51 protein-coding genes, 1 pseudogene and 1 riboswitch (1 of these 53 running past the window's edge) are annotated in these 57,671 nt (G+C 31.9%); of the genes and pseudogenes, 42 read left to right on the top strand and 10 right to left on the bottom strand.

All coding sequences use genetic code 11. From position 1 onward, the window contains the following. The 4 genes in view from citX to ACWI69_RS04565 are tightly spaced (at most 25 nt apart) and all read right to left on the bottom strand, a layout consistent with a single transcriptional unit that may run on beyond the window. Positions 1–483: the 5' end (the start) of a citrate lyase holo-[acyl-carrier protein] synthase gene (gene citX, locus ACWI69_RS04580; RefSeq protein WP_448820673.1), read on the bottom strand. The gene continues 864 nt to the left of window position 1, outside the view; only the first 483 of its 1,347 coding nucleotides appear in the window; the start codon lies at positions 481–483; the stop codon falls past the left edge of the window. A gap of 6 nt (positions 484–489) precedes the next feature. Further along, a complete protein-coding gene (citC, locus tag ACWI69_RS04575) occupies positions 490–1,524 on the bottom strand; it encodes a [citrate (pro-3S)-lyase] ligase (protein WP_448820672.1) in 1,035 nt (344 codons plus the stop codon). Next, entirely contained in the window at positions 1,521–2,039 is a 519-nt protein-coding gene (locus ACWI69_RS04570; protein WP_448820671.1) for a hypothetical protein, read from the bottom strand. Before ACWI69_RS04570 ends, citC begins: the two co-directional genes overlap by 4 nt. 25 nt (positions 2,040–2,064) lie before the next feature. Beyond that, on the bottom strand, positions 2,065–2,736 hold the full coding sequence (locus tag ACWI69_RS04565) for a chorismate mutase (protein WP_448820670.1): 672 nt from the start codon (positions 2,734–2,736) through the stop codon (positions 2,065–2,067). A 138-nt stretch (positions 2,737–2,874) separates the two neighbouring features. Between ACWI69_RS04565 and accD the strand changes: the two genes are divergently transcribed. The 5 genes from accD to recR are packed head-to-tail and all read left to right on the top strand — an operon-like array spanning position 2,875 to position 6,678. After that, complete coding sequence (gene accD, locus ACWI69_RS04560; RefSeq protein ID WP_448820669.1) at positions 2,875–3,759, top strand: acetyl-CoA carboxylase, carboxyltransferase subunit beta; 885 nt, start codon at positions 2,875–2,877, stop codon at positions 3,757–3,759. A gap of 26 nt (positions 3,760–3,785) precedes the next feature. Continuing rightward, positions 3,786–4,736, top strand: coding sequence for an acetyl-CoA carboxylase carboxyltransferase subunit alpha (locus ACWI69_RS04555; RefSeq protein WP_448820668.1), 951 nt, complete (start codon positions 3,786–3,788; stop codon positions 4,734–4,736). 35 nt (positions 4,737–4,771) lie between these two features. After that, positions 4,772–5,737, top strand: coding sequence for a 6-phosphofructokinase (gene pfkA / locus ACWI69_RS04550; RefSeq protein WP_448820667.1), 966 nt, complete (start codon positions 4,772–4,774; stop codon positions 5,735–5,737). 14 nt (positions 5,738–5,751) lie between these two features. After that, entirely contained in the window at positions 5,752–6,072 is a 321-nt protein-coding gene (locus ACWI69_RS04545) for a DUF496 family protein (RefSeq protein WP_023051011.1), read from the top strand. A gap of 12 nt (positions 6,073–6,084) precedes the next feature. Continuing rightward, complete coding sequence (gene recR / locus ACWI69_RS04540) at positions 6,085–6,678, top strand: recombination mediator RecR (protein WP_448820666.1); 594 nt, start codon at positions 6,085–6,087, stop codon at positions 6,676–6,678. A gap of 29 nt (positions 6,679–6,707) precedes the next feature. Here the strand turns inward: recR and ACWI69_RS04535 are convergent, their stop codons facing one another. The 4 genes from ACWI69_RS04535 to ACWI69_RS04520 are packed head-to-tail and all read right to left on the bottom strand — an operon-like array spanning position 6,708 to position 10,186. Continuing rightward, positions 6,708–7,817 (bottom strand): pyridoxal-phosphate-dependent aminotransferase family protein, encoded by a 1,110-nt coding sequence (locus ACWI69_RS04535; RefSeq protein ID WP_448820665.1) that lies wholly within the window; start codon positions 7,815–7,817, stop codon positions 6,708–6,710. Between the two features lie 18 nt (positions 7,818–7,835). After that, positions 7,836–8,504 carry a malonyl-[acyl-carrier protein] O-methyltransferase BioC gene (locus ACWI69_RS04530; RefSeq protein ID WP_448820664.1) on the bottom strand — a complete coding sequence of 223 codons (669 nt, stop codon included), beginning with the start codon at positions 8,502–8,504 and terminating at the stop codon, positions 7,836–7,838. Next, positions 8,482–9,087: a pimeloyl-ACP methyl esterase BioG family protein gene (locus tag ACWI69_RS04525; protein WP_448820663.1), complete on the bottom strand. Its 606-nt coding sequence runs from the start codon at positions 9,085–9,087 to the stop codon at positions 8,482–8,484. Before ACWI69_RS04525 ends, ACWI69_RS04530 begins: the two co-directional genes overlap by 23 nt. Then, positions 9,065–10,186 carry an aminotransferase class I/II-fold pyridoxal phosphate-dependent enzyme gene (locus ACWI69_RS04520; RefSeq protein ID WP_448820662.1) on the bottom strand — a complete coding sequence of 374 codons (1,122 nt, stop codon included), beginning with the start codon at positions 10,184–10,186 and terminating at the stop codon, positions 9,065–9,067. Before ACWI69_RS04520 ends, ACWI69_RS04525 begins: the two co-directional genes overlap by 23 nt. 208 nt (positions 10,187–10,394) lie before the next feature. Between ACWI69_RS04520 and ACWI69_RS04515 the strand changes: the two genes are divergently transcribed. From ACWI69_RS04515 to ACWI69_RS04505, 3 genes are read left to right on the top strand one after another with little or no spacing between them, the layout of a single operon-like run. After that, entirely contained in the window at positions 10,395–11,030 is a 636-nt protein-coding gene (locus tag ACWI69_RS04515) for a helix-turn-helix transcriptional regulator (RefSeq protein ID WP_448820661.1), read from the top strand. Between the two features lie 38 nt (positions 11,031–11,068). Beyond that, entirely contained in the window at positions 11,069–13,639 is a 2,571-nt protein-coding gene (gene ppdK / locus ACWI69_RS04510; protein ID WP_448820660.1) for a pyruvate, phosphate dikinase, read from the top strand. Between the two features lies 1 nt (position 13,640). Next, the gene (locus tag ACWI69_RS04505; RefSeq protein WP_448820659.1) at positions 13,641–15,527 is read left to right on the top strand and encodes a fructose-1,6-bisphosphatase; all 1,887 of its coding nucleotides are present in this window, start codon (positions 13,641–13,643) and stop codon (positions 15,525–15,527) included. Positions 15,528–15,559: 32 nt separating this feature from the next. Here the strand turns inward: ACWI69_RS04505 and htpG are convergent, their stop codons facing one another. Then, on the bottom strand, positions 15,560–17,377 hold the full coding sequence (htpG, locus tag ACWI69_RS04500; RefSeq protein WP_448820658.1) for a molecular chaperone HtpG: 1,818 nt from the start codon (positions 17,375–17,377) through the stop codon (positions 15,560–15,562). A 169-nt stretch (positions 17,378–17,546) separates the two neighbouring features. Here htpG and ACWI69_RS04495 point away from each other — a divergent pair, with 169 nt between their 5' ends. The 4 genes from ACWI69_RS04495 to putP all read left to right on the top strand — a co-directional run bounded on the left by ACWI69_RS04495 (position 17,547) and on the right by putP (position 20,851). Next, positions 17,547–18,272, top strand: a complete 726-nt coding sequence (locus ACWI69_RS04495) for a tRNA threonylcarbamoyladenosine dehydratase (protein WP_448820657.1) — start codon at positions 17,547–17,549, stop codon at positions 18,270–18,272. Positions 18,273–18,274: 2 nt separating this feature from the next. Then, entirely contained in the window at positions 18,275–18,778 is a 504-nt protein-coding gene (locus ACWI69_RS04490; RefSeq protein ID WP_448820656.1) for a flavodoxin, read from the top strand. 9 nt (positions 18,779–18,787) lie between these two features. After that, a complete protein-coding gene (locus ACWI69_RS04485; RefSeq protein WP_448820655.1) occupies positions 18,788–19,081 on the top strand; it encodes a rhodanese-like domain-containing protein in 294 nt (97 codons plus the stop codon). Positions 19,082–19,402: 321 nt separating this feature from the next. Continuing rightward, positions 19,403–20,851, top strand: a complete 1,449-nt coding sequence (putP, locus tag ACWI69_RS04480) for a sodium/proline symporter PutP (protein ID WP_448820654.1) — start codon at positions 19,403–19,405, stop codon at positions 20,849–20,851. On the opposite strand, the gene ACWI69_RS04475 is transcribed toward putP, so the two are convergent. Then, positions 20,844–21,320 carry a methylated-DNA--[protein]-cysteine S-methyltransferase gene (locus ACWI69_RS04475; RefSeq protein WP_448820653.1) on the bottom strand — a complete coding sequence of 159 codons (477 nt, stop codon included), beginning with the start codon at positions 21,318–21,320 and terminating at the stop codon, positions 20,844–20,846. The genes putP and ACWI69_RS04475 overlap by 8 nt on opposite strands. 118 nt (positions 21,321–21,438) lie before the next feature. Further along, a riboswitch (cobalamin riboswitch) is annotated at positions 21,439–21,606 on the top strand. Positions 21,607–21,632: 26 nt separating this feature from the next. Here ACWI69_RS04475 and ACWI69_RS04470 point away from each other — a divergent pair. From ACWI69_RS04470 to ACWI69_RS04325, 30 genes and pseudogenes are all read left to right on the top strand, one after another. Then, the gene (locus ACWI69_RS04470) at positions 21,633–23,510 is read left to right on the top strand and encodes a TonB-dependent receptor (protein ID WP_448820652.1); all 1,878 of its coding nucleotides are present in this window, start codon (positions 21,633–21,635) and stop codon (positions 23,508–23,510) included. A gap of 58 nt (positions 23,511–23,568) precedes the next feature. After that, positions 23,569–24,423, top strand: coding sequence for an ABC transporter substrate-binding protein (locus tag ACWI69_RS04465; protein WP_448820651.1), 855 nt, complete (start codon positions 23,569–23,571; stop codon positions 24,421–24,423). Beyond that, the gene (locus tag ACWI69_RS04460) at positions 24,420–25,370 is read left to right on the top strand and encodes a hypothetical protein (RefSeq protein WP_448820650.1); all 951 of its coding nucleotides are present in this window, start codon (positions 24,420–24,422) and stop codon (positions 25,368–25,370) included. The genes ACWI69_RS04465 and ACWI69_RS04460 overlap by 4 nt, the downstream gene beginning before the upstream one ends. Positions 25,371–25,438: 68 nt before the next feature. Then, a complete protein-coding gene (locus tag ACWI69_RS04455) occupies positions 25,439–26,404 on the top strand; it encodes a PSP1 domain-containing protein (RefSeq protein WP_448820649.1) in 966 nt (321 codons plus the stop codon). Between the two features lie 10 nt (positions 26,405–26,414). Next, positions 26,415–27,089 (top strand): tRNA1(Val) (adenine(37)-N6)-methyltransferase, encoded by a 675-nt coding sequence (locus ACWI69_RS04450; RefSeq protein ID WP_448820648.1) that lies wholly within the window; start codon positions 26,415–26,417, stop codon positions 27,087–27,089. Between the two features lie 56 nt (positions 27,090–27,145). Beyond that, positions 27,146–29,116: an excinuclease ABC subunit UvrB gene (uvrB, locus tag ACWI69_RS04445; RefSeq protein WP_448820647.1), complete on the top strand. Its 1,971-nt coding sequence runs from the start codon at positions 27,146–27,148 to the stop codon at positions 29,114–29,116. 13 nt (positions 29,117–29,129) lie between these two features. After that, positions 29,130–30,329, top strand: coding sequence for an exodeoxyribonuclease VII large subunit (gene xseA / locus ACWI69_RS04440; RefSeq protein WP_448820646.1), 1,200 nt, complete (start codon positions 29,130–29,132; stop codon positions 30,327–30,329). A 1-nt stretch (position 30,330) separates the two neighbouring features. Next, the gene (locus ACWI69_RS04435; protein WP_448820645.1) at positions 30,331–30,951 is read left to right on the top strand and encodes a tetratricopeptide repeat protein; all 621 of its coding nucleotides are present in this window, start codon (positions 30,331–30,333) and stop codon (positions 30,949–30,951) included. A gap of 12 nt (positions 30,952–30,963) precedes the next feature. Beyond that, complete coding sequence (gene dprA / locus ACWI69_RS04430) at positions 30,964–32,028, top strand: DNA-processing protein DprA (protein WP_448820644.1); 1,065 nt, start codon at positions 30,964–30,966, stop codon at positions 32,026–32,028. 94 nt (positions 32,029–32,122) lie between these two features. After that, positions 32,123–34,381, top strand: coding sequence for a type I DNA topoisomerase (topA, locus tag ACWI69_RS04425; protein WP_448820643.1), 2,259 nt, complete (start codon positions 32,123–32,125; stop codon positions 34,379–34,381). A gap of 56 nt (positions 34,382–34,437) precedes the next feature. Continuing rightward, positions 34,438–35,748: a methylenetetrahydrofolate--tRNA-(uracil(54)-C(5))-methyltransferase (FADH(2)-oxidizing) TrmFO gene (gene trmFO, locus ACWI69_RS04420; RefSeq protein WP_448820642.1), complete on the top strand. Its 1,311-nt coding sequence runs from the start codon at positions 34,438–34,440 to the stop codon at positions 35,746–35,748. A 12-nt stretch (positions 35,749–35,760) separates the two neighbouring features. Next, positions 35,761–36,657 carry a tyrosine-type recombinase/integrase gene (locus ACWI69_RS04415; protein WP_448820641.1) on the top strand — a complete coding sequence of 299 codons (897 nt, stop codon included), beginning with the start codon at positions 35,761–35,763 and terminating at the stop codon, positions 36,655–36,657. A gap of 33 nt (positions 36,658–36,690) precedes the next feature. Further along, entirely contained in the window at positions 36,691–37,800 is a 1,110-nt protein-coding gene (yqeH, locus tag ACWI69_RS04410; protein WP_448820640.1) for a ribosome biogenesis GTPase YqeH, read from the top strand. Between the two features lie 16 nt (positions 37,801–37,816). Next, positions 37,817–38,293: a hypothetical protein gene (locus ACWI69_RS04405; protein ID WP_448820639.1), complete on the top strand. Its 477-nt coding sequence runs from the start codon at positions 37,817–37,819 to the stop codon at positions 38,291–38,293. A gap of 21 nt (positions 38,294–38,314) precedes the next feature. Continuing rightward, complete coding sequence (locus tag ACWI69_RS04400; protein ID WP_448820638.1) at positions 38,315–39,706, top strand: NAD(P)/FAD-dependent oxidoreductase; 1,392 nt, start codon at positions 38,315–38,317, stop codon at positions 39,704–39,706. Between the two features lie 14 nt (positions 39,707–39,720). Beyond that, positions 39,721–40,890: a signal recognition particle-docking protein FtsY gene (gene ftsY, locus ACWI69_RS04395; RefSeq protein WP_448820637.1), complete on the top strand. Its 1,170-nt coding sequence runs from the start codon at positions 39,721–39,723 to the stop codon at positions 40,888–40,890. 133 nt (positions 40,891–41,023) lie between these two features. After that, on the top strand, positions 41,024–42,019 hold the full coding sequence (pta, locus tag ACWI69_RS04390) for a phosphate acetyltransferase (protein ID WP_448820636.1): 996 nt from the start codon (positions 41,024–41,026) through the stop codon (positions 42,017–42,019). A 98-nt stretch (positions 42,020–42,117) separates the two neighbouring features. After that, positions 42,118–43,323 carry an acetate/propionate family kinase gene (locus ACWI69_RS04385; RefSeq protein WP_448820635.1) on the top strand — a complete coding sequence of 402 codons (1,206 nt, stop codon included), beginning with the start codon at positions 42,118–42,120 and terminating at the stop codon, positions 43,321–43,323. A 173-nt stretch (positions 43,324–43,496) separates the two neighbouring features. Further along, positions 43,497–47,072: a pyruvate:ferredoxin (flavodoxin) oxidoreductase gene (gene nifJ / locus ACWI69_RS04380; RefSeq protein ID WP_448820634.1), complete on the top strand. Its 3,576-nt coding sequence runs from the start codon at positions 43,497–43,499 to the stop codon at positions 47,070–47,072. 135 nt (positions 47,073–47,207) lie between these two features. Further along, a complete protein-coding gene (locus ACWI69_RS04375; protein ID WP_448820633.1) occupies positions 47,208–48,233 on the top strand; it encodes a glycosyltransferase family 9 protein in 1,026 nt (341 codons plus the stop codon). Between the two features lie 2 nt (positions 48,234–48,235). After that, positions 48,236–49,249, top strand: a complete 1,014-nt coding sequence (locus tag ACWI69_RS04370) for a glycosyltransferase family 9 protein (RefSeq protein ID WP_448820632.1) — start codon at positions 48,236–48,238, stop codon at positions 49,247–49,249. Beyond that, positions 49,249–49,920, top strand: a complete 672-nt coding sequence (locus tag ACWI69_RS04365) for a lipopolysaccharide core heptose(II) kinase RfaY (RefSeq protein WP_448820631.1) — start codon at positions 49,249–49,251, stop codon at positions 49,918–49,920. Before ACWI69_RS04370 ends, ACWI69_RS04365 begins: the two co-directional genes overlap by 1 nt. Position 49,921: 1 nt before the next feature. Further along, positions 49,922–50,920 (top strand): glycosyltransferase family 9 protein, encoded by a 999-nt coding sequence (locus ACWI69_RS04360; RefSeq protein WP_448820630.1) that lies wholly within the window; start codon positions 49,922–49,924, stop codon positions 50,918–50,920. A gap of 5 nt (positions 50,921–50,925) precedes the next feature. Next, positions 50,926–52,005, top strand: coding sequence for a recombinase RecA (recA, locus tag ACWI69_RS04355; protein ID WP_448820629.1), 1,080 nt, complete (start codon positions 50,926–50,928; stop codon positions 52,003–52,005). Beyond that, entirely contained in the window at positions 51,977–52,537 is a 561-nt protein-coding gene (locus ACWI69_RS04350) for a regulatory protein RecX (RefSeq protein WP_448820628.1), read from the top strand. The genes recA and ACWI69_RS04350 overlap by 29 nt, the downstream gene beginning before the upstream one ends. After that, positions 52,531–53,256, top strand: a complete 726-nt coding sequence (locus ACWI69_RS04345) for a lysophospholipid acyltransferase family protein (protein ID WP_448820627.1) — start codon at positions 52,531–52,533, stop codon at positions 53,254–53,256. The genes ACWI69_RS04350 and ACWI69_RS04345 overlap by 7 nt, the downstream gene beginning before the upstream one ends. Before the next feature lie 181 nt (positions 53,257–53,437). Beyond that, entirely contained in the window at positions 53,438–55,678 is a 2,241-nt protein-coding gene (gene pflB, locus ACWI69_RS04340) for a formate C-acetyltransferase (protein ID WP_448820626.1), read from the top strand. 21 nt (positions 55,679–55,699) lie between these two features. Continuing rightward, positions 55,700–56,425, top strand: coding sequence for a pyruvate formate-lyase-activating protein (pflA, locus tag ACWI69_RS04335; protein ID WP_448820625.1), 726 nt, complete (start codon positions 55,700–55,702; stop codon positions 56,423–56,425). 103 nt (positions 56,426–56,528) lie between these two features. Then, entirely contained in the window at positions 56,529–57,539 is a 1,011-nt protein-coding gene (tsaD, locus tag ACWI69_RS04330; protein WP_448820624.1) for a tRNA (adenosine(37)-N6)-threonylcarbamoyltransferase complex transferase subunit TsaD, read from the top strand. Between the two features lie 33 nt (positions 57,540–57,572). Next, a pseudogene (locus ACWI69_RS04325) lies at positions 57,573–57,671 on the top strand (type I restriction endonuclease); the annotation flags it as partial.

Genomic DNA, 57,671 nt, shown 5'->3' with positions numbered 1-57,671 from the left:
TTCTAATCTCTTCTCGATAGCTATTTGAATCTCTTTTTGAGTATGTTTTTTAGTTCTAGCACAAACGAATGCCATATCACTACAAAGAAGACAACTTCTTTTTTCTCCGCCAAAATCTTTTCTGGAAAATAGACAACCGTTATTGTCGAAAACATCAATGTCAACACATCTACCTAAGATATGAGACTCTTCAATTTCTATAGCAATTTTTTTTATATTTTTTCCTAAGTCTTTAATTGAATATATATATGTAGGACCTTCAATAGATTCAATTTTTTGTAGATATACAATTTGGGAATTGAAAATCTCTAAAACTTCATTTTTCATAATCTCAACAATATATTTAGCAACAAAACTATTTTTTTCCTCTCCGGGATAGTTAGCTCTTAGGACTAAGATTGGATTTTTAAAATTTTCAATAATTTCATTTTGAATCTCCACTCTTTTTTCTCTCATCAACAAAAATTCTTCTAAGTTAAACATTTACAATTAGTGAACAGAGTTAGAACTTTTAATTCTCTCTGCAATCTCCTTCCCTTTTTCTGAAATTAGGTATTCAAAGGTAGAATATGGGACTAAATTTTTAACTTCATCCAGTTTGTCCTCTTTCAAAAGGGCACGAACTTGCGAAGCACTTATGGCACAGTGTTCCATCTCTTTTCTTGGAATAACACAAACTTTTAAATTAAACTCTTTAAAAGTTTCAATCATTGTTTCATTATATTTTTTAGTCACTTCACAAAATGGTTCTTCACCGACAAATCTAGTGGAAATATTGAGTTTTTTGCAGAAGTGTTCAGCGGTTATTTTTGTATCTAATTTCATAAATTCAATTAAAGAGTCATCCTCTTTTCTCAAAAAATAATTTGGAAAAGTAGCGGAGGATATAATATATTCTGTACTAGGTAGAACAGTTACATTTTTCAAATGTTCAGTTCCTCTTTTCACTAGAGTGATTCTATCTAGAAAAGGGAAAGAGGATTTATCCTCTTCAACAACTAAAACCAAAACGTTATCCATTTTTTTAGCGGCGGTTTCAATTAAAAATTGGTGTCCCAAAGTGAAGGGGTTACAATTCATTATAAGGAGTCCGTTGTCACTTTTTTCCCTCCAGTTCAGTTGCATTTTCATCTTGTTGACAGTTTTGTCGATAGAGTCCATTCCAATTTCAAGAAGAGCTACTTTATCCGTCTTTGAAATCAATTTGAATCCCACGCCCTTGAAGATATCCTCATTTGAAGGTTTTGTAAAAACAAAAGTGTGAAAAATTCCTTGGTCAAAAGATTTATTAAGAAGAGTTGTGACAAGAGTGTTTGTAACTCCTTCACCCTTTAAAGAATCATCTATCGCAAAACACTTTATTATGTTTTTGCTTTTAGAGGCAGTTGCAACAATCTCTTCATTTTTTCTAATAACTAGGGAATAGTCAATACTTTCATCAAAGTTTAACTGAAACTTTTTTAAGAATTCTTTAAGTTCATTTTTTTGATAATTACTGTTTAAATTGAGTGTCTCTATATTCATTGAGCTTGAGTTACCCCCTCTTTAATAAGTTGGAACTTACTTGTTATATCGTCGATATATTGTATAAATATATTTTGAGATTCCGATAAAACTTCATTTTTTGAAATACTATACACTACAAAAACTTTATTATTTTCCAGCCAAGTATCTTTCTCAACAGATTTTTGCACAAGCTGAGTAGCCGCATAGTCCATTAAATCGGATAGAGCAGGAGATAATATTTTTTTTGTATAGGGATCAGCGGGAACTAAAAAAGATTTAAAAACTATCTCTTCTTCCGATAAAATTTTAGATTTTAACTTTTCCTTAGCATCACGAACAGCTTTTCCAGTCGCAACCAGTGTACCGCTATTTCCAATTTTTGACGAACCAATTCCCATTATTTCATTCTCTGAATCGACAGAAGTAATCATTCGATCTGTATTTTCTGTAGTTTCCATGGGATTTGGTATTGAAAGATTATTACATCCACTTAAGAACAGAATGAATGATATAGCTGTAAGTTTTTTTAACATTGTAATCTCCCCCTTTTAAAGTAAATTATATACAAGGTATAGTGCCTAAAATTTTAATATTTAATTTTTCAAAATTTTCTAAGTTTTTAAATAAAATTAAATTTACAAAAAGATTTGGTTTAATTTTTATATATTCCTTAGAAAGAATATCATCATATAGAACATAAGTGATATCATTACTTTCAAAAACAGAGTTATTATAAGAGGAGAACAAATATAAGGTGTCGCTATTCAAATTGATTTTATTGATGAGGTACCAGTTATTCTTCTCAATAAACTCTAGGGTCTCTGTAGAAAAATCAGACAGGATATATTTTACAGATTTTAAATCTAACTCTTCAAATTGATTGATAACAATAGGATTGACATACTCTCCAAAAATTTTTTTAATTCCAATAAAAGATAATGCGTTGGATTTTATTCCCACGTTAAGAGTTCCTTCAAGCTTTCTACAAAAAGAAATAATTTCAGTGTAAAAACTTTGAATTTCAGTAGAAGTAAGACCTGAAAAATCACTTAATTTTTTGTATATAGCAATCTCTCTTTCGGGAACGTATATACGACTGTTATCTTTTGATTTAGTAAGTCCAACTTGGTGAACAATGTCCATTCTATCCAAAATTAACCTTACAATTTTTTTATCAATTATATCTATCTCTTTTCTTAATTTATTAATATCACGTGTAATTTTAATCACCCATTTCATGAACGTTATCAATACATATTCTATAATATAAAGGTGTCAAAATCAAATAAATATTGAAATATAATGAAAAATCTTATAGAATGAGATATTGAAATGTTTAAAAATAAATAGAAGTTTCAGGAGGAAAATATGAAGTTTTTTTCTTTGAATAAAAAAAAGTATGCGACTTTAACTGTTAAAGAAAATAAATCAGAAAATAAAAAAGTTGAGGAAAAAGAGGAAAAAATAATAAAAAAAATAAAAATAACAGGGCTTTGGGAAAAATGTCCAGAATGTCATGAGATTGTCTATAAGAATGACATTGAGCAGAATTTACAAAAATGCCCTCACTGTGATTATTACTTTTCAATGAATGCTAAAGAGAGAATAGCTCTTTTAATAGATGAAAATACTTTTCAAGAGATGGATAAAGATTTAATTTCAGAAAATCCGTTAGATTTTCCGGGATATACAGAAAAATATGAGGTGGCAGTGGAAAAAACTGGAATGTTAGAAGGTGCAGTAGCAGGAATTGGGGATATTTTTGGAATAAAAGTAAGTATAGCAGTTATGGATTTTGACTTCCTAGGTGGAAGTATGGGATCAGTTGTGGGAGAAAAGATAACAAGGGCAATAGAAAGAGGAATAGAGTTTAAAATCCCAGTGGTGGTGGTGTCGTCATCTGGAGGAGCTAGAATGCACGAAGGAATACTTTCACTTATGCAGATGGCAAAAACTTCCGCTGCATTGGAAAGATTGAGAGAAGTTGGGGTTCCGTTTGTATCAATTCCAGTAAATCCCACAACGGGAGGAGTTACAGCGTCTTTTGCAATGTTAGGGGATATAATTATGACAGAGCCAGATGCTTTAATTGGATTTGCAGGTCAAAGAGTAATAGAACAGACAATCAAACAAAAATTACCAAATGGTTTCCAAAGAAGTGAGTTTTTACAAGAGTGTGGAATGGTTGATGTGATAACAAAAAGAGAGGATATGAAGAGAACTCTTCATAAAATTTTAGATAATATAATCTAGAAATAGCTTATATATAGGAGAGTGACATGAAATTTAATAGTGAAATTTTAGATTTAGAAACTAAAATAGTAGAACTTAAAAATTTTTCAAAGGAAAAAGGCATAGATTTAAGTTTAGAAATAGAAAAACTTTCAAAACAAAGAGATGAATATTTAAAGGCTGCTTATGAAAATTTAACAGATTGGGATAGAGTAACCATAGCTCGTCATCCAGAAAGGCCTTATACTTTGGATTATATAGAAAATATGACAACTGATTTTATAGAGCTACATGGAGACAGATTATGTAAAGATGATGCAGCCATAGTCGGAGGACTTTGCAAGATAGATGGGAAAAAAGTTATGATTGTTGGGCACCAAAAAGGAAGGACTATTGATGAAAATATTTTTAGAAATTTTGGAATGGCGAGTCCTGAAGGATATAGAAAAGCTTTAAGATTGTTTAAAATGGCTGAGAGATTTTCTATTCCCATAGTAAATTTAATAGATACGGCAGGGGCATATCCAGGAATAGAAGCTGAAAAACATGGTCAGGGTGAGGCAATAGCTAGAAACTTGTTAGAGATGGCAGGTTTAAAAGTACCAATAATTTCCATAGTAATAGGTGAAGGAGGGTCAGGAGGAGCATTAGCATTAGGTGTAGCAGATAAAGTCTATATGTTAGAAAATTCAGTTTATTCTGTAATATCTCCTGAGGGGTGTGCGGCGATTCTTTATAAAGACTCTTCTAAGGCTTCTGAAGCAGCGAATAATTTGAAAATATCAGGTCACAGTTTACAGAGTTTAGGTATAATTGATGGCATTGTAAAAGAACCATTGGGTGGAGCTCATAGAGATTATAAGTGTGTAGCAAATGATCTAAAAAATGTTATTTTATCATCACTTTTAGAGTTATCCAAATTAGATGTAGATACTTTACTAGAAAATAGATATAATAAATTTAGAAAAATGGGAAGTTTTACAGAGAAAACAATCTAGATTTTAATAGAAAGTGTCGGAGGTGTTAAGCTTATATGAAAAAAATAGCTGTTTTAACAAGTGGAGGAGACGCTCCTGGAATGAACGCTGCTATAAGAGCAGTTGCTAAAGTGGCATTAGCGAAGGGAATGGAAGTATATGGAGTAAGAAGAGGATATCTAGGAATGGTACATGATGAAATATTCCAAATGAATGGTAGTCACGTATCTGGAATTATTGATAGAGGTGGAACAGTTCTTTTAACAGCTAGATGTTTAGAGTTTAAAGATCCAAAATTTAGAGCGATAGCTGCTGAAAATTTGAAAAAGAGAGGGATTGAAGGCATTGTAGTTATAGGTGGAGATGGTTCTTACAGAGGTGCCGATTTACTATCTAAAGAGCACGGGTTTAAAGTTGTAGGACTACCCGGAACAATTGACAATGATATAATAGGAACAGACTACACAATAGGTTTTGATACGTGTTTAAATACAATATTGGATGCTATGTCAAAATTGAGGGATACAGCAACTTCACACGAAAGAACAATATTGATGGAAGTAATGGGAAGACATGCTGGAGATTTAGCACTTCATGCCACATTGGCAGGTGGAGGGGACGGAGTTCTAATTCCAGAAATAGAGGAACCAATCGAGATGTTAGCTTATCAAATTAAAGAGAGAAGAAGACAAGGAAAGTTACATGATATAGTTTTGGTAGCTGAGGGTGTTGGAAGTGTTTTTGAAATAGAAAAACAATTGAAAGAAAAGGTGACAACAGAGGTAAGAAGTGTAGTTTTAGCTCATGTCCAAAGAGGTGGAACACCATCTGGATTTGATAGAGTACTAGCAACTAAAATGGGAGCAAAAGCAGTGGAGCTTCTTGAGACGGGCATAGGTGGAGTTATGGTAGGAATTGAGAGCAATGAATTAGTAACTCATCCGATATCGTTTGCTTGGGAAGGAAAAAGAAAATATGATATTAGAAAAGATTATGAATTAGCATTGATACTTTGTAAATAGGAGCTGATGAAATTATGATTACAGTTTTAGATGTTGTTAGAAAAGAAAGAAGAAAAAACAAGATAAAAAGAGAGATTGAAGATAATGATAGAAAAATAAGAGACAACAGAAAAAGAGTTGATCTTTTAACAAATTTAAAGGAGTATTTAAAGCCTGGAATGACTTACGCTGAGATTATTGATATAATCGAAAATATGAAGGGTGATTATGAGGATAGAGTTGACGATTATATAATTAAAAATGCTGAACTAGGAAAAGAGAGAAGAGAGATTTCTAAGAGCATAAAAGAGATTACGAGAACACTAGCTCAAAAAGCTCCAGTAGAAAAAAAATAATAAGGAGTTTAAATGGCAACTAGGTCATTAGAGATATTGATAGATGAATTTAATAGGTTACCCGGAATTGGAAGAAAAAGTGCAGTGAGATTAGCATTCCATGTTTTAGAGATGTCTGAGCAAGAGGTTGAAAGATTTTCAAAAGCTTTAAAAGATGTGAAGGAGACTGTAAAAAAATGTTCAATCTGTGGTAATTTTAGTGAAAATGATACGTGTGATATATGCAGAGATGAGTTTAGAGATAAGGATATTATCTGTGTTGTAGAGGATAGTCGAGATATAATTCCTCTGGAAAAAACAAAGAGATATAAAGGAAGTTATCACGTTCTAAATGGTAAGATAGATCCGTTAAATGGAATGACTCCAGATAAATTAAATTTAAAATCATTGTTAGAAAGAGTGGCGAAAGAGGATATAAAAGAGGTTATTCTCGCTTTAAATCCAGACTTGGAGGGAGAGACAACAGCGTTGTATTTAACAAAGATTTTAAAGACATTTGATGTAAAAGTAACAAAAATAGCCAGCGGAATTCCAATGGGTGGAAATATAGAGTTTGCGGATGTAGCAACTATATCAAGAGCATTGGAAGGGAGGCAAGAGATATAAAAAAGTCGGATCGATCCGACTTTTTTACATTACTTTAAATCTATAATAGCTTTTTCTAAGCAATCAAGAGTGAATCTAACTCTATCTTCACGTGCATTTTCTCCCATATGTCCAATTCTGATAATTTTATCAGCTAAAGGACCATAAGAACCAGAAAGTAAAATATCGTATTTAGTTTTTAAGTGAGTTAACAAATCTTCCGCTCTTATACCTTCAGGAGGGTAAAAGGCCGTAACAGTTGGTGAAAAATCAGACTCTAGATACAGTGAGCATCCTAACTCTTGAAGTCTTTCGATACAAAGATTTCTCATCTCTTCATGTCTATCAAAAACTCTAAATAGGGTTTCAGATAATAGGTTATCAATGGCAGTTCCTAAACTGATGATATCACTGGCAGGCATAGTATAGGGAAAAGATTTTTTCTCCTCTATATCTTTCCAATGTAGTAAATTACAGTAAAATGATGGGATAGGAGTTGTTCTATTTTCCATAGCATACCAAGCAGCATCACTGACAGCCATGATAGTGAGACCGGGAGCAGCTGAAAAAGCCTTTTGAGATGCAGAGAGTACAATATCGACATTCCATTCATCCATTTTAAAATCTACTCCTCCAAGAGCCGCAACAGTATCAACAACAGTTAAAATACCTTTAGATTTTAAAAGTTGGCATACAGGACCTATATCATTGAGAATACCACTTGGAGTATCACAATGTACTACTGTAGCGTATTTAAAGTTTGAATCTTTCTGCAGAAATTTTTTAAGACTTTCTAAGTCTATTGATTTTTTCCAACTTGACTCAAAGACAGTAACTTCACCTCCATAGGGTTCAATAAGTCCTTTGAATCCCTCTCCAAAAAAACCATTGGAGATAACAAGAACTCTATCTCCTTTTTCAGTTAGAGAAGCACAAGCAGCATCTAATCCAAGCATTCCCTCCCCACTCATTATAAAAATTTTAGAATGATCTGATCCAATAAAATTTCTAAGTCTATGACAAACAAATTTATAATAACTTAGAAAATCAGAATCGAGATCGGGATTTCCAAACACTTTACTTCTCGCATGTAAAGTGTTGCCAGAAACAGTGGTAGGTCCGGCGGTCATCATTAAATAATTAGGTCTGTAAAATAACATTTTTAAGCCTCCTTAATTTTAATTTTTACAAGAAAAATAACTTACCTTATATGTCAATGTTGTAGATTTAAAACTTTTTGTTAGAGAGTAGTTAGAAGTTGAAAAACCGGTAACTCCAGTTTTTTTTAAATGTTTTAAAGCCTTTAGAGGACTAGAAAATTCTAAAATAAATTTTTCCTCTTGGAATTCAACAAAAGTATAGTATTTTTTCAAAATTTGATAAATCTCTTCAGTACTTTTATAGTCTAAAGATATCCCAAAATGTTCAAAAATTTCAATTAAATTTCCTTCTGAATAGATGGAGAAGACCAATTGTGAAGTATTTTTGGAGATTTTATAGATAAGATTTTCCAAGTTTTCAACCCATTGAAAAGCAGAGCTAGAAATAATTAAAGAATAGTTTTTTAGTTTCAGCGTTTCCATATTTTCAACAAAAAAATCTCTATATGATATATTTGAAAAAAAATCCTGGGTGTTAAAAATATCATTTAAGTCTAAATAATTGAAACACACTGATTCAAAAAGTGCTTTAGTAAGCATTCCAGTACCGCACCCTAACTCTAAAATAGTATCATATTTTTTAGATTTATCAATAAAAGTCAGAAGTTTTTTAGCTACTTTCTTTTGAGTAATAGCATTGCAATCATAATTTTTAAATTGTTTATTAAAATTCATTTTCTTGATCAATGATATCCCTCCAGTTTTCTATAATTTCAAAAGGGTAGTGGCCACATTGAAGAATAGTAATAGCAGTACTTTCTTTTTCATAAAATTTTAATTGTTTTGAATAGGGAATAATTCGATCATATTTTCCAAGAAAAACTTTATCAAAAGTATGATGAGTATTTGGAAAATCAAAAAGAATATCTTCTAATTCAATTTTTAATCTATCTAAATCTGGAGTTTCATGGAAATATTCTAGAGGTAGCCCCATATTCTCATAGAATTTTTTTAAATTATCTTTAGAAAGTGTTTCCAAGGTAAGCTTAAACATCTTTGGCGATATTCCATATTTACCAATTATATACGGGACACCATTTATAGCAATAGATAAACAGTTTAACTCTCTATTTTTTAGTAAAAAGTTAGAGGCATAGTGTACACCAAAAGACCAACCGATAACATAGATTTTTTCATATTTAGAAAAATCTATATGATCAGTGAGATATGGATAGTCAATACAATAGACTTTATAACAATCATCACAAATAAGTTTATCTATAATGTGGTGATTCATTCCCCATCCATTAAAAAAAAGTATTAAGTGCATAGTTAAGCTCCTGAAAAAAATTAATAATATTATCTTTAGATAAAGTTGGAGATAGACCAATTCTAATTCTAGATGTACCTCTAGGGACAGTTGGTTCTTTCACTCCATAAACAAAGTATTTTTTCTCATTTAAGTAATTGATAATCTTATCTAACCTTTCATTGTCCCCGACAATTATAGATATAATATGAGTTGTTGATAAAGTTTTCATATCATACTTTTTAATTAGAGAGTGGGCTAACTTTTGTAGTTCAAAGAGATATAAGCGTTTTTCTTTGAATAGGTCCATTTTTTCTAAAATAAATAGATTCCAAGCGATATTAATGGGAGGAAGAGCTGTGGTATAAATAAATTTTCTTCCTTTATTAATAATATACTCTTTGTATATTTGATCACAGATTAGATATGAACCGGTAGAACCCCCACCTTTACCGAGTGGAATTGTGAGAAAATCGACATCTTTAATCAAATTTTCACTGTGCACCATTCCATAAGAGTAGACACCAAAAGAATGAGCTTCATCAATAATTAAATAAAAATCAAACTCCTTTTTTAATTTAATAAGTTCTTTAAGATGGACGCAATCACCATCCATACTATATATAGTTTCTGAAATAACAAAAATATTTTCAAATTTATCTCGATTTTTTTCTAAAAGTTTTTTTAAATGTTCGAGATCAAGGTGCTTATATCTTAGCAAAGTTGCTTTACTATGTAAAATACCGTCATGAATACTCGCGTGATTTAATCTATCACTGATGACTAAGGTACTTTCATCACAAAATGTTTCCAGTATACAGCAGTTACAATCAAAACCACTATTAAAAAATAAAACAGGTTTTTTATATATACCTTCAGCCATTTTTTCTAATTCCATAATTAAAGGATACGATCCACTAATCAATCTAGAGGAACTAGAGGAGAGTTTTAAATTTGAATATTTTTTATAAAATTCTTCAATTAAAATTGGGTTACAAGCAAAACCCATATAATCATTGGATGAAAGATTTAAAAGATTATGGTTCAATGTAATTAATTTTCTAAAACGATTGTCACGCTTAAAATTTTTCAATTCTTTTTTTATTTTTTCTTTTAACATAGTTAATCACCAAAAATATTATACCTAAAAAGATAAAAAAAAGCCACTAGTAAAGAAGAGATAAATATTATATGTAAATATATACTTCAAAAATAAAATGTACACTTTTTAATAAGTATTGCAATTTATATGTATAGATGTTAATATTAATTTAATAAAAACAAAATAAAATTCCATAAAAAGTGCACACTTAACGAAAGGAGTTAATATGCAGTTAACAGAGAGACAAAAAGAGATTGTAGAAATTATTAAGAAAAATGGACCTATAACTGGGGACGAAATAGCTAAGATGATATACATTACTAGATCAGCTCTTAGAACAGACTTCTCAATACTAAAAAAAATGTCAATAATAAAATCAAAGCAAAAAGTAGGATATACTTATAATGAAGCTTTTGTGAAATCAAATAATAAAACACTGGTGAAACATATAATGGGAACACCAGTAACTATAGACGAAAGCTATTCAGTTTACAAAACAGTACTTCTTATGTTTGAAAAAGATATAGGAACAATATTTATAACAAAGGATGGGAACCTTTCAGGTATTGTTTCAAGAAAGGATTTACTAAGAATTGCTATTGGTAAAAGAGATATTGAGCAAATACCAATAAATCTTATAATGACAAGAATGCCAAATATAATATTCTCTATGGAAAATGAGACAATAGAGGAGTGTGTAAAAAAAATAATAGAGCATCAAATAGATTCAGTACCCGTTATTAGGATAGCGGAGAAAAATGGTAAGGAGATATATAAGGTAGTTGGGAGATTTACTAAAACAAATGTGAGTAGATTACTACTTGATATATTGGAGAATAAGAACAAGGAAAGAGGAGAATAGTTTTATTAAAATAAATTAAAAAGTTCAGGAGAGAGAAGATGAAAAATGTGTATTTGTTTAATGAAGGATATGGTTTAGAGAAAATGATATTAGGTGGTAAGGGAGCCAATCTAGTAGAGATGAAAAAGATAGGACTACCTATTCCAAATGGACTAATTGCAACAACAGTAGCTTGTAAAAATTATTTTAAGGATGGAAATTATTTATCGGAAAATATGATAAATGATATAAAAGAGGGGATAAAAAAATTAGAAGTAGAAACTGGGAAAGAGTTTGATGGAGAAAATCCTTTATTGGTCTCAGTTAGATCAGGTGCACCGGTATCCATGCCGGGAATGATGGACACTATTCTCAATTTAGGACTGAATGATAACACAGTTCAGAAATTAATCGAGAAAACAAAAAATGAAAAATTTGTATATGAAATCTATTTAAGATTTATAGAGATGTTCGCGGAGATTGTAAAAGGAGTCTCAAGGGAGAAGTTTATAAAGATTAAAGAGTATTCAAGAGAGAAAAAATACAAGGAGATAGTAGAATCTTTTAAAGGATTATATTGGATTGAAACTGGTGAATTTTTTCCAGAAAATCCTGAGGATCAAATTCTAATGGCAGTAGAATCTATTTTTAAATCATGGAACAATGAAAGAGCAAAAATATATAGGCAACTAAACAATATAGACGAGAGTATGGGAACGGCCGTTGTAATTCAAGAGATGGTATTTGGTAATTTCAACGAGTTATCGGGAACAGGTGTAGCATTTACAAGAAATCCATCAACGGGTGAAAATAAATTGTTTGGAGAATATCTGTTAGAAGCTCAAGGAGAAGATATTGTAGCAGGGATAAGAACACCACACTCCATTGAAACAATGAAAAATCAACTTCCAAATATTTATGATGAATTTTTAAATATTGCAAAATCATTGGAGAGACACTATGGAGATATGCAGGATATTGAGTTTACTATAGAGGATGGAAAACTGTTTATACTTCAAACAAGAAATGGAAAAAGAAGTCCAAATGCTTCCATTAAAATAGCTGTAGATATGGTAAATGAAAATATTATAACTAAAGAAAAAGCTATATTGATGGTAGATACAGAGCTATTGCCTCAAGTTTTCAATGGAACGTTTGAGGAGGCTGATATAGTTGGAAAAAAGTTTCTGGGGAGAGGATTGCCAGGTTCAGCAGGCGTAGCTGTGGGAAAAGTAGTTCTTTCCACAGACAAAATAAAAGAAGGAGAATCTGTAATTTTAGTGAGGGTGGAAACTTCTCCCGAAGATATCAAAGGCATGAGTTTAGCCAAAGGAATTGTAACTGTTAAAGGAGGAGCAACGTCTCATGGAGCCGTAGTGGCAAGAGGGATGGGAAAGTGCTGTGTAACAGGGTGTGAAGAGATAAAAATAGATTCTAGTGAAGAGTTTTTTACCATAAATGGAGAGAGAGTTCAAGAGGGAGAAGTTATCTCTATAAATGGATATAATGGGGATATCTATAAAGGGGCCATAAAACTAAAAATGGGAGAACTCAGTGAAGAGTTAAAAGAGTTTTTAGAATGGTGTAAGGAGATTAAAACTTTAGAAATTAGAATGAATGCAGATACTCCGACGGATGTAATAGTTGGAAAAAGTTTTGGGGCTGAGGGAATAGGACTTTGTAGAACAGAGCATATGTTTTTTGAAGATGAAAAAATATGGAGTGTTAGGGAGATGATAATTGCTAATACAAAGGAAGAGAGAGAGAAAGCTTTGAAAAAGCTATTAGAACTTCAAAAAATAGATTTTAAAAAAATGTTACATAAATTAGGTGGATTACCTATGAATATAAGGCTTTTAGATCCTCCATTCCATGAATTTTTACCAAAAACAGAAAAAGATATACAAAAGTTAGCACTGTTGTTAGAAAAATGTCCGAAAGAGATTGAGAGTAGAATAAAAGAGTTGAAAGAGGAAAATCCTATGCTGGGGCACAGAGGGTGTAGACTGGCAATCACTTTCCCAGAAATTTATGAGATGCAAGCAAGAGCTATAATAGAATCAGCTATCGAATGTAAAGGAGAGGGTGGAAGTTGTGAAATAGAGATAATGATACCTTTTATTGGAGGAATCAGTGAGTTTAAATATATAAAAGAGGGAATTTTAAAAGAGATTGAAAAAGTTTTTGAAGAAAAAAATGAGAAGATAGATTATAAATTAGGTACTATGATGGAACTACCAAGAGCTTGTCTAATAGCTAATGAAATTGCTGAAGAAAGTGCGTTTTTCTCATTTGGAACTAATGATTTAACTCAAACAACCTATGGAATCTCAAGAGATGACTCTATAAAATTTATAGATCATTATAAAGCTAAAAATATAATGAAAAGAGATCCGTTTCAATCGATAGATACACGTGGAGTCGGGAAATTAATAGTTTTAGCTAAAGAGCTAGGTCAAAGTGTAAAACCAAATATAAAAATAGGGGTTTGTGGAGAGCATGGTGGTGATCCTAAGAGTATAGAATATTTTGACGAATTGGGATTTAATTACGTTAGTTGTTCACCATTTAGGGTTCCAATTGCAATAGTTGCATCAGCACAAAGTGCCGTACTAAAAAGGATGAGTTGATATGAATATAAAAGAGGAAGAGCTAAAATATTTGAAGCTTTTAGCTAAAAATTTTCCAACAATTGCTGAAACAGCCACGGAGATAATAAATTTAGAAGCAATTTTGTCTTTACCAAAAGGAACAGAACATTTTATAAGTGATATACATGGAGAGTATGAAGCTTTTAATCATGTTTTAAAAAACTGTTCAGGTGTAATAAAAGAAAAAATAGAAAATATATTTATAAATTTACCAGAAAAGGAAAAAAATCAATTGGCAACAGTAATCTATTATCCCAAGGAAAAGATAGAGTTGATTCAATCTTTAGGTGAAGATATGGAAAAGTGGTATAAAAAAACTATACCGAGAATATTAAAAGTTTTGAAAGTAGTTTCCTCTAAGTATACAAGGTCAAAAGTGGGAAAAGCTATGACAAAAGAGTTTTCCTATATTATCCAGGAACTTTTATATGAGCGTGCTGAAGAGAAAAATAAAAAAGATTATATAGAGGGGATTATAAATACTATAATAGAGATAGGCAGAGGAAAAGAGTTTATAATAAACGTAAGTGTGCTTATTCAAAGATTGGTTGTAGATACATTGCATATAGTGGGAGATATTTATGATAGGGGAGCATATCCACATAAAATAATGGATAAACTTATGAAATATCATAATGTAGATATTCAATGGGGAAATCATGATATATTATGGGTAGGTGCAGCTTGTGGTCATGGAGCTTGTATAGCAAATGCTATTAGAATATCTCTTCGATATTCAAATAGAGAGATTTTGGAGGAAGGATATGGAATAAATTTATTACCTTTGGCAACTTTAGCTATGGAGTTTTATGCAAAGGATTTATGCGTTGAATTTAAACCAAAATCAAAAGATAAAAGCAGTGATGATGAATTGTTATCAAAAATGCACAAAGCTATTTCAATTATTCAATTCAAGTTGGAAGGTGAAGTGATAAAAAGAAATCCAACTTTTAATATGGAGGATAGGCTTTTACTACATAGGTTAGACGATTCACATTTAACTTTGAATAGAAATAACCTTTATGCTCTAAACGAAAGAGAAAAAGAAGTGGTGGATGGATTGATAAGAAGTTTTAAAAATAGTGAAAAACTTCAAGAACATATAAAATTTTTATTGGAAAAGGGAAGTATATATTTAAAAAGAAATTCGAATCTTCTGTTTCACGGATGTATACCATTAGATGAAAGAGGTGGCTTTAGAGAGGTGGATATTTTTGGAAAAAAATATGCTGGAAAGAGATTACTGGAAAGATGTGATCAACTTTGTAGAGAGGGATATTATGATGAAAATAGTATTCAAGGTAAAGATTTCATATGGTATCTCTGGTGTGGAAAAGATTCACCACTTTTTGGAAAAGATAGAATGAGAACTTTTGAAAGATATTTTTTCTTGGATAAAGATAGTCACAAAGAGAATTACGATTATTACTATGAATTTTTTGAAAATAAAGAGGTTGCGGATAGAATATTGAAAGAGTTTGGAATATTGGATGAATATTCCCATATAATAAATGGTCATGTTCCAGTAAAGGTCAGAAAAGGAGAAACTCCAATAAGAGCACAGGGGAAATTAATACTTATAGATGGAGGTTTTTCAAAAGCATATCAATCTACAACGGGGATAGCAGGTTATACATTGATATTCAACTCACATGGGAAGCGTTTAGTTTGTCATAAGCCTTTTGAAAATATTGGGGAGTCTGTAGAAAAATGTTTAGATTTTCAATCCACAACAGAGATTGTAGATAGTAAGAAAGAGAGATTGAAAGTAAGAGATACAGACGTGGGAAAAGAGCTAGAGAGCCAAGTAAAAGAGTTAAAGAAATTGTTGCACTGCTATAAAATGGGAATAATAAAAAGTGTATAAAAATAGGGAAGAGGATTAGCCTCTTCCCTATTTTACTTACTTAAAATGTTATTTAATTTTGTAACAAAATCTAATGGGTTTTCAAGAGTGAATCCCTCCACCAACAGTCCTTGGCTGTAAAGAATATCCGATAAATCTTTTAACTCAGCTTCGGAAGCATTTTGAAGTTTATTAAATAGAGGATGGTTTGGATTTATTTCTAAAACTTTCTCAGCTTTAACTCCTTCATTACCTGGGATTTGTGACAGAAGTTTTTCCATTTCTAAAGAAACTTCACCTTTAGATGAAAGGGAAACAGAACTATCCCCAAGTTCAGGATTTAATTTTATTTCAGTAACTTTATCTTTTAAAGTTTCTTTTATTTTAGCAAGAAGGGATTTATTTATTTCAGCAAGTTTTTTTAGCTCCTCCTTCTCTTTTTCAGTTTCAAAAGTAACTTCGTTGACTGATTTAAACGGTTTTTCTTGGAATGAATTCATAGCTTTTAAAGCAAATTCATCCGCTCCTTCTGTAAGATATAAAACTTCAAATCCTTTATTAAGAACGTTTAAAACTTTTGGCATTCTTTGAAGTATATCTATATTCTCTCCAACTGCATAGTAGATATCCTTTTGATCCTCTTTCATTCTTTCTACATACTCTTTTAAAGAGGTGTATTCTAAATTTTTAGAGCTTTTGAAAAGAAGAAGATTTTCTAATTTATCTTTGTTCAATCCAAAGTTTTCGTGAACACCAAATTTAATGTGTTTTCCAAAAACTTCCCAGAATTTAATGTATTTATCTCTATCAGTAGATAGCAATTTTTCAAATTCACTTATAATTTTTTTCTCTAAGTTTTTAGAGATAGCTTTTAGTTGATGAGTTTTTTGTAAAATTTCTCTTGATATATTAAGAGATAAATCATCTGTATCAACTAATCCTTTTATAAAGTTAAAATATTGTGGGATTAATTCTTCACATTTATCCATTATAAAAACATTTTTAGTATATAGTTGAAGTCCTCTTTTATACTCTCTTGTATAAAGATCATAAGGTGGGACTTGTGGTATAAATAGAATAGCATTGTATTCTAAATTTCCTTGAACATTAAAGTTAAAATGAAAAAGAGGGTCCTGCCAGTCATGATAAGTAGATTTATAAAACTCGTTATAATCCTCATCTTTTAATTCATCTTTTGGAGTTTTCCAAATAGGTTTAGTTGAGTTAATTCTTTCATTGTTTAACATTATTGGATATTTAACATAGTCAGAATATTTTTTAACAAGCCCTTTTATTTTATATTCATTTAGGAATTCTTTATCATCTTCCTCATCTTTTAGATATAAAGTGATAGAAGTTCCTCTTTCTGTTCTATCAATCTCTTCAATTTCATAACTTCCTTCACCAGTAGATGTCCATCTAACTCCTTTATCAGAGTATGGTGATTTAGTTTCTAATACAATTTTATCAGCGACCATAAATGCAGAATAAAATCCAACTCCAAATTGTCCGATTATATTTAAGTCATTATTTTTTTTAGCTTCTTCCAATGAATTCAAAAAAGCTTTTGATCCAGATTTAGCAATAGTTCCAATATTTTCTACAACTTCTTCAAAAGTCATACCTATTCCATGATCAGTGATAGTTAGAGTTTTTAACTCCTCATTAGGAACAATAGTTATGCAAAGTTCTTCAGAAGAATCTAAAATGTGAGTATCTGTAAGAGCTTTAAATTTTAATTTATCAGTGGCATCACTAGCGTTTGAGATAAGTTCTCTTAAAAAAATCTCCTTATGAGTGTAAATAGAGTGTACCATAAGATTTAAAAGTTCTTTAGTTTCAGCTTGAAATACTTTTGTTTCTTTTTTCATTGTATCCTCCCTTAAAAATAGCACTCCACATATATTGTGGCTAATAAAATATATATAACATAAATTGAGAAAAAATGTCAAGAGTTTATAAAGAAAAACTTGTATTTTATATTCATTTAGTATATAATCTTTATGTAATTAGTAAAGAATAAAAAAGGTTGGTATATAGATGATTTTTCAAAGAACAGAGCTGTTAATAGGTGTAGAAAATCTAAATAAGTTAAATAACTCTCATGTAGTTGTATTTGGAGTGGGAGGAGTGGGAGGATTCGTAGTGGAAGCCTTAGTTAGAGCAGGTGTTGGAGAGTTAACGGTTGTTGACTTTGATACAGTTGATATAACAAATCTCAATAGACAAATAATTGCTACTCAGAATAGTGTAGGGAGAGATAAAGTTGAACTAATAAAAGAAAGAGCTTTATCTATAAATCCAAATATTAAGATAACTGCTTATAAAGAAAAATTCTTTAAAGATAAAAGAGATATATTTTTTTCAGGTGACAAAAAATATAGTTATATTGTTGACGCAATAGATATTATCACAGCGAAACTAGATTTAATAACTATAGCAAAGGAGTTAAAAATTCCAATTATTTCGTCAATGGGAACTGGAAATAAAATAAATCCAACAATGTTAGAAGTGGCTGATATATCAAAGACATCTGTCTGCCCTTTAGCAAAGGTCATGAGATCGGAATTAAAAAAGAGACGAATTCAAAAGGTAAAGGTAGTTTTTTCAAAAGAGTTACCTATGAAACCTAGTAATTTAGAAAATAATAGAGAGAAACAGTGTAATGTAGGAAGCATATCTTTTGTACCATCCGTAGCAGGTTTAATAATAGCAAGTGAGGTAGTAAAGGATATAACAGGCTTAAAAAATTTAGGAGGAAATTGATTATGAAAAAAATAGGAATTTTTTATGGAACAACGTCAGGAATAACAGCTGGAATAGTTGATGAGATAGAGTTTTATTTAAGAGGAGAGGAGTACGAAGTCTTTGATGTAGCAAATGGGATTGATGAGATGGAGAATCTTGAAAATCTAATTTTAGTTTCACCAACTTATGGAGTTGGAGAGTTACAAAAAGATTGGGAAAATGTATACGACAAGTTAAAAAGTTTAGATTTTACTAATAAGATAGTAGGAATAGTAGGTGTGGGAAATCAATTTGCATTTGGTGAATCATATGCAGGGGCGATGAGAAAACTGTATGATGCAGTTATAGATAAAGGGGCAAAAGTTGTTGGATTTACTTCAACTGAAGGATATAGCTATGAAGAAACTGAATCAGTTATAGACAACAAGTTCGTAGGTCTTGCTTTAGATGAAAGTAATCAAGATAACGAAACACCTGATAGAATAAAAGCTTGGATAGAAGAGATTAAACCTCTATTCAATTAGGAAAAAATTATGAGAAAATATAAGACATTGAATCAAGAAGAGGTGAAGACTCTATTAAAAGAGGAAAAAACGGTACTTTTGGATGTTAGAACAGAGGATGAGTACTGGGAAGAATCGGTAGAAGATAGTTTAAACATACCACTTCATGAGTTAGAGGAAAGAATTATAGAGTTAGATAAGGAGAAAACTTATATAACTTTTTGTAGAAGTGGAGTTCGATCAAAAGCTGCAGCTTTAATTCTTCTGGAAGAGGGATTTACAAAAGTTTTTAATTCTCGAGATGGAATATTGACTTGGAAATAAAATTTGACAAATTTATTTTCATATGTTACTATAATGAAAATAAAAAATTAAAGGAGAGTTCTGATGAAAAAAAATCAAGTTATTTCAAATAATGTGAATAGACAACCCATCCCCCCTAGATAGGGATTTGTGTTTTAAGCATTAGTTTATGTTTAGATACAGGTCCATTTTGTGTTACGATTTTGGATCTGTATCTAAGGGGAAATAACTTTCAATAGAAGATTATTTTTATAGGATTCTTTTAATAAGGGTCACTTAGGTACAAAATTGTGCTTAGGTGACTCTTTTTTATTTTTATTAAAAATTTGGGAGGAGTATAAAATGATAGGAATAGAAACATTTATTACATTTGGAACATATTTGTTATTTTTAATAGGAGTAGGAATTTATTTTTATGGAAAGACTTCCAGTTCTGAGGAGTATTTGATAGGTGGTAGAGGAGTTGGCAGTTGGGTAACTGCACTATCGGCACAAGCTAGTGATATGAGTGGATGGTTATTAATGGGATTACCAGGGGCAGTATATCTTTCGGGATTTGGACAAATTTGGGTTGTAGTAGGTTTAACGGTGGGAACATATTTGAATTGGAAGTTTATAGCTCCAAAACTTAGAGTCGAAACTGAAATAGAAAATACAATGACTTTACCAACTTTTTTAGAAAAAAAATTAAAAGATGACAAAGGAACAATAAGGAAAGTTTTAGCTTTAGGAACACTGTTTTTCTTCACAATTTATTCATCTTCTGGGTTGGTCGCAGCAGGAAAACTATTTGAATCGATACTTGGAATCGATTATAAAGTTGCCGTTGTAGTGGGTACAGTGACAATAGTTATGTATACATTTATGGGGGGATATCTGGCTTCGTGTTGGACAGATTTTTTTCAAGGTGCTTTGATGTTTATAGCTATAATAGCGGTTCCTTTGGCTGCTTATTATAAAATTGGAGACATGGAAACAATTAAACAAGGAATTGAGTTAAAAGGAATTTCATTGGATATATTTAAACAGAATGGAGAAAGTATAGGAATTTTAGGAATATTATCTTCATTGGCATGGGGACTAGGGTACTTTGGACAGCCTCATATTTTAGTCAGATTTATGAGTATAAAGAATGTAAAAGAGTTAAAAAAATCTAGACGAATAGCCATGATATGGGTAATTATTTCTTTAGTTGGGGCAATAGCGATTGGACTTTTGGGAATTTCTCTTTTTAGAAATGTTACAGAATTGGGAGGGGATGCAGAAAAAATATTTATTTATATGATAAAAGAGCTATTTAATCCTTGGGTAGCGGGAGTTTTATTAGCTGCAATTCTATCTGCAATTATGTCAACAATAGATTCCCAGCTGTTAGTTTCATCAACTACCTTAACAGAAGACTTTTATAGATATATGAAAAAAGATGTTTCTGATAAAGAAATTATGTGGGTTGGAAGGCTGTGTGTAGTAGTGATAGCCTTGTTGGCACTACTATTTGCGCTAAATCAAAATGCTAAAGTATTATCATTGGTCGCTTATGCTTGGGGAGGGTTTGGAACAATATTTGGACCAGCAATAATATCGGTACTTTATTTTAAAAATGTGAATAATAAAAGTGTTCTGGCAGGAATTTTGGTTGGAATGTTTGTATTTTTAATGTGGAAAGTTTTGGGGTTAGACAGTTATATGTATGAACTATTACCAGGATTTTTTAGTAACTTAATCACAGTTTATATAGTAGAAAAAGTGATTTTTAAAAGTATAGTTAGTGTAGGGTGCAAAGTTACTTAGCACCCTTTTCTAAATTTAGTAGATGAGACTTTAGAGATAAGCCATAGGCATATCCAGTCAATTTGCCATTGGAGCCAATAACTCTATGGCAAGGAATAACTATGGGAATAGGATTTTTATTGTTTGCTAAACCTACCGCTCTGCACGCCTTAGGATTACCGATAGCGATAGCAATATCTTTGTATGTTTTAACTTCACCGTATGGAATATCGAGTAAAGCTTTCCAAACATTTTTTTGAAACTCTGTTCCAATGGGATTTATTTTAAAAGTAAATTCTTTACGACGTCCATTTAGAAATTCCAAAATCTCCTTAGAAGCTTGAGCTAAAGAGCTCGTAAGTTTAAAAGTTCTATTTGAAGTAGGATTATTGAGCTCAATCTTAATAATTTCATGATTTAATTCTTCGATTTTAAGTAAACCAAATGGAGTGTCAAAAATATAGAAAAAACCTGGAATAATATTTTTCATACAACTCTCCTCAAAAACTTTATTAAAATTGTACTAAAAAAATATAAATAAATCAAGGTTAATTTAAAATATATATTGTTCATTTATTGTTTAAAACTTTTAAAAATAAAGTATTTATAGTATAATAAGGCGTTATGGTTTTATAAATTAAAAGGGAATTAAGTGAGAAGCTTAAACGGTCACGCCACTGTAAAACGGACAAAAATAGATGAACCACTGGGAAACTGGGAAGGGCTATTGGAGGAGGAAGTTGAGTCAGGATACCTGCCATAAAATAAACTGCGAGTGACAGATTTGGGAGGATTAAATTAAATGGAAAAAAGATTTTATATTATTGGTTTACTTCTTGCATCTACTTTAACAATGGGACAAGAAAAGGTTATAAAGCTAGATGAGAGTGTTATAACAAGTGAGAATACGGAAACAACGGTGGCAAGTATACCTAGAAATGTAACTGTATTAACAGGCGAAGAGATAACACAAAGAGGAGCTAAAACAGTAGCAGAAGCTTTAAAATTGGTATCAAGTGTCATTGTAAAAGAGATGGGTGGGACAGACGCTGCTTTTGATGTAAGAGGTCAGGGGGCAACAGCAAAATCAAATGTTATAGTACTGGTTGATGGAGCACCAATTAATTCAATAGATTTATCTGGATATCAAACAAGTAATATACCAGTTAATAGTATTGAAAGGATTGAGGTGATACCTTCTGGAGGATCGGTTTTATATGGAGATGGAGCGGTTGGTGGAACAATCAATATTATAACAAAAGCACCAGAAGATAGGAAAAACTATGGAAGTTTGAATAGTGAGATAGGATCGTATGGATTAAAAAAACAGCAAGTTACATACGGTACTAAAATAGGAGAAAGATTTTTAGTAGAAGTAGATTATTTGAGAAGAGAAAAAGATGGATATAGAGACTATTCTAAAGATAATTTGGAAAGCTTTGGGTTTAGAAGCAGATATAAACTTGATGAAGGGGAGTTAAAAGTTAAATATAACTACTCAAAGAATGATTTTAAAGCGCCGGGAGCGTTAAACAAGGATGAAGTTAATGAGGATAGAACACACTCCAACCCAAATGCGTGGAGAATTGATGGAAAAACAGAGAAAAATAATTTTGTAGGAGATTATCTATATAACATAAATTCTGATTTAGAGTTCAAATTATTAGGAAGGTATGCTCATGAAAATTACTCTTCAAATGGAAGTAACTATAAGACAGAGGTTAAATATTTAAAACCACAACTTAAATACTCATATTTAGATGATAGCTATGTTGTATTTGGTGGAGATATTTATGAGGGAGAGACGAAAGATTTTGCTTATGGAAATGGAAAATCTGAAAAGAACTCTCTAGGTGGGTTTGTAGTAAATAGTTATACGATTGATAAGTTCAGATTTACTCAAGGATATAGAAAACAAGATATTGAATATAAAAGAGATACACTTACAACAAAGAAATTCAAAGAAGATGCGATAGAGCTTACAGGAAGTTATCTATATTCAGACTCAGGTTCTACATATATAAGTTATACAAAAGGATTTAGGGCGCCAAATACTGACGAGCTAAATTTTTGGGACGGAGAATTTAATCCTCAAAAGACAGAAACTTATGAAATTGGAATGAAAGATTTCTTAGGAAATACGTATATTTCAACTTCAGTGTTTTATATAGAAACAGAAAATGAAATTTTTTATGGAGCAAATAAAAATGATGAGTTTAATAAAAATAGGAATTTAGATGGAACAAGTAAAAGAAAAGGAGTTGAATTCTCTTTAGAGCACTATTTCGATAAATTGACAGTTTCAGAATCAATAACTTATATGAAAACGGAGTTTAAAGAGGGGAAAGATATTCCAGGTATTCCAAATATTAAAGGGGTTTTAAATTTTAACTATAGATTTAATGAGAAATTGAGTGTAAATAACTCTTGGGAATATTACGGAAAAGCTTATGATAGCAATGATGAAGCTAACGAAAGAGAAAAGATTGACAGTTACTTATTAAGTGGATTGACTTTTATGTATAATTTTCAAGATGGATTAGTTATAAATGCAGGAATTAATAATCTCTTTAATGAAAAATACTATGATTATGTAGGATACAGTAGTTACAGTAAAATTCGTAACTATTACCCAGCACCAGAAAGAAATTATTACATAGGTTTTAAATACAGTTTTTAATTAAGAAAATGCTCTTTTCAAGATATGGAAAGAGCATTTTTTATAAAAGAGGTGGACAATGTTAAGAAAAATATTTGTATTAAGTATAGTCGTATTTTCAGTGGGATATTCAAAGATATTTGTAGATGGCATTGGAAGAGAGGTTGAAATTTCTAAAAAAGTGGAGAGAGTAATTTCGACAGTTCCATCCAACACGGAGATAATAGTGGATATGGGATTAGTTAATATTTTGTTGGGAGTAGATATATATTCTGAGAAAATATCTAAAGAGTTAGAGGGAAAAGGAGTTTTGAACACAGATAGATTGAACGAAGAGAGAATAATTGATTTAATGCCAGATTTGGTTATAACCTCTCAACATAGTTTGTCTAAAGGGAAAGAGAGTCTAGAGGTATTTGATGAAATAGGAATTCCTATCTACGTGATGAAAACACCAAAATCTTTGGAGGAGGTCAAAAATTCGATAGATGAGATAGGAAGCCTTTTAAATGAAAATGAAAAAAGTGATATTTTAAAAAATAGATATGTAAAAGAGTTGGAGAAATTAGTAATACAGAATAAAATATCAAAAAAACGGGTATATTTTGAAATTTTAAATAATCCAATATACACAACTGGAAATAAAACATTTTTAAATGATGTCATTGAAAATGCTGGTGGACATAATATATTTGGAGATCAAGAGGGATGGATTTCACCAACTTTGGAATCTGTTATTGAAAAAAATCCTGAAGTTATACTTATTGGAGAGGATAGAAAGGAGATTGTTGAAGAGATAAAAAATAGAGCTGAATGGCAGGAGATAGATGCTGTAAAAAATGGGAGAATATATGTTATAGATGAGGGTATCAACAGACCATCACCAAGAGTTTTAAAATCTTTAAGACAGATAAAGGAAGTGCTTTCACAATGATAGGTTTTAGTTTTGTTCCAAAAAATGGAGAGGAAAAGAAATTTTTCAAGATATATGAAGCGTTAGAAAAAGAGGGAGTGACTGGGATAGAGACGATAATAGGAGATCATGTGCCCTTAGAAAGCTATGAAAAGTATCCTATAAAAGGAGTACATTTGCTATATTACCCTACTTGGTTAGAGTTTTGGAAAGAGGAGAGAGAGAAAGTTAGAGAAGATTTTTATAATGATGAGGGGGTATTAAACTATTATCGTTCTTTAAAAAAAAATATTTTACTTGAAACTTTTAAAAAGCAGTTTGAAGATGCAAAAAAAATAGGGGCGAAGTATTTAGTTTTTCATGTTTCACACGTGAGACCTAAGGATATTTTTACATTTGACTATGATTATACTTCTATGGAAGTATTGGATGAAACATCAAAAATAGTAAATGAAGTTTTTAAAGGAGAGGGACCATTACTCCTTTTTGAAAATCTACCATGGCCGGGGTTGACGCTTAAAGACTATGGATTAACAAAATATTTTTTTGAGAAAATTAAATATGAAAATAAAGGTTTTCTTTTGGATTTATCCCATATGATATGTACAGAAAAAAATATAAATAATTTTCAAGATGCAGACCGATATATTCTAAAAAAAATTAAAGAGTTGAGAGAACTAGGTAAATTTGTGTATGGTGTTCATATAAATGCAATAGATTTTATTAATTACTCAGAAAAAGATTTTTCTGATGAGATAGAGAGTTGGGAAAAAGGAGACAGGAAGGAAAAATTTAAAATTGAATGGAAACATATGAAAAAACTTGATCCTCATAAAATTTATAAAGGAAATTTAAAATCAATACTGAATGTATTGCCAAACTTAAAGTATATAAATTTAGAATTAAATTTTTCGTCTATTGACAATTTAGAAGAGGTTGTTAGAGAACAATTAAATTATGTAAAATAAATTTTTAAAAGATGAAAAATATGATATACTTTATAATATAGAGTGTTGAGATTTTCGTAGGAGGTTATATGACACAAGGAAATTTAGATATAGATAAAAATATAGATGAGATTGTAATAAAAGAGGAAGTTCAAGAAGAGATAGTATCAGATCCAAATAGATTGTACAATATATTGGGAGTGATGTTTGAAACTACTAAAAAGAGATACAGTTTTGAGATCGTAGATGAAGTGGAATACAAAAAGGGAGACAAGGTGATAGTGGACACTGTCAGAGGGAAAGAGATTGGGATTGTTTATGGTGGACCAATGCAACTTCCTGAAAGAGTATTAGTATTACCATTAAAACCAGTAATAAAAAAAGCTAGTGAAGAAGAAATTGATAAATATGAGGTTCTTCGAAAAGAGGCTAGAGAGGCATTTAAGATTTGTAAAGAAAGAATTAATCATCATAAATTACCTATGAAATTAATAGAGACAGAGTACACTTTTGACAAAACAAAGTTGATATTCTATTTTACAGCTGAAGGCAGAATTGATTTTAGAGATTTAGTAAAAGATTTAGCAAATATATTTAAGCTGAGAATAGAACTAAGGCAGATTGGTGTTAGGGATGAAGCAAGGATACTTGGGAATATAGGTGTATGTGGAAAAGAGTTATGTTGTAGAACATTTATAAATAAGTTTGATTCAGTATCGATAAAGATGGCTAGAGATCAAGGTTTAGTAATAAATCCAACGAAAATATCGGGTGTATGTGGAAGGTTACTTTGTTGTATCAACTACGAATATAAACAATATGAAGAGGCTTTAAGAATTTATCCTGCGGTAAATCAACTTGTTAAGACTCCAAAAGGAGATGGAAAAGTAACAAGTATAAGTCCATTGAATGGATTCTTATATGTAGATGTTGAAGGAAAAGGAATTATGAAAGTTTTTATTGACGAGATAAAGTTTAATAAAAAAGAAGCAAAAAAATTACAGAATGTTTTGTCGACAGAGGAGCTACAACATAAGGTTTTAGAAAAGGAGTAGTAAAAAAGAGATGATTTTTGAAAATGAAGATATAGCCACTATTTGTGAAGGGTACACTTTAATTCAGAAGAAAGAAGGATTCAGATTTGGAACTGACGCAGTTTTATTGGCTAATTTTTTCAATGGAAATAAAAACTCTAAGATATTGGAAATTGGAACAGGAAACGGTATAATTCCGGTATTATTATGTGCTAAAAATAAAGTATCAAAGATAAAAGCGGTTGAGATTCAAAAAGAAGTTGCAGATTTAGCTCTAAGAAATGTAAAAAGAAATGGATTAGAGGATAGAATAGAAATTATAAACATGGATGTAAAGGATATTCGAGAAGGAAATACCTATGATTATATAATTTCAAATCCCCCCTATATGGTTTTAGATGGCAAGGAGATTAATAGTCAAGATATAAAGAGTGTTGCAAGGCATGAAATAAAACTCAATTTAAAAGAGTTTATAGCAAATGCTAGAAGATTATTAAAACCGAGGGGCGAGCTCTTTATGGTACATAAAAGCTATAGATTTTTAGAAATTTCAGAAGAACTTATAAAAAATGGATTTTCTGTTAAAAGAGTTAAATTTGTTCATTATTCAAAGAATAAAGATTCTAGTATTGTTTTAATAGAGGCTAGCAAGGGGAGAAAAAACATATTAAAAATTGAGACTCCAATTTTTTTAAATGATAATTAGAGATACTTTAAGGGAGAGGAGTTACCTCTCCCTATTTTAATGGAGGTGTCACAAAGATGTTTAAATTAAATTCAAAATATAGTCCAACAGGAGATCAGCCAGAAGCTATAAAAAAATTGATTAGAGGGTTGGATGAAGGCATAAAGGATCAAACCTTGCTGGGGGTAACTGGATCAGGGAAAACTTTTACAATAGCTAATATTATAAAAGAGAGTGGTAGACCAGCATTGATATTAGCTCCTAATAAAACATTAGCGGCACAACTATTTTCCGAGTATAGAAGTTTTTTTCCAGAGAACGCAGTAGAATATTTTGTTTCGTATTATGATTATTATCAACCAGAGGCATACATAGCTACTACAGATACCTATATAGAGAAGGATTCTTCTATCAATGATGAAATAGATAAATTTAGAAATGCGGCAACAGCTGCTCTAATAAATAGAAAAGATGTCATAATTGTAGCTTCGGTATCCGCAATTTATGGACTTGGATCCCCAGAAACTTATAAGAATTTAACAATAGCAATAGATAAAAAAACAGGATACAGCAGAAAAAAATTGATATCAAAATTGATAGAATTACGATACGAGAGAAATGACATTGCTTTTGAAAGAGGAAAATTTAGGGTAAAAGGAGATGTTATAGATATATATCCATCATATATGGAAAATGGGTATAGGATCGAATTTTGGGGAGATGAAATTGAAGAAATTTCTGAGATTAACACATTGACAGGACAGAAATTAAAAAGAAATTTAGAAAGAATTGCGATATCTCCAGCGACTCATTATGTAACGGAAGAAGGGGAGCAGGAGAGAATTATAGAGGAGATAAGAAAAGATTTAAAAAAAGAGGTTAAAGATTTCGAAGAGATGGGGAAACTTTTAGAAGCACAAAGATTGAAACAAAGAACAGAATATGATTTAGAGATGATAAGAGAAGTGGGATATTGTAAAGGGATTGAAAATTATTCAAGATACTTAACTCATAAAAATCCGGGAGATAAACCAGATACATTGATGGACTATTTTCCTAAAGACTTTATTGTATATATAGATGAGTCGCATATTGGAGTTCCTCAAATAAGGGGGATGTACAATGGAGATAGGGCAAGAAAAACTGCTTTAGTTGAAAATGGTTTTAGATTAAAATCTGCTTTGGATAATAGACCTTTAACATTTGAAGAGTTTAGAGAGAATTGTGGTCAAACAATTTTTGTTTCGGCTACTCCTGGAGATTTTGAAATAGAAAAATCTGATGGACATATAGCGGAACAGCTCATTAGACCAACAGGAATCTTAGATCCCATTATAGAAGTTAGAGAAACTAAAAATCAAGTGGATGATCTTTTAGAAGAGATTAGAAAAAATGTCTTAAAAAAGGAAAGGGTTTTGATAACTACTTTAACTAAAAAAATGGCTGAGGAATTAACTGAATATTATATAACTTTAGGTGTTAAAGTAAAATATATGCACTCAGATATAGATACTTTAGAAAGAGTAGAGATTATAAGAGGTCTGAGAAAAGGTGAATTTGATGTTTTAATTGGAATAAACCTATTAAGAGAGGGGCTTGATATACCGGAAGTATCACTGGTGGCTATTTTAGAAGCAGATAAAGAGGGATTTTTGAGGAGCAAGAGATCTTTGGTACAGACCATAGGAAGAGCAGCTAGGAATGTGGATGGAAGAGTTATATTGTACGGTGATGTCATAACAGAGTCCATGGCATACGCAATGGAAGAAACAAAGAGAAGAAGAAAAAAACAAAGAGAATATAATTTATTAAATAGTATAGAGCCTAAAACAATTTTAAGAGAGATTTCGGAATCCGTATTCAATTGGGAGCTAGAGGAGGAAAAGTTAGTTGAAACTAAGCATTTCACTAGTAAAGAGGATATTGAAAAGGAGATAAAGAAATTAGTCAAGGAGATAAAGGTATTGTCTGAAGAGTTAAATTTTGAAGAGGCTATAGAAAAAAGAGATGAGATGAATAAGTTAAAATTGATGTTGTTAGAGATGTAGGAGTGAATGAACTATGGAAGAAAGAATTTATACTGTGACAGAGTTCAATCGGATGGTAAAGGGGTATATAGATGAAAACCCAAGTTTTCAAGAGTTTTTTTTAAAGGGGGAACTTTCAGGAGTGACCTATTACAAAAGTGGTCACCTGTATTTTACTTTAAAAGATAAACAGAGTCAGATAAAATGTGCGGCATTTAATTACAAATTTAAGAGAATAGCTGAAGATTTAAAAGAGGGAGATTCTGTAAAAATATTTGGTGATGTTGGTTTTTATGAGGTTAGAGGTGACTTTCAAATTTTAGTTCGCCACGTACAAAAGGAAGATAAACTTGGAGAGATGTTTGCAAAATTGGAGCAACTAAAGAAAGCTTTAGGGCAAGAGGGATTGTTTTCACCTCTGTTCAAAAAAGAGTTACCCAAATATCCAAAAGCAATAGGAGTGGTAACCGCATATACAGGAGCGGCATTTCATGATATAGTAAATACAACGAGAAAAAGATTTGAAAATATAGATATATATATATTTTCAGCTAAAGTTCAGGGAGTCGGAGCTAAAGAGGAGATTGTAAGAGGAATTGAGATTTTAAATAAAATACCAGAAATAGATATAATTATTGCTGGTAGAGGTGGAGGAAGTGTTGAGGACCTATGGGCTTTCAATGAAGAGGAGGTAGTAAGAGCATTTTTTCAAAGTAAAAAACCAATAATATCAGCTGTAGGTCATGAAATAGACAACCTACTTTCCGATTTAGCTGCAGATGTTAGAGCTGCCACTCCCACTCAAGCGATAGAGATATCTATACCGGTAAAAAAAGAGATAGAAAAGCAATTACTGGAAAAAGAAAAAAGATTGAAAGAAAGTATCAATAGATTAATACGGAAGAAAAAGGATGAAGTAATTCAATTACAGAATAATTATATCCTAAAAAATTTTTTTAAAACCATAGAGGAAAAAAATCAAATTTTAATTTTAAAAGAGGAAAAGTTGGAAAAGTGTATACAAAAAATACATAAAAATAAAAGTCATGTGTTAGAGGTATGTACAGAAAAAATAATTGCTTTAAACCCTTTAAATATTTTAAAAAGAGGTTATAGTATAACTAAAGTAGGAAATACTGTAATAAAAGAAAGTTCTCAGTTAAAGATTGGGGATTCGATTGAAACAATTGTAAAGAATGGAAAAATAATTAGTAAAGTAGAGGAGATTATCTAAAATGAAAAAGTTTATGGGAATGTTATTTCTTTTTCTTAGTTTAATAGCTTTAAGTGACCAAAGACCAGCATATATACAGAGTTTAGAAAGTCAAATTGCAAGAGAAGATGATAGAGATAAAGCAGCAGTTCTTTTGAAAGAGTATGAGAAGTATTTTAAAAGTTATATAAATTCTATAAGTGGAAATGAGAATCAAATTTTCTACTTAGGGGATCAATATTTTAGAAATAGAAAGTATGAAAGAGCAGCACAAATTTTTAGTAGTAACATAGATAGTTCTAGAAATCTGTTTGGAGCAGCAACAAGCTATAGGTTCATAGGAGATTATAACAAAGCAATTGATTTTTATAGTGTTGCAATTAGTGAGGAGCCAAGTATGAAGGAGGCTTACTTAGGAAGAGGTTTAGCATATAGGAATTTAGGTAGATACAACAAAGCGATAGACGATATACAAATATATATGAACTATTCCCCAAGTATAGAGGGATTTTTAGCTTTGGGAGATATCTATTTAGCTGAAAAGAAAACAGAAAAAGCGAGAGAAATTTTACAAGAGGGAAAAAGATTGTATCCACAGTCAAAAGAGATTAGCAATATGTTAACATCTACATATTCTAGATAAGAGAGGTGACAGATGGAGTGGTATCGATTAAAATTAATAGGTTTAAAAAGTAGTAAGATAAGAGCTTTAATGGCAAATAATAAACGTTATAAAGATATTTTTACTAATTTAGATAAATTTATAAACACATTAAATTTAACTATAGATGATACCCAGTTGATAGAAAAATCAAAGCAATGTGAAAGATACTTGGAGGTAATGGATTATTTGGAGCGAAATAGGATAGGGTTAATAAGTATCAATGATTATAGATATCCTGATAGTTTAAAAAATATAGCGAAGCCTCCTCTTTTTCTTTTTTATAAAGGAAATATAGAACTTTTAAGTAAAAATAAAATGATATCTATTGTAGGAACAAGAAGATCGACAAAATATGGAGAACTTTGTTGTGAAAGAGTAGTCAAAGATTTAGTGGATGGGGATGTAGTTATTATAAGTGGATTAGCTTTAGGAATAGATTCAGTGGTCCATAGAGAGGTGTTAAAATATAAGGGCAATACGATTGCCGTTTTAGGGTGTGGAATAGATATATATTATCCAAAAACTAATATTAAATTGAGAGATGAAATAGAGAAAAAGGGATTGTTAATATCGGAGTTTCCTCTGGGAACAATTCCAGCTCCTAAAAATTTTCCGATAAGAAATAGAATAATAGCTGGATTGGCTAGAGGAACAGTAGTGGTAGAAAGTTCTTTGAAAGGTGGGAGTTTAATAACTGCAAGTATATCTTTAGAAGAGGGGCGAGATGTCTATGCTTTTCCTGGAGATATAACATATCCACTATCACAGGGGTGCAATAAGTTAATAAAGTTATCTCAGGCAAAATTAATAGTGTCTGGTGAGGATATATTAGATGAATATAATTGGACCAAGATAAATGAAGAGGGAAAAAAATTAAACAGATTGATTGGAATAAAATTAAAAATATATAGTGTATTAAAAACGAAAATGCATTTAGAGGAGATAAGAAGAGAGGTTTCTTGTGAAACAAGTGAGTTATTGAGTAATTTAATGGAGTTAGAAATAGATGGTTATATCCAAAGTTTATCGGGAGGACACTATAGAAGACGTTTGTAAGTGGGAAACTTAGTCCCCTTGGTTGATTTTTTTATTAATTTCTAATATAATTAAGAGCGAATAATGTATATAGAGAAAATTAGGGGTGAAAATAGTGGCGAAAAAAAATTTAGTAATAGTGGAATCACCTGCAAAAGCGAAGACTATTGAAAAAATATTGGGGAATAATTTTCATGTTACAGCTTCCTTTGGACACGTAAGAGATTTACCTAAAAGTAAGATTGGAGTAGATGTCCAGGATAATTTTAGACCAAGTTATTCAACAATAAGAGGAAAGGGAGATGTAATTAAAACTTTAAAGGACCTTGCCAAGAAATCAGATAAAGTGTATTTAGCATCAGACCCTGATAGAGAAGGAGAAGCTATTGCATGGCATATAGCTCAAACATTGAAATTAAATGAAAATGAAGCCAATAGAATAGAATTTAATGAGATAACAAATGGAGCGATAAGAGAGGCTATAAAAAATCCTAGAAAAGTTGATATAAATAGAGTTAATGCTCAACAAGCTAGAAGAATACTAGATAGATTAGTTGGATATGAAATAAGTCCACTTTTGTGGAAGTCAATATCATCAAATACCAGTGCCGGAAGGGTTCAATCAGTTGCTTTAAAATTAATATGTGATTTAGAGGATAAGATAAAAAAGTTTGTTCCAGAAAAATTTTGGGATATAAAGGGTGAGTTTGAAAATAAAATGAATTTATCTCTTTATAAGATAGAGGGAAAGAGATTCGAGAGAGTTACAGATGAGGATGTTGTAAAAAATGTACAATTGACATTAAATTCAGAGTATTCAGTTATCAATTCTAAAGTAACTAAAAAATCAAAGAATCCACCATTGCCATTAAAAACAAGTACATTACAACAGCTGTCATCCTCTTACTTAGGGTTTTCTGCGTCAAAAACTATGTCTGTAGCCCAAGGATTATATGAGGGTATAAGTATAAATGGGAATCAAAAAGGTTTGATAACTTATATGAGAACAGATTCGACAAGAATATCTGACGAAGCTAAAGAGATGGCAAAAAGTTATATAATGGAGAATTTTGGAAAGGAATATCTAGGTAAAGAGGGAGTAAAAAAGAAAAAGGATGAAAAAATTCAAGATGCTCACGAAGCTGTAAGACCAACAGATATTTACTTGGAGCCTGAAAAAATAAAAAAAGATTTAACTCCGGATCAATATAAATTATATAAACTTATATGGGAAAGGTTTATGATTTCTCAATTAGCAGCAATGCAATATGAGCAATTTGAAATAATATTGGAAAATGGAGATTATCAATTTAGAGGAACTTTAAATAAAATAATATTTGATGGGTACTATAAAGTATTTAAAGATGAGGAGGAGTTACCTTTAGGGGAGTTTCCAATAATAAATGAAGGGGATTTCTTGACGCTAAAAAAGTTGCATATAAAAGAAGACTGGACAAAAGCACCTTCAAGATTGACAGAATCCTCTCTAGTAAAAAAACTAGAAGCAGATGGAATAGGAAGACCATCTACTTACGCCTCGATAATAGAGACTCTAAAGAAAAGAGAATATGTTGTGGTTGAGGGAAAGAGTTTTATTCCAACAGAGTTAGGATACGAGATAAAAACAATATTGGAAAAAAACTTTAAGGACATCATGGATGTTAAATTTACAGCCTCTTTAGAAGATGGCTTGGATTTAGTTGAAGAGGGTGAAAGAGATTGGATTGAGATTTTGAAAGATTTTTATTCTAAACTTTCAAGAGATTTAGAACTTTATAAAGTTAAGGTTGAAGAGGAAGCTAACAGGGTAATAACTTCAGATGTTCCGTGTCCTTGTGGAGCTGGAAATATGGTTATGAAAAATGGAAGGTTTGGAAGATATCTGTGTTGCATAGATGAAAATTGTAAGGAAAAATACTCTTTGAAAGGAATTGAAATTCCGCTGGAGGATATAAAAAATGGAGATATAAAAGTCAAAGAGTTATTAGAAGAGCAACTAAGAGTTAAGCAAGGAAAGCTAACGGATATATTTTTGAGCAGTGGAAGTAGATTGCTTTTAAAACTAGGGCGTTTTGGTAGTTATTTAGAGAGTGAGAACTTTAAAGAGGATAATGGAAGAGTTTCTTTACCGGGAGAAGTAAAAAAACTTCTTATGAATGGAGCAATTGAAGAAAAAGATGGAATAGTTCAATTAAAGTGGATTATGGATAAGATTCAAAAGGAAGAGGAAGATATCTTAAAAAATGCTGGAAATTGTGAGAAATGTGGAAAACCATTTAAAATAGGTAGAGGTAGATGGGGAAAGTTTTTAGCTTGTACTGGATATCCAGAGTGTAAAAATATTAAAAAATTGGAAAAAAATAAAAAAGAGTAGATAAAAGAACTCGCCTCTACGGGCGAGACTTTTGTGTGTATAAAAAAGGAGAATAGATGACAGGTAAAGAAGTAGTAGTGATAGGAGCTGGGTTAGCAGGTTCGGAAGCAGCATATCAATTAGCAAAAAATGGAATTAAAGTAAAACTGTATGAGATGAGACCGAAAGTTTCAACTGAAGCTCATAAAAGTGAAAAATTTGCTGAGTTGGTATGTAGTAACTCTTTAGGAGGAGATCACCTAGGAAATGCTTCTGGGTTGATGAAAGAGGAGTTAAGAAGAATGGGCTCTTTACTAATTGAAATTGCGGATGAAGTTAAAGTTCCAGCGGGACAGGCTTTGGCTGTGGATAGAGAGGGCTTTTCGGAGAAGGTAACGGCGAAATTATATTCTATGGAGAATATAGAGATAATAAATGAAGAGCTAAAGGAGATACCAAAAGATAGAATAGTTATTGTTGCAAGTGGACCATTGACATCAGTTGATCTATCTAAAAATATTGGAGAGACATTAAAACAAGAGTATTTGTACTTCTATGACGCAGCAGCACCAATTGTAACTTTGGAGTCAATAGATAAAGAAAAAGTGTTCTTTCAATCAAGATATGATAAAGGAGAAGGGGAATACATAAACTGTCCAATGAATAAAGAGGAGTATGAGGCTTTTTATGAGGCTTTAATATCAGCAGAGAGAGCCCCTTTAAAAAATTTTGAAGAGGAAAAATTATTTGAAGCTTGTATGCCTGTGGAGAGAATAGCACAAAGAGGCTTTAAGACATTGCTATTTGGACCGCTGAAACCGAAGGGATTGATAAATCCAAAAACTGGAAAAGAGGAATTTGCAGTGGTTCAGCTAAGACAGGACGATAAGGATGGGAAGTTATATAACTTAGTAGGATTTCAGACAAATTTAAAGTGGGGAGAGCAAAAAAGAGTGTTTTCAATGATACCAGGGCTTGAGAAAGCAGAATTTGTAAGATATGGAGTTATGCATAGAAATACATTTATAAACTCAACAAAACTACTGACGCCCGCATTGAATTTAAAAACTAACGAAAATATATATTTTGCTGGACAAATAACAGGTGGAGAAGGGTATGTTTGTGCTATTGCTACAGGATTAATGGCGGCAACAAATATTATTAGAAAAATAAATGGAAAGTCTCCATTGATATTGGACGACAGAAGTTCAATTGGTGCAATCATAAAGTATATAACAGAAGAAAAGAAAAATTTTCAACCAATGGGTCCTAATTTTGGAGTAATAAAATCTTTAGATGAGAGGATAAGAGATAAAAAAGAGAAATATAATAAAATATCGAAAATAGCTTTAGAGTATTTGGATGAAAAATTAAATCAAGAGAAATAAAAGGAGTTTGAGATGGACACTCTTAACTTATTAGGGGATATAAAAGAGTTTTTATATCATTGTGAGTTCGCAAAAGGAAAGAGCTTAAATACAATAAAATCATTGAGAATAGATTTATACAGATTTAATGAATACATTATAAAGTGTAATGATTTAAAAAAGATTTCTGACATAGACGGATTTAATTTTAGAGAGTTTTTGGTGGAACTTCAGGGAAATAATATAGGAAAAAGGTCTTTAAATAGAAAAATTTCATCTTTAAAGTCGTTTTTTAAATATTTAAAGGATACTGGAAAGATAAAGAGTAATCCAGCTCAGTTAATAGTGGCACCGAGTTATGATAGAGGAGTTCCAGAAGCTCTTGAACTAGAAGAAATAATAGGATTTAGAAAAGCGATAGAATTAAAGAATTATCATAGTTTAAGAGATAGATTGATTATAGAGCTTCTTTATTCAACTGGAATAACATCACAAGAGCTTTTGGGTTTAGGGGAGGATGTTTTTAATTTAGATGATAGAGAGGTTATTGTAACAAGTTTTAAAAAATGTAGAACAGTATTTTTTAGTGAGAGGGCGAAAAATTTCTTTAAAAGGTATATAGCAGCTAAAAGAGAGAAATTGGGAGCTAAATACAAAAAAGAGATACTTTTTGTCAATGGGTCTGGTGGAAGATTGACAGATCGTTCTTTGAGAAGACTTATAGATAGATACGCAATCAAAGCTGGAATAGTAAAAGATATTAGTCCACATAGCTTCAGGCATACGTTTGCTGTCCATATGTTGGAGCATGGAATGAGTTTGCTACAATTACAAAAATTATTAGGGCATTCAAATTTAGATTCAACTAGAATTTATGTGGAAGCTTTGGAGAAAAAAAGAAGAAAAGAGTTGTCTAAAGAGATAAAATGATAGAGAACTTAATTATAAATCGAAGGAGAGTTTATGAGAAAAAAGTGTATAGGATGTGGAATTGAACTTCAAGGGGATAAACCAAATTCTAATGGATATTTGCCAAAGTCGGTTTTAGAAGGTGATAGTAAAGAATTACTTTGTCAAAGATGTTTTAAAATAAAAAACTATGGGCAATATATTCCTATAAAAATGACAAAAGAGGATTATAGAGAAGAGGTTAAAAAAAGTTTGGTAGAAGCGGATGTGGCAATACCTGTATTTGATATTATTGATTTTGAGGGATCGTTTGATGATGAAATTTTAGATATTTTGAGAGAGATAGATTCGATTGTTGTGATAAATAAATTGGATTTGATACCGGATGAGAAACACCCATCCGAGGTCGCTGATTGGGTTAAAAGAAGGTTAGGAGAGGAGGGAATTGCACCGCTAGATATAGCTATAGTTAGCTCTAAAAATGGATATGGAATAAATGGTATTTTTAAAAAAATAAAACATTTTTATCCAGATGGAGCAAAGGCTCTAGTTTTAGGGGTAACGAATGTTGGAAAATCAAGTATTATAAATAAACTTATAGGAGCTAAAAGGGTCACTGTATCTAAATTTCCAGGGACAACTTTAAAAAGCGTTAAAACAGAGATTCCATTTTCAAAAATAACTTTAATTGATACTTCAGGACTAATACCGGAGGGAAGATTTTCTGATTTCGTTTGTCAAGAGTGTAATCAGAATATAATACCAGCTAATGAAATATCAAGAAAAACTTATAAAGTTCAAGAAGATAGAGTGATTTTAATTGGTGGGATGATACAAATGAGAGTTTTAAATGATGATGATTTAAAACCAATATTTTCATTATATGCTTCTAAAGATGTGACATTTCATGAAACAAATATAGAAAAAGCGAAAGAATTGATGCAAAAAGCAGATTTTTTAACTCCACCATGTGAAAGTTGTAGAGACGAGTTTAATACTTTGGAGAAAGATGTAGAAATCTATACAGTGGAGACAGGAGAAGAGTTAGTATTTAAAGGTCTAGGGTGGCTTTCTGTAAAAAGAGGACCTTTGAAATTGGAGATAACATCCCCAAAAGGTGGAGAGATAATTGTTAGGGAAGCTTTTATAAAACCAAAAAGATAAGATGGAGTTCTATAGGATGGAAAAAGACAGGAGAATAACTACTTTAAATTGGATTATAAATATAGCGGTGACTATTCTATTTATATATCTTGCTATGAGAGGGATTGATGATCTAACAGGAACATATAAAATTGATGAAACAGTAAGAAGTACAAAGGAGCTTAGAATAGCTTTAGAGAAGTATTATCAATTGACAGGAACTTATCCTGAATTGACAAAGCCGGGAGTAAATATGAACTTGCATCTTTTAGACTATACAAATGAATATGGGCAAAAGATATCTTTTGCAGATATTTATGGGCGAAAAACTTTGGCTAAAACCTACGGCAGTAACTCGATAATTGCATCAAATGAAGTTTATGATGTACAAGATTTTAAAAATATAAGTAAAAATGGGGGATGGAATTATAACTATTCTCAAAGAACGGGTGAGATTCATCCCAATCTACCAGAGGACATCTATATAGAAAAAATAAACTGGGTCAGACAATAGAAAATAAATGGAGGAAAACAAATGTACGATATTATATTTTTAGGTGGTGGACAGGCAGGAGTTTTTGGAGCTTATGAAGCTATAAAAAAGAATAAAGATTTAAAAATTCTTGTTTTAGATAAGGGAAGAATGTTGACACAGAGAGTTTGTCCGAAGGAAAAGCTGGGATCATGCGTGAAATGTCCAACTTGTGCAATTATTTACGGAGTTTCTGGAGCAGGAGCCTTTTCAGACTCTAAATTCAATATGGATTATAGAGTAGGCGGAGATGTTCATGTTTTAACTGGGAAAGTGCTTGTAAACGAAACTATTCAGTACGTAGCGGATATATATAAAGAGTTTGGATTTGATGAAAAACCATCTGGTTTAGAGTATAATCAAGTCATGTTAGAGATAAAGAAAAGATGTATTGAAAATAATGTACAGTTAGTAGATACACCAACTATGCATTTGGGAACAGACGGATCAAGAGAGTTGTATAATAGATTGGTGAACTTTTTATTGGAGCAAGGTGTAGAGTTTCTAACTGAGAGATCAGCAGAAGGATTATTGATAGAAAATGGAGAGATAAAAGGTGTAACTGTAAGAAATAAAAAGGATGAAATTGAAAAGTATTTTGCAAAAAATGTTGTAGTTGGACTCGGAAGAAGTGGTGCAAAGAAACTGATGGAGATGTGCGAGGAGTCGGGTGTATCCTATGAAATGGGAGCAATTGATTTAGGTGTAAGGGTGGAGATACCTGACTTAGTAATGAAAGATATCAATGAAAATTTCTATGAAGCAAAGATGATATACTATACAACTAAGTATAAAGATAAGATGAGAACTTTTTGTTCAAATCCAAGTGGATTTATAGCTGCGGAAAAACACAGTGATGATGTAGTACTAGCAAATGGACACGCATATAAAGACAAAAAGTCTCAAAATACAAATTTAGCCCTATTGTGTACAAAGACATTCACACAACCGTTTAAGCAACCGTTTGAGTACGCAACAGCTATAGCAAAAATGTCGTCTATGTTGACTGGTGGTAAAATATTGATGCAATCTTATGGGGATTTAAAAGTGGGAAGAAGATCAACAGATGAATCCATAGCAAGGTTAAATATAATTCCGACAACAGAGGACTATGTAGCTGGTGATATAGCTCTAGCGTGTCCAAAGAGAATTTTGGACAATATCATAGAATTTATAGAAGTTCACGACAAAATAACACCTGGATTCGCATCAAGTGATTTGTTACTGTATTTTCCAGAGATAAAATTCAGAAGTACAAGAATAAAAATAGACGCTAATATGGAAACTAATATAAAGGGATTGTATGCAGCAGGTGATAGTTCAGGATATGGGAGTGGCTTAAATATAGCTGCGGTAATGGGGATACTAGCTGTAAGGCATATAATTTCTAAATAATTTGGAGGACTATAATGGGATTTTTTAATAAACTTTTCGGTAGAAAAAAAGAGGATAAAATTGAAGAGCAAAAAGAAAAGTTGGAGCAAGAGGTAGTAAAAGAGGAGATAGAATCTCTTGAGGAGATAAAAGAGCAAAAATATGAAGAGAATGAAAAAATAGACGAAGCAGTAGAAAAAGCGATAGAGGATGAAGAAAAAGAAGAACATACAATAGAGAATGAAGAAGTAAAAGATGAAGTTGTGTATATGGAAAAACCAAAAGTTGAAAAAAGAAGTTTTTTCATATCTCTTAAGGAAAAACTTTTCAAATCAAGAGAGGGGCTATTTGGAACTTTAAAAAACATTTTTACAGGAAAATCTATAGTTGATGGAGAGATGTACGAAGAGTTAGAAGATACTTTGGTGCAATCAGATATTGGTATTGAGATGACATTAAAAATAGTGAAAGATTTGAAAGCGGAGGTAAAAGCTAGAGGAGTCAAAAAACCTGAAGATGTATATCCAGTATTAAAAGATGTATTAGAAGGGTATTTGATTACAGAAAATACTGAGTTGGATATTCAGCCCGGAAGAATGAATGTAATATTAATAGTTGGAGTAAATGGTGTTGGAAAGACAACAACTATTGGAAAAATTGCTGCTAAGTTAGTAAAAGATGGTAAAAAAGTTGTGATAGGTGCAGCGGATACATTTAGAGCGGCAGCAGTTGAGCAATTAGAGGAATGGGCAAGAAGAGCGGGAGCAGAAATAGTGAAACATTCACAAGGAGCTGATCCAGGTGCAGTTGTTTTTGACACTTTAAAAGCAGGGGAAGATAAAAATGCAGATGTTGTAATTATTGATACGGCAGGAAGATTACACAATAAAAACAATCTGATGAAAGAGTTAGAAAAAATAAATAATATTATAAAGAAAAAAATAGGAGACCAGTCGTATGAATCTATTTTAGTGTTAGATGGAACTACTGGACAAAATGGCTTGATTCAAGCAAGAGTATTTAATGAAGTGACAAAACTAACAGGATTTATTGTTACTAAATTGGATGGAACGGCAAAAGGTGGTATACTATTTAGTATTTCCGAGGAGCTAAAAAAACCTATAAAATACATAGGAGTTGGAGAAGGAATAGAGGATTTAAGGGAATTTGATAGTAAAGAGTATATACAAGCAATTTTTGATTAGTATATTAAAAAAAATAGAATTTCTGTTGTAAATATATATAAAATTTGTTAATATATAGTTGAAAATTATGAGCAGTATTACAGTATGGTTAAAAATATGAAATTTATTTAATAAAAATAGAGGAGGACTTAAAGTGAGCATTATAGTTCAAATTAAAGAGAAAGCAAAAACTTTAGGAAACAAAATAGTTCTTCCTGAGGCTACTGATGAGAGAGTAATCAGAGCAGCAGCAGGGGTAGTTGAGGAAAAGTTGGGAACTCCAGTATTGGTAGGAAATGTGGAGACGATAAAAGCATTTGCTTCAAAACTGGGAGTATCTTTAGAGGGTGTTGAGATTATTGATCCAAAGACTACCGATAAATTGGCTTCATATGTTGATAAACTTTGTGAATTGAGAGCAAAAAAAGGAATGACTCCTGAAGAAGCAAAAAAAATATTGACAACAGATGTTAATTTCTTTGGTGCTATGATGGTTAAAATGGGAGATGTAGCTGGAATGGTTTCTGGATCTGATTCACCTACAGCAAATGTTTTAAGAGCGGGGTTACAGGTTGTTGGGACAAAGCCGGGAGTAAAAACTGTATCATCGGTATTCTTAATGGAGTTAAAACATAATATAGAAACTTATGGAGAGATTTTAGTATTTGGAGACTGTGCTGTAATTCCTGAACCAACATCAGAACAATTGGCTGACATTGCATCAGAAGCAGCTGTAACAGCAGCTACAGTAGCTGGATTAGAACCAAAAGTTGCACTTATGTCGTTCTCTACAAAAGGATCTGCAAATCATGATTCAGTAGATGTTGTAAAAAGAGCAGGAGAGATTTTGAGAGAAAGAAATGCAAGTTTTGCATTTGAAGAAGAGTTACAGGCAGATGCTGCTTTAGTGGCATCAGTAGGAATGAAAAAAGCTCCGAATTCCAAAGTAGCAGGGAAAGCTAATGTATTAATATTCCCTAATTTGGCAGCAGGAAATATTGGATATAAATTAGTTCAAAGATTGGCTAATGCGGAAGCATATGGTCCTTTAATTCAAGGGTTAGCAGCTCCAATAAATGATTTATCAAGAGGATGTTCAGTTAAAGATATAGTAGATTTAGCTGCAATAACTTCGGTTCAAGCTGGATAGAAGAAAATTTAGGTTGAGGCAAAAAGTTAGTGGGGAGTTTTAACTCCTTACTAATTAAATATATTAAAATAAAAAATAAAATTAAGGTGGTAAATTTAATGAAAGTTTTAGTTATTAACTGTGGTAGTTCATCTCTAAAGTACCAATTATTAAATCCTGAATCAGGAGAACTTTTTGCAATTGGACTTTGTGAAAGAATAGGAATTGAAGGATCAAAAATGGAGTATGAAACTCCGGCTAATGATTTTGAAATTGAGATAAAACAAGATATGCCAACTCACAAGGAAGCTTTAGAGCTAGTAATAAATGCTATTACAAATCCAGAGTATGGAGTAATAAAATCAGTAGATGAGATTGATGCAATTGGTCACAGAGTAGTACATGGTGGAGAAAAATTTGCTTCATCAGTATTAGTAACTCCAGAAGTTATGGCGGCAATGGAAGAGTGTTCAGAGTTAGCGCCATTACATAATCCTGCAAATCTATTAGGAATAAGAACAATGCAAGAATTGATGCCAGGGAAACCAAATGTTGGAGTATTTGATACATCATTCCACCAAACAATGCCAAAAGAGGCATATATGTATGCTTTACCATATGAGGATTATACAGAGTTAAAAGTTAGAAAATATGGATTCCATGGAACATCTCATAAGTTTGTTTCAGGGGTAGCTAGAGAGTTATTAGGAAATCCAGCTGAATCAAAAATAATTGTTTGCCACTTAGGAAATGGAGGATCTATATCTGCAGTTAAGAATGGTAAATGTATCGATACAACAATGGGATTAACTCCATTACAAGGAATTATGATGGGAACTAGATGCGGAGATATTGATCCAGCGGCAGTTTTATTTATAAAAAATAAAAGAGGATTATCAGATAAAGAGATGGATGACAGAATGAATAAAAAATCTGGAATCTTAGGAGTATTTGGAGAGTCTTCAGACTGTAGAGATATGGAGATTGCGGCGGCAGCAGGAAATGAAAGAGCGTTATTAGCTGAAAATATGTTTGCCTATAAAATAAGAGGATATATTGGGAACTATGCAGCTCAAATGGGTGGAGTAGACGCAATTTGCTTCACTGGAGGAATTGGAGAGAATTCTGGAAAAGTTAGAGGAGATGTGTTGAAAGGGTTAGAGTTTATGGGAGTTGAATTAGATACGGAAGTTAACTCTAAGAGACAAAAAGGAAATGTACTTTTAACAAAAGAAACATCTAAAGTGAAAGTATTTAAAATACCTACGAATGAAGAGTTAGTAATAGCTAGAGATACTTACGAAATTGTAAATGCTACGAAATAGTTAGTATTAAAAGCTGTTTAAAAAATAAACATATTAGTCAGTAAAAAATTATATTTGGTTGAATTAGTTTAAAAATTTCTTAAAAAAATCAAGAACTTTAATTGACAATTAATAGGAATGCTCGTAAAATAGAGTTAACTTTAGAGTCGATTAAAAAAGGGAGGACAATTCAAATGGCTAAAAAAATGCAAACTATGGATGGTAACCAAGCTGCGGCATATGCATCATATGCTTTTACAGAAGTAGCAGGTATTTATCCGATAACTCCATCATCGCCAATGGCTGAGTACACTGACGAGTGGGCATCAAGAGGAATGAAAAACATGTTTGGAGTTCCAGTAAAAGTTGTTGAAATGCAATCAGAAGCAGGAGCAGCTGGAACAGTTCATGGATCTTTACAAGCAGGAGCTTTAACTACAACATATACAGCATCACAAGGGTTATTATTAAAAGTACCTAATATGTATAAAATAGCTGGAGAACTTTTACCGGGGGTTATCCATGTTTCAGCAAGAGCTTTAGCAGCACAAGCACTATCTATATTTGGTGACCACCAAGACGTTTATGCAGCTAGACCAACTGGATTTGCTATGTTATTTGAGAGCTCAGTACAAGAAGTAATGGATTTATCAGGAGTTGCACATTTAGCAGCTATTAAATCAAGAGTTCCGTTCATGAATATTTTTGATGGATTTAGAACTTCTCATGAAATTCAAAAAGTTGAAGTGATGGATTTTGATGTATTTAAGAGATTAGTAGATATGGATGCTATTAAAGCCTTTAGAGAGAGAGCTTTAAATCCTGAGCACCCAGTGACAAAGGGAACAGCTCAAAACGACGATATCTACTTCCAAACTAGAGAGGTACAAAATAAATTCTATAATGCAGTTCCTGCTATTGTAGCTAATTATATGGAAGAAATTTCAAAAGTAACTGGAAGAGATTATAAGCCATTTAACTATTATGGAGCACCAGATGCAGAGCATATTGTTATTGCTATGGGATCTGTTTGCGAAACATTGATGGAGACAGTTGATTATTTAGTGGAAAAAGGAGAAAAAGTAGGATTAATAAATGTTCACCTATATAGACCATTCTCTGCTGAGTATTTCTTCAACGTATTCCCTAAGACAGTAAAGAAAATTGCTGTATTGGATAGAACAAAAGAGCCAGGAGCACTAGGAGAGCCATTATATATGGACGTTAGAGGATTGTTCTATGGAATGGAAAATGCTCCAGTAATCGTAGGTGGAAGATATGGATTATCTTCAAAAGATACAACACCAGCTCAAATGAAAGCTGTATTTGATAACTTAAAACAAGCTGAGCCAAAAGATGGATTTGTAGTAGGAATCGTTGATGACGTTACATTCAAATCTCTTGAAGTTGGACCTCATATTGAAACAGGAGCAGAGGGAGTAAGAGAATGCTTATTCTTTGGACTTGGATCAGATGGAACAGTTGGAGCTAATAAAAACTCAATTAAGATTATCGGAGATAAAACAGATTTATATGCACAAGGATACTTTGCATATGACTCAAAAAAATCTGGTGGATCAACAAGATCTCACTTAAGATTTGGAAAGCATCCAATCAGATCAACTTATTTGGTATCTTCACCAAATTTCGTAGCTTGTTCTGTACCAGCGTACTTGACACAATACGATATGATAAGTGGATTAAAGCAAGGTGGAACATTCCTATTGAACTGTGTGTGGGACAAAGATGAAGTTATAGCACATTTACCAAACTCAGTAAAAAAACAATTAGCAGAGAAAAATGCTAAGTTCTATATTATAAATGCTAACAAACTAGCAGCAGAAATTGGATTAGGAGGAAGAACTAATACAATAATGCAATCAGCATTCTTTAAATTGGCAGATGTTATTCCATTTGAGGATGCACAAAAATACATGAAACAATATGCTGAAAAATCATATGCTAAAAAAGGTGACGCAATTGTTAAAATGAACTATGAAGCTATCGATAAAGGAGCTGGAGAATTAGTTCAAATTACAGTTGACCCTGCATGGGCTAATTTATCAACTGAATGTGCAGAGGAGAAAGAGGCATGCTCTTGTACAGGATGTGGATGTGGTTCTACAAAACTAGAATCATTTGTAGAAAAAATTGCAAAACCTATAAATGCTTTAAAAGGTGAAGAGTTACCAGTTTCTACATTCCTAGGATATGAAGATGGAACATTTGAAAATGGAACAACTGCTTTTGAGAAAAGAGGAGTTGCAGTAAATGTACCTGAGTGGAAAGCAGAAAATTGTATTCAGTGTAACCAGTGTTCATACGTTTGTCCACACGCAGTTATAAGACCATTCTTAATGACAGCAGAGGAGAAGGCGGGAGCACCAAATGAGTTAAAAACAAAAACACCTATTGGAAAAGGATTAGAGGGTCTAGAGTATAAAATTCAAGTGTCTCCTTTAGATTGTACAGGATGTGGACTATGTGCTAATGTGTGTCCAGCTAAAGAGAAAGCTTTAGTAATGGTACCTATCGGACAAGAGGTTGAGAAGGGAGAGCAAGAAAATGCGGATTACCTATTCAACGAAGTGACATATAAAGATGAATTTATGCCTAAGACATCAGTAAAAGGATCACAATTTGCACAACCGTTATTTGAATTCCATGGAGCTTGTGGAGGATGTGGAGAAACACCTTACATCAAAGCGATAACTCAACTATTTGGAGATAGAATGATGATAGCTAATGCTACAGGATGTTCGTCAATTTATGGAGGATCAGCACCATCAACTCCATATACGACAAATAGTTGTGGAGAAGGTCCATCATGGGGTAACTCATTATTTGAGGATAACGCAGAGTTTGGATATGGAATGACAATAGCTGTTGAAACAATGAGAGATAGAATCCAAACAATAATGGAAGAAAATATGGAAAATGTTGCTCCAGAAGTTGCAGCAATGTTTGCTGAGTGGATTGAAAATAGAGCAGACGGAAATAAAACTAAAGAGATAAGAGATAGATTAGTTCCAGTTCTAGAAGCGTGTGACTGTGGAGTATCAGCAGAGATTTTAGAGTTAAAACAATATCTTGTTAAGAAATCACAATGGATATTTGGAGGAGACGGATGGGCTTATGATATAGGTTATGGTGGATTAGACCATGTATTAGCTTCTTCAGATGATATAAATGTTTTAGTAATGGATACTGAAATCTACTCTAACACAGGAGGACAAGCATCTAAATCAACACAAACAGGAGCGGTAGCGAAGTTCGCAGCAGCAGGAAAACCTAATAAAAAGAAAGATTTAGCTGCAATAGCAATGTCTTACGGACATATCTATGTTGCACAGGTTTCTATGGGGGCAAACCAAGCTCAATACTTAAAGGCAATCGCTGAAGCTGAGGCATATCCAGGACCATCAATAATTATAGCTTATGCACCATGTATCAGTCATGGATTAAAGAATGGAATGGGTAACAGCCAACTAGAGATGAAAAAAGCTACTGAGTGTGGATACTGGCCAATATTTAGATATAACCCACTATTGGAAAAAGAAGGAAAGAACCCTCTACAAATTGATTGTAAAGAACCTAACTGGGATAACTACAACGACTATCTAATGGGAGAGGTTAGATATGCTACATTAGCAAAATCTAAACCAGAGCACGCAAAAGAGCTATTTGCTAAAAATAAATTAGAGTCTCAAAGAAGATGGAGACAATACCAAAGACTTGCATCATTAGACTTCACAGCTGAAGCTAAGTAATTCTTTGTATTTTAGAGATAAGATAGAAATATCTTATCTCTTTTTTATTATAAAACTTTTTTGTAAATTAGCGTATTATTTGGTATAATTAGGAGTAAGTGATAAAATATTTTTAACTGAGGGAGATGAATAGGAATGGTTCATACTTATAAAAAAATAATAATAGCAAGAACGGATAAAATAGGTGACTTAATTCTATCAATTCCTAGTTTTTTTATGCTTAGAAAGATGTATCCAGATGCTGAGATAACTTTATTGGTAAGGGATTACAATTATAACATAGTAAAGAATCTACCATATATAAATAGAGTTGTTCAAATAGATAGATATAGACGGAAGGAACTTTTAGAAAAAATAAAATATTTCAATGCAGATGTTTTTATTGCGTTATATGTTGATAACTTTGTAATGGAGCTAGCAAAAGCAAGTAAAGCTAAAGTGAAAATAGGTCCTTTATCGAAGTTAAAGTCTTTTTTTACTTTCAACAGAGGAGTTTTACAAAAAAGATCTAAATCAATAAAACATGAAGCGGAATATAATTTGGATTTAATAAAAAAGCTGGACAAAAAACTTTTTGAAAATAAATTTGAAATAAATACTCAGATTTTTTTAGATAAAAGTAATTTGGAAGCTGCTGAAAAGTTTTTTAAAGATAATTGTATCGGAGATAAAGTATTGGTTGTAAACCCTTTTATGGGAGGGTCTGCAAAGAATATAACTGATAAACAATATGCCGATATTTTGAGAGAGGTTATAGACAGAGTTGAAGAGGTGGACATAATAGTAACTGCTCATATTTCAGACGAAGAGAGAGGACTGAAACTTTTAGAAGAAATAGGAAAAGATAAAGTATACCTTTTTGCTAATGGTGGTGAGCTTTTAAACATAGGAGCGATTATAGATAGAGCTAAAGTTTATTTTGGTGGATCGACGGGTCCAACTCATATAGCAGGTTCTTTACAAAAAAGTATTGTGGCATTGTATCCTAAAAAAGCAACTCAAAGTTTAGTAAGATGGGGAGTCTTTGGAAATGAAGATGTCACGTATATAATACCAGATGAAAATACAAAAGAAAATTATAAACATAAAGAGTTTGATTCCTATAATGAAGATGTAAAGGAAAAGATAGTTCAAGCAATAGTAGAGAGAATGGAGAGATAGAAGTGAAAATATTGGTAATACATACAGCTTTTATAGGTGATATTGTTTTGTCGACACCGCTATTAAAAAGAATAAGAGAGGTATATCCAGAAGCAAAGATTACATATGTAACCACTCCAGTTGGTGCTACTATTTTGAGAAATAATCCAATGATAACAGAGATAATAGAGTATGATAAGAGAAAAACTCATTCAGGAATTAAAGGATTATTGGCTTTAGGCAGACGATTAAGATATGAAAACTTTAATATAGTCATAACACCTCATAGGTATCTTAGAAGTTCTATTCTGGGATGGTTAGCAAGATCGCCAAAGAGAGTGGGATATGATATAGCAAGCGGGTCTTGCTTGTTTACAGATAAAATAAAATATGACAAAAGTAAACATGAAGTAGAGAAGTTACTATCTTTTATGGGAGATGTACCAAATAACCCGAGAGATAGATATCCAATTGAATTGTATCCAAGTAAGAGAGATATTGAAACTGTCGATAAAATTTGGAGTGATAATAATTTAAAAAATAAAGAGATTGTTGCAGTAGCTCCGGGAAGTAAATGGTTTACAAAAAAATGGCCTTTAGAATATTTTAATGAAGTGATTGACCTATTAATAAAAGATAACAGAAGCGTTATCGTTGTTGGTGGTAAAGACGAACTACATCTAAATATAAATGCTAAGCACGGAGTTTTAGATTTGAGAGGGAAAACAACTTTATTGGAACTAGCAGAAGTTTTAAAAAGAGTAGATGTAGTCTTAACAAATGATTCATCACCGATACATATAGCATCTGCTTTTAAAAATACTTCAATTCTTGCAGTTTTTGGTCCAACAGTGGAAGCGTTTGGTTTCTTTCCATGGAGTCAAAATAGTGATGTTTTGGAAGTAAAAAACCTTTCATGCAGACCGTGTGCGATACATGGGGGTGACAAATGCCCAAAGGGACATTTCAAATGTATGTTAGATATAAAACCGAAACAAGTCTATGATAAAATTCTACAGATTTTGAAGAGGGGATAATGGAAAAAATATTGTGTAACACTGAAGCAGACTTTAAGTTAGTTAATAAGATAAAAAAAGAAGAGTTCAAAACTATTAAGAGTTTAAAAGATGATAATAGAAGTGTAGTTAGATTGATTGAAATCGACGGAGATAGATACGTTTATAAAATTCCAAAAGAAAAAAATAAACGTACATGGCAAAGAATAACCTCTTTAATTAGAGGAAGTGAAAGTAAAAGAGAGTATGCAAATTATTTAAGAATACAAAAACTTGGGTTTAAAGGACCTATTCCTATTATGTATTGGGAAAAGAAAATTTTGGGAGTATGTGTGGACTCTTTTTTAGTGAGTTCACACTTATCTGGAAAGCCAGCAACTCAAAAAGATTTAAAAATAGTGGAGAATGAATTAAAGAAAATACATGAAAAAGGATACTTACATGGAGATTCTCAGCTAAGCAACTTCATAGTAGAAAACCATGAGATTTATTTAATAGATGCAAAATTGATGAAAAATAGATATGGAAAGGCAGGAGAGGTATACGAGTTTATATATTTGGAGGAAAGTTGCCACAAAGATATTGATGGTTACGATAAGACAACTTTAAGTTATAAATTAGCAAAAAGTTTAAACAGTTACCTGCATTGGATTGGAAAAATGAAAAAAATAATTAGAGGAAAGGAAAGATAAGTTGAGAGTTTTAATAATAAGACTTAGCTCAATAGGAGATGTGGTGTTGACTACTCCTATTTTAAAGGAATTGAAAAAAAAGTATCCAGATATAATTATAGATTTTTTAGTTATGGAAAATTTTAAAGATGCGATATCGGGATGCCCCTATATAGATAATCTAATTTTGTTTAATAAGAAAAAGCATGACGGTTTAAAAAATATGATAATTTTGGGAAAAGAATTAAAATTAAATAATTATGACTATATATTTGATTTACACGCAAAGATAAGGTCAAAAATTATAAGGAGTGCAATTGGGTGCAAAGCATACACTTATAAAAAAAGAAGTTTATTGAAGAGTATTCTGGTTAAAACTAAAGCAATTAAGTATAGAGTAGATGATACTATAATTAAAAATTATTTTGGTGCTTTTAAAGTTTTGGGGTTGGAATACAGTGGTGAAGATTTAACTTTTAGTTTTGAAAAAAAAGATTTGAAAAAATTAGAAACATTTTGTATAGAATATGACAACGTTCCAATGATAGCTCCAGGAGCTTCAAAGGAAACTAAAAAATGGACTAAAGAAGGGTTTGCAGAATTATCAAAACTACTTTATAATAAATATGGAAAGAAACCAATTTTGATAGGTTCAAGTAGTGAGTATGAGATGTGTGAGGAAATAAAAAAAATGGCGGATGGATTAGCTATAAATTTAGCTGGGAAATTGACTCTAAAAGAGAGTGGAGCATTACTTTCAAAAGCTAAATTTTTGGTTACAAATGACTCTGGACCATTTCATATAGCAAGAGGTGTAAAATGTCCAACATTTGTTATATTTGGTCCAACCAGTCCAGCAATGTTTGAGTATGATGAAAAAAATATATTGATTTACTTGAATGAACCATGCTCACCTTGTAGTTTACATGGAGATAAAGTTTGTCCGAAGAAACATTTTAATTGTATGAAAAAATTGAATGCAACAATGGTAATGGAAATAATAGAAAAACACGGGAGGTAATTGATATGGCAAAAAAGGCAGTAGATACAACAGATAAGTCAAAAGCTCTAGAAACAGCATTAAAACAGATAAGAAAAGACTTTGGTGAAGGATCAATAATGAAACTTGGAGAGAACCAAGGTATGAATATTGAAGTTGTTCCAACGGGAAGTATAAATTTGGATTTGGCTCTTGGGTTAGGTGGAGTTCCTAGAGGAAGAATTATAGAGGTATATGGAGCAGAGAGTTCAGGAAAAACAACAATAGCATTACATATAGTAGCTCAAGCACAAAAGATGGGTGGAGTAGCTGCATTTATAGATGCAGAGCACGCTCTAGACCCAGTGTATGCAAAAGCGTTGGGAGTGGATGTAGAGGAGTTATTGATTTCTCAGCCAGATTTTGGAGAACAAGCATTGGAGATAGCAGATATGTTAGTTAGATCTGGAGCGATTGATGTTATTGTTGTCGATTCAGTGGCAGCGTTAGTTCCAAAAGCAGAAATAGATGGCGAGATGTCTGATCAACAGATGGGACTTCAAGCAAGATTAATGTCAAAAGCTTTAAGAAAATTAACAGGTTCTATAAATAAATCAAAAACAACAATGATATTTATAAATCAGGTTAGAGATAAGATTGGTGGATTTAGTTTTGGTCCTCAAACAACAACAACAGGTGGAAAGGCTCTAAAATTCTACTCATCAGTGAGAATGGAAGTAAAAAGAGTTGGAAGTGTAAAACAGGGAGAAGAGGTTATAGGAAACGAAACTGTAGTAAAGGTTACAAAAAACAAAGTTGCTCCTCCTTTTAAAGAAGCTAAATTCCAAATTATGTATGGTAAAGGAATTTCTAGAGTTGGAGAGATTCTAGATATGGCTTTAGATAATGATATTGTTGCTAAATCTGGAGCTTGGTTCAGCTTTGGGGATATTAGGCTTGGTCAAGGTAAAGAAAATGTAAAAGCTAGACTGGAGACTGAAGTGGAGCTATTGGCAGCAATTGAAGAAAAAATAAACCAGCTTTTAGAGAAAAATACAATAGTACTTCACACATCTGAAGAGGGAGAAGAGGAAGAAGTTGAAATTGAAGAGATTATTGAAGAATAAATATCTCTTTGAAAATGGTTTGAGTATAGGTCTAAATAACGAAATAGTAAACAAATATGATTTAAAAAGGAGAGAGGAGCTATCTCATGAAGAATACTTACAGGTGTTAGAGTTAGCTGCTCTCTCCACGTCATATTATTATTTAGCCAAGAGAGACTATACGAAAAAAGAGATATACAATAAACTTGTACAAAAATATTGGGAAAAAACTGCGGTAATAAAAGTTATAAAGAAATTAGAAGAGGCTGGTTATATTGATGATAGAGAATTCGCTGTTTCATATGCTAAAAATAAGAAGTGTGGAAAGAAAAAGATAGCGTACGAGTTAAAAATAAAGGGAGTCGCTTTTGAGGTAATAGAGGAAGCGTTGAGTTTTTATGAAGAGGATGGTGAATTAGAGGAGTTATCTAAAGCGTGGGATAAACTTGGAGAAAAAGAAGAACATAAAAAAATAGCTTCTCTTATGAGGAAGGGGTTTTCATACAGTGACATCAAAAGAGTTATAACTAAGAAAAGGGAGGAAGAATGTTAACATTATTTAAAGTTACATTAGTAGTACTACTTGAGTTTATATATTTGACACTATTTAAGGCTAGAAAAATAAAAAAAATGTCTAGTGACAAAGCACCTTTTGCTGCACGAAAAGAGTTAAAAAAACTCTCAGAAAAAATGGTAAAAGCAGCCAAAATAGATTTAGAAGTGGTGTATTTGGATGAAGCAGCTTATAAAAAAATGAAGTTGGAAGATGGGATTGTGGTGGTGGCAAATCATGCAAGTAACTTAGATATACCAGTGATAGTTACAGGATTAAGTATACCCGTAGGATTTGTAGCTAAAAAAGAGATGGAAAATTGGCCATTTTATTCAATGTGGATGAAAATGAGTAACTGTATATTCTTAGATAGATCCAATCCTAGAGAGGGAATAAAAAGTATAAGAAAAGCAGTTAATATAGTCAAACAGGGATATCCGACTGTAATCTTTCCAGAGGGGGAGAGAACTTTGACAGGAGAGGTGGGAAGTTTTAAAAAAGGAAGTTTTAAATTAGCTACAGAAACCAATGGAATTATTTTGCCGTTAACAATAGATGGAACTTTTTTTGTCCAAAGTAGAAAAAATATTTTAATAAAGCCAAATAAAAAAGTCAGATTAACTGTAGGAAAACCGATAGATTTGAGAAAAATAAATCAAGAAAATAGTAGAAACCTGAGTGAGATTGTTCGAGAATTGATAGTTAAAGAGATGAGATAGAAAAACGCCCAAAAAACATACTAAATAAGTGTAAAATAAACTCTTAAAAACTTGGGAAAAGTTTGACACTAATTATTATTTATGCTATAATTTCCTTGAAAATTAAGTTGAACTTAACAGGCTTAAACAAAAAATATAATTGGAATATATATTATTTATAATCCACTCAGGAGGAAAAAAGATGGAAAACTTACAATCTTACTGGTCAGATTTCAAAGGAAATTTATGGAAGAAAGAAATCAATGTTAGAGATTTCATTCAGAACAATTACACGCCATATACTGGGGATGAGTCATTCTTAGTTGGAGCTACTGAAAATACAAAAGCTGTTTGGTCAAAGTTAACAGAAATGTTCAAAGAAGAGATTGCGAAGGGTGTTTATGATGCAGAAACAAGATATCCACAATCAATCGATACTTATGGACCTGGATACATCTCAAAAGAAAATGAATCAATAGTGGGATTACAAACAGATGCACCATTAAAGAGAGGAATCTATCCAAAAGGTGGATTAAGAATGGTTGAGAACTCTTTAAATGCATATGGATATGAGATTGATCCAATAACGAAAGAGATTTTTACAAAATATAGAAAAACTCATAATGAGGGAGTTTTCTCAGCATATACTGATGACATGAAAGCAGTAAGAAAATCAGGGATTGTAACTGGACTACCAGATGCTTACGGAAGAGGAAGAATTATTGGAGATTATAGAAGAGTAGCATTATATGGAGTGGACAGATTAATCCAAGAGAGAAAGTTTGAATTAAAAAAAGCAGAGGCTCCAGAGTTAACTGAGGAAATTATCAGAAAAAGAGAGGAAATAACAGAGCAAATCAACGCTTTAAAAGCATTTGTTAAAATGTGTGCTTCTTATGGATTTGATGTTACTAAGCCAGCTTCAAACGCAAGAGAAGCAGTTCAATGGGTATATTTTGCATACTTAGCAGCTACAAAAGATCAAGATGGAGCAGCAATGTCAGTTGGAAGAACTGCAACATTCTTAGATATATATATAGAGAAGGATTTAGCAAAAGGATTAATCACTGAGACTGAAGCTCAGGATTTAATAGATCAATTTATTATAAAACTGAGAATTATTAGATTCTTAAGAACACCAGAATACAATGAGCTATTCTCAGGAGATCCTACTTGGGTAACTGAGGCTTTAGGAGGAGAGGGAGTAGATGGAAGAACTTTAGTTTCTAGAACATCTTTTAGATACTTAAATACTCTTTATAACTTAGGACCAGCTCCAGAGCCAAACTTAACAGTATTATGGTCACAAAAATCTCCTGAAAATTGGAAGAATTTCTGTGCTAAAGTTTCGATAGATACATCAGCTATTCAATATGAAAATGATGATTTAATGAGACCAGAACTAGGTGATGACTACGGAATCGCATGTTGTGTTTCTCCAATGAAAATAGGAAAGCAAATGCAATTCTTTGGAGCTAGAGTAAATTTACCAAAAGCTTTACTATATACTATCAACGGTGGAAGAGATGAGAAGTCAGGAGCACAAGTAGCACCTAAATTTGAAGGAATTACTTCTGAGTACTTAGATTTCAACGAGGTAATGGAAAAATATGACCTAATGTTAAAATGGTTAGCAGGAGTTTACATCAATGCTTTAAAAGTTATTCACTATATGCATGATAAATATTCTTACGAAGCGTTTGAAATGGCTCTTCATGATGTAGAAGTTTTAAGAACTCAAGCATCGGGAATTGCTGGATTATCGATTGTTGCTGATTCATTAGCAGCTATTAGAGATGCAAAAGTAAGAGTGATTAGAGATGAGAGAGGAATAGCTGTTGATTTCGTAAGAGAGGGTGAGTACGTACCATTCGGAAACAACAATGATGAAACAGATAAGTTAGCGATTGAAGTAATGGAGAAATTCATGAACTATATAAGAACTCATGAAACTTATAGAAATTCAAAAGCTACACAATCAATCCTAACAATAACTTCAAACGTAGTTTATGGAAAGAAAACAGGAACAACTCCTTGTGGAAGACCAGCAGGAACTCCGTTCTCTCCAGGAGCTAATCCAATGAACGGAAGAGATACAAGAGGAGCTGTAGCAGCACTTGCTTCAGTAGCAAAATTACCATTCCACCACGCAGAAGATGGAATTTCTTATACATTCGCTATCACACCAGGAGCTCTAGGAAAATCTAGAGAGGAAAGAGTAGCTAACTTAGTGGCTTTAATGGATGGATACTTCACAGCTGATGGAGGACAACACTTGAATGTTAACGTGTTTGATAGAACATTATTAGAGGATGCAATGGCAAATCCTGAGAAATATCCTCAGCTAACAATCAGAGTATCTGGATATGCAGTTAATTTTGTAAGATTAACAAAAGAGCAACAGTTAGACGTTATTTCAAGAACAATTAATGGAAATATGTAATAAAAAAGGATGTGCTAAGAAATGAAAAAGGGATTTATTCACTCACACGAGAGTTTTGGAACCGTAGATGGACCAGGTATTAGATATGTGGTGTTTACTCAAGGGTGTCCTTTAAGATGTAAATATTGCCATAATAGTGATACATGGAAAAAAGAGGATGCAAAATTCTTGGAAACTCCTGAACAAACTTTCTTAGAAATCTGTAGATATAAAAACTTTATAAAATCAGGTGGGGTTACGGTGACAGGTGGTGATCCGTTAACTCAGCCTGAATATGTAAAGGAGCTATTGAGACTTTGTAAACAGGAAGGTATACATACAGCAGTTGATACTTCTGGATTTTTACTTAATGATAAAGTTAAAGAGGCTTTAGAGTATACAGACCTTGTCCTATTGGATATAAAATCAATAGATTCAAAACAATATAGGGAATTAACTGGAATAGAATTGGAACCGACATTACAGTTTGCGAAATATTTGAAGGAAATAGGAAAGCCAATGTGGGTAAGACACGTTGTTGTACCGGGAATTACTGACAACGACGAGTTGTTGGAAAAACTAGCTGATTTTTTAAAAGATTTTGATAACTTGGAAAAAGTTGAAATTTTACCATATCATTCTTTAGGGGAGTATAAATGGCAAAAGATGGGGCTAGAATATCCTTTAAAAGGAGTTGAACAGCTTTCAGCTGAAAGATTCGAAAATGCAAAAAGTATATTTAAAAGTAGAGGTTTAACAGTTAAATAGTGAAGTTTTAACTACCTTAGAACATAAAAGTTCTAAGGTAGTTTTTTATATATTTTAACAGAAAATATGATATAATTGAAGAAAAGCATAAAGGGAGAAATCAATGATTATATTAGGAATAGAAACATCTTGTGATGAGACATCAATAGCCGTTTTAAAGGATGGAAAAGAAGTTTTATCCAATAATATTTCCTCTCAAATAGAGATACATAAAGAGTATGGTGGAGTAGTGCCCGAAATTGCCTCAAGACATCATATCAAAAATATAGCCACAATTTTGGAGGAAAGTTTAGAAAAAGCTAAAATCACAATGGATGATGTGGATTATATAGCTGTAACATATGCGCCAGGATTAATTGGAGCACTTCTTGTGGGAATTTCATTCGCCAAAGGATTAGCTTATGGACATGACATTCCTTTAATTCCTGTTCATCATATAAAAGCACATATCTATGGAAATTTTATAGAACACGACATTGAATTACCATGTATAGCTTTAGTGGTATCTGGTGGACATACAAATATAGTGTATATAGATAAAGAGCATAATTTTATAAACTTAGGAGCAACTTTGGATGATGCTGTTGGTGAAAGTTATGACAAAGTAGCAAGAGTTATGGGAATAGGGTACCCGGGTGGACCTATTGTGGATAAACTTTATTATAAAGGAAACAAAGAGGCATTAAAAATACCAGAACCTAAGGTGGAGGGGTATAATTTCAGTTTTTCAGGAATTAAGACCTCTGTTATAAATGCTGTGAATAAAGCTAGAATGAAAGGTGAAGAGTTTAAGGCAGAAGATTTATCCGCTTCGTTTCAAGAAAAAGTAGTGGATATACTTTGCAAAAAAACATTGAAAGCGGCTAAAGACAAAGGGGTTAGACAAATTGTAATAGCAGGAGGAGTTGCAGCTAATTCATTATTGAGAAGTGAGTTAACAATGAGAGCTAGTAAACTGGGGATAAAAGTAAACTACCCTTCAATGGCATATTGTACTGACAATGCAGCAATGATAGCTGAAGCAGCATATTATAAGCTCAAATATGGAAAAGGAAAAATATTTGCAGATTTAATGCTAAATGGTAAAGCTACATTGGATATAACAAAAGATTAAAAAAGATAGAGTTTAAGGCAGATGGAGGAAAAAATGTCAAGTGTAATACAAAGAGCTGAATTACAATCACAAATTTGGAAAATAGCAAATGATGTTCGTGGTTCAATAGATGGATGGGACTTTAAACAATAT

Source organism: Cetobacterium sp. (genome assembly GCF_977044495.1).
This window is presented reverse-complemented; position numbering and strand designations above follow the sequence as displayed.

Excerpts from the sequence above, each read along its gene's own strand:
- ACWI69_RS04495 (WP_448820657.1), top strand. The coding sequence starts at position 17,547 with ATGATTTTTCAAAGAACAGAGCTGTTAATAGGTGTAGAAAATCTAAAT.
- ppdK (WP_448820660.1), top strand. The coding sequence starts at position 11,069 with ATGAAAAATGTGTATTTGTTTAATGAAGGATATGGTTTAGAGAAAATG.
- ACWI69_RS04555 (WP_448820668.1), top strand. The coding sequence starts at position 3,786 with ATGAAATTTAATAGTGAAATTTTAGATTTAGAAACTAAAATAGTAGAA.
- recA (WP_448820629.1), top strand. The coding sequence starts at position 50,926 with ATGGCAAAAAAGGCAGTAGATACAACAGATAAGTCAAAAGCTCTAGAA.
- ACWI69_RS04535 (WP_448820665.1), bottom strand. The coding sequence starts at position 7,817 with ATGTTATTTTACAGACCTAATTATTTAATGATGACCGCCGGACCTACC.
- ACWI69_RS04400 (WP_448820638.1), top strand. The coding sequence starts at position 38,315 with ATGTACGATATTATATTTTTAGGTGGTGGACAGGCAGGAGTTTTTGGA.
- ACWI69_RS04450 (WP_448820648.1), top strand. The coding sequence starts at position 26,415 with ATGATTTTTGAAAATGAAGATATAGCCACTATTTGTGAAGGGTACACT.
- ACWI69_RS04485 (WP_448820655.1), top strand. The coding sequence starts at position 18,788 with ATGAGAAAATATAAGACATTGAATCAAGAAGAGGTGAAGACTCTATTA.
- yqeH (WP_448820640.1), top strand. The coding sequence starts at position 36,691 with ATGAGAAAAAAGTGTATAGGATGTGGAATTGAACTTCAAGGGGATAAA.
- recR (WP_448820666.1), top strand. The coding sequence starts at position 6,085 with ATGGCAACTAGGTCATTAGAGATATTGATAGATGAATTTAATAGGTTA.
- ACWI69_RS04470 (WP_448820652.1), top strand. The coding sequence starts at position 21,633 with ATGGAAAAAAGATTTTATATTATTGGTTTACTTCTTGCATCTACTTTA.
- ACWI69_RS04525 (WP_448820663.1), bottom strand. The coding sequence starts at position 9,087 with ATGCACTTAATACTTTTTTTTAATGGATGGGGAATGAATCACCACATT.
- pflA (WP_448820625.1), top strand. The coding sequence starts at position 55,700 with ATGAAAAAGGGATTTATTCACTCACACGAGAGTTTTGGAACCGTAGAT.
- ACWI69_RS04490 (WP_448820656.1), top strand. The coding sequence starts at position 18,275 with ATGAAAAAAATAGGAATTTTTTATGGAACAACGTCAGGAATAACAGCT.
- ACWI69_RS04475 (WP_448820653.1), bottom strand. The coding sequence starts at position 21,320 with ATGAAAAATATTATTCCAGGTTTTTTCTATATTTTTGACACTCCATTT.
- xseA (WP_448820646.1), top strand. The coding sequence starts at position 29,130 with ATGGAAGAAAGAATTTATACTGTGACAGAGTTCAATCGGATGGTAAAG.
- ACWI69_RS04520 (WP_448820662.1), bottom strand. The coding sequence starts at position 10,186 with ATGTTAAAAGAAAAAATAAAAAAAGAATTGAAAAATTTTAAGCGTGAC.
- ACWI69_RS04375 (WP_448820633.1), top strand. The coding sequence starts at position 47,208 with ATGGTTCATACTTATAAAAAAATAATAATAGCAAGAACGGATAAAATA.
- ACWI69_RS04570 (WP_448820671.1), bottom strand. The coding sequence starts at position 2,039 with ATGTTAAAAAAACTTACAGCTATATCATTCATTCTGTTCTTAAGTGGA.
- tsaD (WP_448820624.1), top strand. The coding sequence starts at position 56,529 with ATGATTATATTAGGAATAGAAACATCTTGTGATGAGACATCAATAGCC.
- ACWI69_RS04435 (WP_448820645.1), top strand. The coding sequence starts at position 30,331 with ATGAAAAAGTTTATGGGAATGTTATTTCTTTTTCTTAGTTTAATAGCT.
- citC (WP_448820672.1), bottom strand. The coding sequence starts at position 1,524 with ATGAATATAGAGACACTCAATTTAAACAGTAATTATCAAAAAAATGAA.
- ACWI69_RS04345 (WP_448820627.1), top strand. The coding sequence starts at position 52,531 with ATGTTAACATTATTTAAAGTTACATTAGTAGTACTACTTGAGTTTATA.
- ACWI69_RS04515 (WP_448820661.1), top strand. The coding sequence starts at position 10,395 with ATGCAGTTAACAGAGAGACAAAAAGAGATTGTAGAAATTATTAAGAAA.
- ACWI69_RS04365 (WP_448820631.1), top strand. The coding sequence starts at position 49,249 with ATGGAAAAAATATTGTGTAACACTGAAGCAGACTTTAAGTTAGTTAAT.
- putP (WP_448820654.1), top strand. The coding sequence starts at position 19,403 with ATGATAGGAATAGAAACATTTATTACATTTGGAACATATTTGTTATTT.
- ACWI69_RS04385 (WP_448820635.1), top strand. The coding sequence starts at position 42,118 with ATGAAAGTTTTAGTTATTAACTGTGGTAGTTCATCTCTAAAGTACCAA.
- uvrB (WP_448820647.1), top strand. The coding sequence starts at position 27,146 with ATGTTTAAATTAAATTCAAAATATAGTCCAACAGGAGATCAGCCAGAA.
- ACWI69_RS04460 (WP_448820650.1), top strand. The coding sequence starts at position 24,420 with ATGATAGGTTTTAGTTTTGTTCCAAAAAATGGAGAGGAAAAGAAATTT.
- trmFO (WP_448820642.1), top strand. The coding sequence starts at position 34,438 with ATGACAGGTAAAGAAGTAGTAGTGATAGGAGCTGGGTTAGCAGGTTCG.
- ACWI69_RS04545 (WP_023051011.1), top strand. The coding sequence starts at position 5,752 with ATGATTACAGTTTTAGATGTTGTTAGAAAAGAAAGAAGAAAAAACAAG.
- accD (WP_448820669.1), top strand. The coding sequence starts at position 2,875 with ATGAAGTTTTTTTCTTTGAATAAAAAAAAGTATGCGACTTTAACTGTT.
- ACWI69_RS04465 (WP_448820651.1), top strand. The coding sequence starts at position 23,569 with ATGTTAAGAAAAATATTTGTATTAAGTATAGTCGTATTTTCAGTGGGA.
- ACWI69_RS04505 (WP_448820659.1), top strand. The coding sequence starts at position 13,641 with ATGAATATAAAAGAGGAAGAGCTAAAATATTTGAAGCTTTTAGCTAAA.
- nifJ (WP_448820634.1), top strand. The coding sequence starts at position 43,497 with ATGGCTAAAAAAATGCAAACTATGGATGGTAACCAAGCTGCGGCATAT.
- ftsY (WP_448820637.1), top strand. The coding sequence starts at position 39,721 with ATGGGATTTTTTAATAAACTTTTCGGTAGAAAAAAAGAGGATAAAATT.
- ACWI69_RS04405 (WP_448820639.1), top strand. The coding sequence starts at position 37,817 with ATGGAAAAAGACAGGAGAATAACTACTTTAAATTGGATTATAAATATA.
- dprA (WP_448820644.1), top strand. The coding sequence starts at position 30,964 with ATGGAGTGGTATCGATTAAAATTAATAGGTTTAAAAAGTAGTAAGATA.
- htpG (WP_448820658.1), bottom strand. The coding sequence starts at position 17,377 with ATGAAAAAAGAAACAAAAGTATTTCAAGCTGAAACTAAAGAACTTTTA.
- pfkA (WP_448820667.1), top strand. The coding sequence starts at position 4,772 with ATGAAAAAAATAGCTGTTTTAACAAGTGGAGGAGACGCTCCTGGAATG.
- ACWI69_RS04415 (WP_448820641.1), top strand. The coding sequence starts at position 35,761 with ATGGACACTCTTAACTTATTAGGGGATATAAAAGAGTTTTTATATCAT.
- ACWI69_RS04455 (WP_448820649.1), top strand. The coding sequence starts at position 25,439 with ATGACACAAGGAAATTTAGATATAGATAAAAATATAGATGAGATTGTA.
- pflB (WP_448820626.1), top strand. The coding sequence starts at position 53,438 with ATGGAAAACTTACAATCTTACTGGTCAGATTTCAAAGGAAATTTATGG.